The 57,671-nt window shown below is 47.8% G+C and carries 51 protein-coding genes and 1 riboswitch (1 of these 52 only partly in view); of the genes, 34 read left to right on the top strand and 17 right to left on the bottom strand.

Annotated elements, in window-relative coordinates; translation table 11 throughout:
• From AC4BAP_RS10335 to hisB, 5 genes are all read left to right on the top strand, one after another.
• Nucleotides 1–2,264 (top strand): YDG domain-containing protein (locus tag AC4BAP_RS10335; RefSeq protein ID WP_490582566.1); only part of this gene is annotated, 2,264 nt, incomplete at its 5' end.
• Nucleotides 2,265–2,621: 357 nt separating this feature from the next.
• Entirely contained in the window at nucleotides 2,622–3,473 is an 852-nt protein-coding gene (gene hisG / locus AC4BAP_RS10340) for an ATP phosphoribosyltransferase (protein WP_490582567.1), read from the top strand.
• Nucleotides 3,470–4,762, top strand: coding sequence for a histidinol dehydrogenase (gene hisD / locus AC4BAP_RS10345; RefSeq protein ID WP_490582568.1), 1,293 nt, complete (start codon nucleotides 3,470–3,472; stop codon nucleotides 4,760–4,762). Before hisG ends, hisD begins: the two co-directional genes overlap by 4 nt.
• Nucleotides 4,755–5,810, top strand: a complete 1,056-nt coding sequence (gene hisC, locus AC4BAP_RS10350) for a histidinol-phosphate transaminase (RefSeq protein ID WP_490582569.1) — start codon at nucleotides 4,755–4,757, stop codon at nucleotides 5,808–5,810. Before hisD ends, hisC begins: the two co-directional genes overlap by 8 nt.
• An 80-nt stretch (nucleotides 5,811–5,890) precedes the next feature.
• A complete protein-coding gene (hisB, locus tag AC4BAP_RS10355) occupies nucleotides 5,891–6,994 on the top strand; it encodes a bifunctional histidinol-phosphatase/imidazoleglycerol-phosphate dehydratase HisB (protein WP_490582570.1) in 1,104 nt (367 codons plus the stop codon).
• A 55-nt stretch (nucleotides 6,995–7,049) separates the two neighbouring features.
• Here hisB and AC4BAP_RS10360 read toward each other — a convergent pair whose 3' ends face one another.
• Nucleotides 7,050–7,451 carry a hypothetical protein gene (locus tag AC4BAP_RS10360; protein ID WP_490582571.1) on the bottom strand — a complete coding sequence of 134 codons (402 nt, stop codon included), beginning with the start codon at nucleotides 7,449–7,451 and terminating at the stop codon, nucleotides 7,050–7,052.
• Nucleotides 7,452–7,779: 328 nt separating this feature from the next.
• On the opposite strand from AC4BAP_RS10360, the gene AC4BAP_RS10365 reads away from it, so the two are divergent.
• From AC4BAP_RS10365 to AC4BAP_RS10405, 9 genes are all read left to right on the top strand, one after another.
• Nucleotides 7,780–9,234: a M20/M25/M40 family metallo-hydrolase gene (locus AC4BAP_RS10365; RefSeq protein ID WP_490582572.1), complete on the top strand. Its 1,455-nt coding sequence runs from the start codon at nucleotides 7,780–7,782 to the stop codon at nucleotides 9,232–9,234.
• A 255-nt stretch (nucleotides 9,235–9,489) separates the two neighbouring features.
• Nucleotides 9,490–10,902, top strand: coding sequence for an anthranilate synthase component I family protein (locus AC4BAP_RS10370; protein ID WP_490582573.1), 1,413 nt, complete (start codon nucleotides 9,490–9,492; stop codon nucleotides 10,900–10,902).
• A 1-nt stretch (nucleotide 10,903) separates the two neighbouring features.
• Complete coding sequence (locus AC4BAP_RS10375; RefSeq protein ID WP_490582574.1) at nucleotides 10,904–11,467, top strand: anthranilate synthase component II; 564 nt, start codon at nucleotides 10,904–10,906, stop codon at nucleotides 11,465–11,467.
• 90 nt (nucleotides 11,468–11,557) lie between these two features.
• Nucleotides 11,558–12,580: an anthranilate phosphoribosyltransferase gene (trpD, locus tag AC4BAP_RS10380; protein ID WP_490582575.1), complete on the top strand. Its 1,023-nt coding sequence runs from the start codon at nucleotides 11,558–11,560 to the stop codon at nucleotides 12,578–12,580.
• 147 nt (nucleotides 12,581–12,727) lie between these two features.
• Nucleotides 12,728–13,546 (top strand): indole-3-glycerol phosphate synthase TrpC, encoded by an 819-nt coding sequence (trpC, locus tag AC4BAP_RS10385; RefSeq protein ID WP_490582576.1) that lies wholly within the window; start codon nucleotides 12,728–12,730, stop codon nucleotides 13,544–13,546.
• 17 nt (nucleotides 13,547–13,563) lie between these two features.
• Entirely contained in the window at nucleotides 13,564–14,187 is a 624-nt protein-coding gene (locus AC4BAP_RS10390) for a phosphoribosylanthranilate isomerase (RefSeq protein WP_490582577.1), read from the top strand.
• A 341-nt stretch (nucleotides 14,188–14,528) separates the two neighbouring features.
• Nucleotides 14,529–15,716, top strand: a complete 1,188-nt coding sequence (gene trpB, locus AC4BAP_RS10395; protein WP_490582578.1) for a tryptophan synthase subunit beta — start codon at nucleotides 14,529–14,531, stop codon at nucleotides 15,714–15,716.
• Nucleotides 15,709–16,485, top strand: coding sequence for a tryptophan synthase subunit alpha (trpA, locus tag AC4BAP_RS10400; protein WP_490582579.1), 777 nt, complete (start codon nucleotides 15,709–15,711; stop codon nucleotides 16,483–16,485). The genes trpB and trpA overlap by 8 nt, the downstream gene beginning before the upstream one ends.
• A 1-nt stretch (nucleotide 16,486) precedes the next feature.
• Complete coding sequence (locus AC4BAP_RS10405; RefSeq protein ID WP_490582580.1) at nucleotides 16,487–17,497, top strand: bifunctional 3-deoxy-7-phosphoheptulonate synthase/chorismate mutase; 1,011 nt, start codon at nucleotides 16,487–16,489, stop codon at nucleotides 17,495–17,497.
• Nucleotides 17,498–17,856: 359 nt separating this feature from the next.
• Here the strand turns inward: AC4BAP_RS10405 and AC4BAP_RS10410 are convergent, their stop codons facing one another.
• On the bottom strand, nucleotides 17,857–19,905 hold the full coding sequence (locus AC4BAP_RS10410) for an alpha/beta hydrolase family protein (RefSeq protein ID WP_490582581.1): 2,049 nt from the start codon (nucleotides 19,903–19,905) through the stop codon (nucleotides 17,857–17,859).
• A 464-nt stretch (nucleotides 19,906–20,369) separates the two neighbouring features.
• Here AC4BAP_RS10410 and hisH point away from each other — a divergent pair, with 464 nt between their 5' ends.
• From hisH to hisIE, 4 genes are all read left to right on the top strand, one after another.
• Nucleotides 20,370–20,951: an imidazole glycerol phosphate synthase subunit HisH gene (hisH, locus tag AC4BAP_RS10415; RefSeq protein WP_490582582.1), complete on the top strand. Its 582-nt coding sequence runs from the start codon at nucleotides 20,370–20,372 to the stop codon at nucleotides 20,949–20,951.
• Nucleotides 20,948–21,670 carry a 1-(5-phosphoribosyl)-5-[(5-phosphoribosylamino)methylideneamino]imidazole-4-carboxamide isomerase gene (hisA, locus tag AC4BAP_RS10420; protein WP_490582583.1) on the top strand — a complete coding sequence of 241 codons (723 nt, stop codon included), beginning with the start codon at nucleotides 20,948–20,950 and terminating at the stop codon, nucleotides 21,668–21,670. The genes hisH and hisA overlap by 4 nt, the downstream gene beginning before the upstream one ends.
• On the top strand, nucleotides 21,664–22,440 hold the full coding sequence (gene hisF / locus AC4BAP_RS10425) for an imidazole glycerol phosphate synthase subunit HisF (RefSeq protein ID WP_490582584.1): 777 nt from the start codon (nucleotides 21,664–21,666) through the stop codon (nucleotides 22,438–22,440). The genes hisA and hisF overlap by 7 nt, the downstream gene beginning before the upstream one ends.
• A 182-nt stretch (nucleotides 22,441–22,622) precedes the next feature.
• Nucleotides 22,623–23,234, top strand: a complete 612-nt coding sequence (gene hisIE / locus AC4BAP_RS10430; RefSeq protein WP_490582585.1) for a bifunctional phosphoribosyl-AMP cyclohydrolase/phosphoribosyl-ATP diphosphatase HisIE — start codon at nucleotides 22,623–22,625, stop codon at nucleotides 23,232–23,234.
• 233 nt (nucleotides 23,235–23,467) lie between these two features.
• On the opposite strand, the gene AC4BAP_RS10435 is transcribed toward hisIE, so the two are convergent.
• Nucleotides 23,468–24,076, bottom strand: a complete 609-nt coding sequence (locus AC4BAP_RS10435; RefSeq protein ID WP_490582586.1) for a hypothetical protein — start codon at nucleotides 24,074–24,076, stop codon at nucleotides 23,468–23,470.
• A gap of 67 nt (nucleotides 24,077–24,143) precedes the next feature.
• Entirely contained in the window at nucleotides 24,144–25,001 is an 858-nt protein-coding gene (locus tag AC4BAP_RS10440; protein WP_490582587.1) for an alpha/beta fold hydrolase, read from the bottom strand.
• Between the two features lie 170 nt (nucleotides 25,002–25,171).
• Here AC4BAP_RS10440 and AC4BAP_RS10445 point away from each other — a divergent pair, with 170 nt between their 5' ends.
• The gene (locus AC4BAP_RS10445) at nucleotides 25,172–26,854 is read left to right on the top strand and encodes an AsmA family protein (protein WP_490582588.1); all 1,683 of its coding nucleotides are present in this window, start codon (nucleotides 25,172–25,174) and stop codon (nucleotides 26,852–26,854) included.
• A gap of 36 nt (nucleotides 26,855–26,890) precedes the next feature.
• Here the strand turns inward: AC4BAP_RS10445 and AC4BAP_RS10450 are convergent, their stop codons facing one another.
• A complete protein-coding gene (locus AC4BAP_RS10450) occupies nucleotides 26,891–28,669 on the bottom strand; it encodes a chloride channel protein (protein ID WP_490582589.1) in 1,779 nt (592 codons plus the stop codon).
• 211 nt (nucleotides 28,670–28,880) lie between these two features.
• Here AC4BAP_RS10450 and AC4BAP_RS10455 point away from each other — a divergent pair, with 211 nt between their 5' ends.
• Nucleotides 28,881–29,693 carry a metallophosphoesterase gene (locus AC4BAP_RS10455; RefSeq protein ID WP_490582590.1) on the top strand — a complete coding sequence of 271 codons (813 nt, stop codon included), beginning with the start codon at nucleotides 28,881–28,883 and terminating at the stop codon, nucleotides 29,691–29,693.
• Here the strand turns inward: AC4BAP_RS10455 and mnhG are convergent.
• Genes mnhG through mbhE form a run of 7 tightly spaced genes read right to left on the bottom strand, consistent with a single transcriptional unit; the run spans nucleotide 29,668 to nucleotide 35,615 of the window.
• Nucleotides 29,668–30,111: a monovalent cation/H(+) antiporter subunit G gene (gene mnhG / locus AC4BAP_RS10460; RefSeq protein WP_490582591.1), complete on the bottom strand. Its 444-nt coding sequence runs from the start codon at nucleotides 30,109–30,111 to the stop codon at nucleotides 29,668–29,670. The two genes, AC4BAP_RS10455 and mnhG, sit on opposite strands and share 26 nt — an antisense overlap.
• Nucleotide 30,112: 1 nt before the next feature.
• The gene (locus AC4BAP_RS10465; protein WP_490582592.1) at nucleotides 30,113–30,382 is read right to left on the bottom strand and encodes an MrpF/PhaF family protein; all 270 of its coding nucleotides are present in this window, start codon (nucleotides 30,380–30,382) and stop codon (nucleotides 30,113–30,115) included.
• Entirely contained in the window at nucleotides 30,379–30,876 is a 498-nt protein-coding gene (locus AC4BAP_RS10470) for a Na+/H+ antiporter subunit E (protein WP_490582593.1), read from the bottom strand. Before AC4BAP_RS10470 ends, AC4BAP_RS10465 begins: the two co-directional genes overlap by 4 nt.
• Before the next feature lie 22 nt (nucleotides 30,877–30,898).
• Entirely contained in the window at nucleotides 30,899–32,398 is a 1,500-nt protein-coding gene (locus AC4BAP_RS10475; RefSeq protein WP_490582594.1) for a proton-conducting transporter transmembrane domain-containing protein, read from the bottom strand.
• Between the two features lie 8 nt (nucleotides 32,399–32,406).
• Entirely contained in the window at nucleotides 32,407–32,757 is a 351-nt protein-coding gene (locus tag AC4BAP_RS10480; protein WP_490582595.1) for an NADH-quinone oxidoreductase subunit K, read from the bottom strand.
• 3 nt (nucleotides 32,758–32,760) lie between these two features.
• Nucleotides 32,761–33,303: an MnhB domain-containing protein gene (locus AC4BAP_RS10485; protein ID WP_490582596.1), complete on the bottom strand. Its 543-nt coding sequence runs from the start codon at nucleotides 33,301–33,303 to the stop codon at nucleotides 32,761–32,763.
• The gene (mbhE, locus tag AC4BAP_RS10490; RefSeq protein WP_490582597.1) at nucleotides 33,300–35,615 is read right to left on the bottom strand and encodes a hydrogen gas-evolving membrane-bound hydrogenase subunit E; all 2,316 of its coding nucleotides are present in this window, start codon (nucleotides 35,613–35,615) and stop codon (nucleotides 33,300–33,302) included. The genes AC4BAP_RS10485 and mbhE overlap by 4 nt, the downstream gene beginning before the upstream one ends.
• A 139-nt stretch (nucleotides 35,616–35,754) precedes the next feature.
• On the opposite strand from mbhE, the gene AC4BAP_RS10495 reads away from it, so the two are divergent.
• Nucleotides 35,755–36,672: a universal stress protein gene (locus AC4BAP_RS10495; protein ID WP_490582598.1), complete on the top strand. Its 918-nt coding sequence runs from the start codon at nucleotides 35,755–35,757 to the stop codon at nucleotides 36,670–36,672.
• A 622-nt stretch (nucleotides 36,673–37,294) separates the two neighbouring features.
• On the opposite strand, the gene nhaA is transcribed toward AC4BAP_RS10495, so the two are convergent.
• The gene (nhaA, locus tag AC4BAP_RS10500; protein WP_490582599.1) at nucleotides 37,295–38,626 is read right to left on the bottom strand and encodes a Na+/H+ antiporter NhaA; all 1,332 of its coding nucleotides are present in this window, start codon (nucleotides 38,624–38,626) and stop codon (nucleotides 37,295–37,297) included.
• A 556-nt stretch (nucleotides 38,627–39,182) separates the two neighbouring features.
• Between nhaA and AC4BAP_RS10505 the strand changes: the two genes are divergently transcribed.
• The 3 genes from AC4BAP_RS10505 (at nucleotide 39,183) to AC4BAP_RS10515 (ending at nucleotide 40,936) form a co-directional block, all read left to right on the top strand.
• Nucleotides 39,183–39,659 carry a hypothetical protein gene (locus AC4BAP_RS10505; RefSeq protein ID WP_490582600.1) on the top strand — a complete coding sequence of 159 codons (477 nt, stop codon included), beginning with the start codon at nucleotides 39,183–39,185 and terminating at the stop codon, nucleotides 39,657–39,659.
• An 83-nt stretch (nucleotides 39,660–39,742) separates the two neighbouring features.
• Entirely contained in the window at nucleotides 39,743–40,378 is a 636-nt protein-coding gene (locus AC4BAP_RS10510) for a hypothetical protein (RefSeq protein WP_490582601.1), read from the top strand.
• 96 nt (nucleotides 40,379–40,474) lie between these two features.
• Nucleotides 40,475–40,936, top strand: coding sequence for a hypothetical protein (locus tag AC4BAP_RS10515; RefSeq protein WP_490582602.1), 462 nt, complete (start codon nucleotides 40,475–40,477; stop codon nucleotides 40,934–40,936).
• Between the two features lie 122 nt (nucleotides 40,937–41,058).
• Here the strand turns inward: AC4BAP_RS10515 and AC4BAP_RS10520 are convergent, their stop codons facing one another.
• From AC4BAP_RS10520 to AC4BAP_RS10530, 3 genes are read right to left on the bottom strand one after another with little or no spacing between them, the layout of a single operon-like run.
• Nucleotides 41,059–42,132, bottom strand: a complete 1,074-nt coding sequence (locus tag AC4BAP_RS10520) for an alanine racemase (RefSeq protein ID WP_490582603.1) — start codon at nucleotides 42,130–42,132, stop codon at nucleotides 41,059–41,061.
• 3 nt (nucleotides 42,133–42,135) lie between these two features.
• Entirely contained in the window at nucleotides 42,136–42,588 is a 453-nt protein-coding gene (locus tag AC4BAP_RS10525; protein WP_490582604.1) for a GNAT family N-acetyltransferase, read from the bottom strand.
• A complete protein-coding gene (locus tag AC4BAP_RS10530) occupies nucleotides 42,528–44,264 on the bottom strand; it encodes a sodium:solute symporter family protein (RefSeq protein WP_490582605.1) in 1,737 nt (578 codons plus the stop codon). The genes AC4BAP_RS10525 and AC4BAP_RS10530 overlap by 61 nt, the downstream gene beginning before the upstream one ends.
• 1,055 nt (nucleotides 44,265–45,319) lie before the next feature.
• A riboswitch (Fluoride riboswitch) is annotated at nucleotides 45,320–45,388 on the top strand.
• 46 nt (nucleotides 45,389–45,434) lie between these two features.
• Between AC4BAP_RS10530 and AC4BAP_RS10535 the strand changes: the two genes are divergently transcribed.
• Both AC4BAP_RS10535 and AC4BAP_RS10540 read left to right on the top strand, forming a co-directional pair.
• Nucleotides 45,435–46,760: a voltage-gated chloride channel family protein gene (locus AC4BAP_RS10535; protein ID WP_490582653.1), complete on the top strand. Its 1,326-nt coding sequence runs from the start codon at nucleotides 45,435–45,437 to the stop codon at nucleotides 46,758–46,760.
• A gap of 157 nt (nucleotides 46,761–46,917) precedes the next feature.
• Complete coding sequence (locus tag AC4BAP_RS10540) at nucleotides 46,918–48,174, top strand: pepsin/retropepsin-like aspartic protease family protein (RefSeq protein ID WP_490582606.1); 1,257 nt, start codon at nucleotides 46,918–46,920, stop codon at nucleotides 48,172–48,174.
• A 2-nt stretch (nucleotides 48,175–48,176) separates the two neighbouring features.
• Here AC4BAP_RS10540 and AC4BAP_RS10545 read toward each other — a convergent pair whose 3' ends face one another.
• Complete coding sequence (locus AC4BAP_RS10545; protein ID WP_490582607.1) at nucleotides 48,177–48,470, bottom strand: hypothetical protein; 294 nt, start codon at nucleotides 48,468–48,470, stop codon at nucleotides 48,177–48,179.
• A gap of 530 nt (nucleotides 48,471–49,000) precedes the next feature.
• Between AC4BAP_RS10545 and AC4BAP_RS10550 the strand changes: the two genes are divergently transcribed.
• From AC4BAP_RS10550 to argH, 8 genes are all read left to right on the top strand, one after another.
• Nucleotides 49,001–49,702 carry a GNAT family N-acetyltransferase gene (locus AC4BAP_RS10550; RefSeq protein ID WP_490582608.1) on the top strand — a complete coding sequence of 234 codons (702 nt, stop codon included), beginning with the start codon at nucleotides 49,001–49,003 and terminating at the stop codon, nucleotides 49,700–49,702.
• Nucleotides 49,703–49,719: 17 nt separating this feature from the next.
• Nucleotides 49,720–50,928 (top strand): argininosuccinate synthase, encoded by a 1,209-nt coding sequence (gene argG / locus AC4BAP_RS10555; RefSeq protein WP_490582609.1) that lies wholly within the window; start codon nucleotides 49,720–49,722, stop codon nucleotides 50,926–50,928.
• Nucleotides 50,913–51,920: an N-acetyl-gamma-glutamyl-phosphate reductase gene (gene argC, locus AC4BAP_RS10560; protein ID WP_490582610.1), complete on the top strand. Its 1,008-nt coding sequence runs from the start codon at nucleotides 50,913–50,915 to the stop codon at nucleotides 51,918–51,920. The genes argG and argC overlap by 16 nt, the downstream gene beginning before the upstream one ends.
• 448 nt (nucleotides 51,921–52,368) lie before the next feature.
• Nucleotides 52,369–53,523 (top strand): aspartate aminotransferase family protein, encoded by a 1,155-nt coding sequence (locus AC4BAP_RS10565; RefSeq protein WP_490582611.1) that lies wholly within the window; start codon nucleotides 52,369–52,371, stop codon nucleotides 53,521–53,523.
• Nucleotides 53,523–54,476, top strand: a complete 954-nt coding sequence (locus tag AC4BAP_RS10570) for a Rossmann-fold NAD(P)-binding domain-containing protein (RefSeq protein WP_490582612.1) — start codon at nucleotides 53,523–53,525, stop codon at nucleotides 54,474–54,476. Before AC4BAP_RS10565 ends, AC4BAP_RS10570 begins: the two co-directional genes overlap by 1 nt.
• A 214-nt stretch (nucleotides 54,477–54,690) precedes the next feature.
• Nucleotides 54,691–55,485: an acetylglutamate kinase gene (argB, locus tag AC4BAP_RS10575; RefSeq protein WP_490582613.1), complete on the top strand. Its 795-nt coding sequence runs from the start codon at nucleotides 54,691–54,693 to the stop codon at nucleotides 55,483–55,485.
• The gene (locus AC4BAP_RS10580; RefSeq protein WP_490582614.1) at nucleotides 55,485–56,549 is read left to right on the top strand and encodes a M20 family metallo-hydrolase; all 1,065 of its coding nucleotides are present in this window, start codon (nucleotides 55,485–55,487) and stop codon (nucleotides 56,547–56,549) included. The genes argB and AC4BAP_RS10580 overlap by 1 nt, the downstream gene beginning before the upstream one ends.
• A gap of 553 nt (nucleotides 56,550–57,102) precedes the next feature.
• A protein-coding gene (gene argH / locus AC4BAP_RS10585; protein ID WP_490582615.1) for an argininosuccinate lyase crosses the window boundary here: on the top strand, nucleotides 57,103–57,671 show its 5' end (the start). The gene runs 763 nt beyond the window's last position; 569 of the gene's 1,332 nt are visible here — the first part of the coding sequence; its start codon is at nucleotides 57,103–57,105; the stop codon falls past the right edge of the window.

A 57,671-nucleotide genomic window follows, 5' to 3' on the forward strand; every position in this document is an offset into this window, starting at 1 on the left:
TAGGGACAGCCAAAGTGTTGACAGCAACAGGTCTTGTGATCAACGACGGCAACGACGGCAATAACTACAGCATCAGCTACGCAGCCAACAACACCGGTGCGATTACGGCAAGAGCCCTCACAGGAACCTTCACTGCTTCCAATAAAATATATGATGGCAACACTTCTGCCGCCGCTACTAACCTTCAGTTGGTAGGTGCGGTGAGCACAGATAATGTGAGCCTGTCTGGCGGCACAGCTTCTTTTGACACCAAAGACAAGGGTACAGGCAAGACAGTGACTCTGACAAGTGCAGTTCTTGCTGGCACTGATGCTGGCAACTACACCTTGACTTCAGTAGCCACTACGACAGCTGATATTACGGCCAAGGCGCTGACGGCTGCCTCCACCGTGGCACCTAAGGTGTATGATGGTTCTGAGGCTACCGGCACGGTAACACTGGGCACGGTAACAGGCCTTGTGGGAACTGAAACGCTGGTGATCACGCCATCTGCCAGCAACTATAGCAATGCCAACGTAGGCACGGACAAAGCCACGATGATCTCTTACGCCCTAGCTGACGGCACCAACGGCGGCAAGGCTTCGAACTACAGCATGGCCGACCTGTCATCTTCTGGTGCCATCACGGCCAAGGTGCTGACTATTACTGCCGGCAACCAGAGTGTGGCTTACGGTACACTGGCAAGTGCGGTGACCGGTGCTGGTAGCTATACACCATCAGGCTTCGTGAATAGCGAGGGCGCTTCTGTGATCAGCGGATCGGTGAGCTACACCACTAGCTACACTGCCACCACAGGGGCCGGTACATCCGGAGTAATCATTACTCCTGTAGTGACTGGCCTGAGCTCAGTTAACTACAGCTTTACAGCAGCAAACGGTACCATCACCATCGACAAGGCATCTCCAAACGTTACGGCTCGGGCTGCCAGCAACCTGGAGTTTGATGGCAGAGCCAAAGTAGGTAGCGGTTCTGCAACCGGTGTTGGCGGAGCTAGTGATGTACTAAGCCCTGCTGTAACTTTAACTTATGAGCATAAAGATGGATTGAATTGGGTGGCAATGAATTCTGTGCCTGTTGAAATCGGTATCTATCGTGTAACTGCTAATTTTGCTGGTAACAATAATTACAATAGTGGGACAAGCAGTCCAGTTACATTTGAGATTTTACCTATACCGTGTACAACAATTGACGCATCTGAATTAAGATTTCCAAAGTCGATTAATACACCATTTAGCGTCAGAATAAAAGTAATGTATGGATCGGATCCTGTTGCTAATGTTACAGTTAGAATTACCCATCCTTCTTTTAGTGGTGGTTCAAAAACAGCAGTAACTGATGATGGAGGATTTGCTCTGTTTAACTTAAGTTTTGCCAACACTTCCGTTTATCCTATTGTAGTTTCTGTTGACTATACTAGTTGCTCATCAATTACAGAATATTTGCCAATTTATGATCCTAACGGTTCATTTGTAACTGGAGGAGGATGGATTAAATCCCCAGCTGTTTCAACAGTTGAGTGTCCTAGCTGTACATACATGAGAGACGGCGGTACTGCTAACTTTGGTTTTGTATCTAAATACGTTAAAGGTAAGTCTGAACCTACTGGTGATACTCAATTTCAATTCAAGGCTGGGAATCTGGAATTCAATAGTACTTCTTATGAATGGTTAGTAGTTTCTGGAGCCACAGCTAAATATAAGGGGGTTGGTAAAATCAAAGGTGTAGTTGGAGACTTTGGATTTATGATTTATGCCACTGATGGTGAAGTTAAGGGTAAACCCAATGGAGATAAGTTCAGGATCAAGATATGGCAAGGTACAAATGAAGCTAATGTTGTATACGACAATGAATATGGCACATTAGGATCTGAAGATTTATCTACATATGAACCTGGTACTTTAATTGAAGGTGGTTCTATCGTTGTACATGATCCTAACAAGCCAATCAAAGGTGGCTCAACCACCAGCAAGCTAACTGCTGAATCTCAGCCACAACTTGAAAAACCATCAACCTTCTACAACTATCCGAACGCCTTCTCCGACAGAACTACCATTGCCTTCTCTTTTGACAAAGAGGAAAGCTATGCGTTGGAAGTGTATGACGTGAAGGGTGCTTTGGTGAAGAAGGTGAGTGCAGGGGTGGCCGAGGCCAACAAACTTTATGAATTCGAGGTGGATGGCAGAAGTATGGCAGAGGGTATTTATATTGCCAGACTTGTTACAAGCTCTCGATCACAAAGTATAAAAATGATCCTGAAGAAATAAACTTTGGGTTTCATTGCCAGCCTTACAAGCAAAGCGCCGGTTCCTGAAAGGGGCCGGCGCTTTGCTTGTAAGGCTGGCAAATTTTGCCGGTCAAAAAACTTTTTCGCGAATTTTTAGTTTGCAAGAAAAAGCTATTACCTTTACAGCCGAGAAATGAACATCACAAAGAGCCATATCATACTTTCTTCCTGCGCAACGCCTGTTGCTCACGGCTCTACTGTGCATTTCCATCACATCCATCATTCCTCGTAAGAGGAATATAATAACCATATGGCCCCCGTGGGTGTTGTGCCCGTTTATACTTTGCATCTCTGCAAGGCATACTTCCGTTTTATCTTTTCAACAAAACTTATACTTATGCTTCGTATTGCCATTCAAAAGTCAGGCAGACTTAGTGAGGAATCTTTAAAACTGATAAAGGAATGCGGTATTTCCTTTATAAACAGCAGCTTAAAACTTAAGACAGAGTGCACCAACTTCCCGCTTGAGATACTGTACCTCCGCGACGATGATATTCCGGGGTATGTGGCTGATGGCGTGGCCGATATTGGCATTGTGGGGGAGAATGTGCTGGTAGAAGAAGGCATGCAACAACTGGCTGTGGAGCAACTTGGCTTTTCCAAATGCCGCCTTTCCCTGGCTGTGCCTAAATCAGCGGATTACGACGACATCTCTGACCTGGCCGGAAAAAACATCGCCACGTCTTACCCAAACTTATTGCAGTCTTTTCTGGATGAAAAAGGCATACAGGCACATATTCATACTATCAGCGGTTCTGTGGAGATAGCGCCAAGTATAGGCCTGGCCGATGCGATCTGCGATATTGTGAGTTCTGGCAGCACACTTATCAGCAACGGCCTGAAAGAAGTGGAGCGTGTGTTTAAGTCGCAGGCAGTGCTGATTGCCAACCAGAACCTTTCGGATGAGAAAAAGGAGGTATTGGAGAAGCTGTTGTTCCGAATTCATGCGGTGCAGCGTGCCCAGCGTGCCAAGTATATCTTGCTAAATGCGCCAAACAATAAGATCGAGACCATCTCTAAATTATTGCCGGGTATAAAATCGCCAACTATACTTCCACTGGCCGAAGAAGGCTGGTGTTCGCTGCACTCGGTAGTGAACGAGGATGACTTCTGGGAGATCATCGAAAAATTACGGGATGCCGGAGCTGAAGGTATTTTGGTTGTACCGATAGAAAAAATGATCAAATGATACGCAAACTCATAAATCCTGATATCAGTACCTGGCAAGAGCTGGTAAAGCGTCCGGTGAAAGACCTGGAAGACCTTGAGCCTGGCATTAAGCAAACCTTTAAGTTAGTGCAGGAGCAGGGCGACGCAGCCTTATTGCAGCTAACCGAAAAGTATGACGGGGTACGGCTTACGCAATTGTTGGTGTCTGATGATGAAAGGGCGGTCGCCGATAAACTGGTGTCCCCGGAATTGAAAGAAGCTATACTTCAGGCTTACAGTAACATTCAGCTTTTCCATGCGCAACAGGCCGAGACTGTAAAACCAGTGGAAACCATGCCCGGTGTATTGTGCTGGCGTAAGAGCGTGGCTATCGAGAAAGTGGGCTTATACATTCCGGGTGGAACCGCGCCACTGTTCTCTACCTTACTGATGCTGGGTGTGCCTGCTAAGCTGGCAGGTTGCCAGGATATTATACTTTGCACACCTCCGGCCAAAGACGGAAGCATTCACCCTGCCATACTTTACACGGCAAATCTGCTGGGTATAAAGCGTATCGTAAAAGCGGGCGGTGCACAGGCTGTGGCCGCCATGGCATTCGGCACAGAAAGCGTGCCTGCAGTTGGTAAGATCTTCGGACCGGGAAACCAATACGTAACTGTGGCCAAGCAATTAGTAAGCAGGGCAGGAGTGGCCATAGATATGCCGGCTGGTCCCTCGGAGGTTTTGGTAATGGCCGATGAAGCTGCCAACCCTGCCTTTGTGGCCGCAGACCTTCTTTCGCAGGCAGAGCACGGCGCCGACTCGCAGGTGGTGTTGTTAACTACTTCTGAGGCGGTGCTGGATGCCGTTATACGCGAGCTGGAGAAACAACTTTCTGAACTTCCGCGTGAGGCATTTGCTACACAGGCACTGCAAAACAGCATGGGCATAGTGCTGCAGGATACCAGGCAGATGTTGGAATTCTCTAACTTATATGCCCCTGAGCATCTTATACTTGCCATTCAGGATTTTAAAAATATAGCCGAGGGGGTTGTGAATGCAGGGTCTGTTTTTATGGGTAATTATACCCCGGAATCTGCCGGCGATTATGCCTCTGGCACCAATCATACTTTGCCTACCAATGGTTATGCCCGTTCTTATAGTGGCGTTTCCCTGGATAGTTTTGTGAAGAAGATCACATTCCAGCACATCAGCCAGCAAGGCTTGCAGCAGATTGGCAGAACCGTAGAGGTAATGGCTGCCGCAGAAGGCCTGGAGGCACACAAAAATGCAGTTTCTATCAGGTTAAAGGAGATCAACAATGTTTAAGTTAGAAAGTATAATACGTCCGAATGTGCTCAAAATGAAGCCTTATGCTTCTGCCCGGGACGAGTTTAAGGGGATAGCCAATATTTACCTCGATGCAAATGAGAACAGCCTGGGAAGTATGGCCGGCGAGAACTATAACCGTTACCCGGACCCTCACCAGAAAATGCTCAAGAGACTGCTGGCTGAAGTAAAGGGCGTAAAGCCCGCGAATATCTTCCTGGGAAATGGCAGCGACGAGGCCATTGACCTGCTGCTGCGTGCATTTTGCACTCCCGGTACAGATGCGCTGCTTTGTTTTCCGCCTACCTATGGCATGTACGAGGTTTCTGCTAACCTGAATGATGTGCGTATCGATACGGTACAGCTTACTGCGGATTTCCAGTTACCGGTGCAAGAAGTGCTGCAAAGTATAAAATCAGAGACAAAGCTGCTGTTCATTTGTTCTCCCAACAATCCCACCGGCAACATCATCGCCCCGGAAAGCATTGAAGCCATACTTGAAAGCTTTAACGGATTGGTGATTATTGATGAAGCATACATTGACTTTTCAGATTCGCCAAGCTGGACCACGCGGTTGGAAGAATTCCCGAACCTGGTGATTTTGCAGACTTTCTCCAAAGCCTGGGGGATGGCCGGCCTGCGCTTGGGTGTTGCCTATGGGTCGCCTGAGCTAATTGCTGTTTTGGATAAAATCAAGCCGCCTTACAACGTGAATGAAGTAACGCAGGAACTGGCACTTCAAGCCCTCGACAAGACCGAAGTGTTGAAAGACATGGTGGAGGAGATCGTGCAGGAGCGTACGCTACTCATGCAGGCGCTACCAACGCTACAAGCAGTAGAGGCTGTGTATCCTTCTGACGCCAACTTTATACTTGTTAAAGTAAAGGATGCAAACGGGCTCTATAAATTCTTGTTGGACAAAGGAATAGTAGTTAGAAACAGGTCTGGCCTGAAAGGCTGTGAAGGCTGCCTTCGCATATCGGTTGGCACCCTGGAAGAGAATCAGGAATTGTTAAAAGCGATAGCAGAGTATAAGACACAAGAGTAAAGACACAAGACGTAAGACTTTCACAGGATTATTAATCAAGAGTCTTGTGTCCTGTGTCTTATGTCTTTTATCTTAAATATATGAAAAAAGCACTTTTTATAGACCGGGACGGCACCATACTGGTAGAGCCGCCGACCGATTTTCAGGTAGACTCTTTTGAGAAGTTTGCCTTTTTACCGAAGTCCATTACTAACCTGGCGCGTATTTACCGCGAAATGGATTATGAGTTTGTAATGGTTACCAACCAGGATGGCCTTGGCACAGATTCTTACCCCGAGCATACTTTCTGGCCGTATCAGAACAAGATGCTGGAGATTCTGGAAAGTGAGGGTATTAAGTTCGACGAGATCCTGATTGACCGTAGTTTTGAGCACGAAGGCTTGGAAACACGCAAGCCAGGCATCGGCATGATGAAGAACTACCTGGCTGGCGAGTACGACCTTGCCAACAGCTACGTGATCGGCGACAGGCAAACCGATGTGAAACTGGCGCAAAACCTTGGTGCCAAAGCCATCTTCATCGGTGGCAAAGCAGCAGAGGGCGCAGCCCTTAGCACTTCCGATTGGGATGAGATTTATACTTTTCTGAAACAGCAGCGCACTGGAAGAACGGCCAGTGTGCGCCGCAGCACCTCCGAAACAGACATTCAGGTTGATCTTAATTTAGATGGCTCTGGCAAAATGAGCATCCACACCGGTCTTGGCTTTTTTGACCATATGCTGGAGCAGGTGGCAAAGCACGCTAAAATTGATCTGAATATACAGGTAAAGGGCGACCTGCACATCGATGAACACCATACTGTAGAAGATACCGGTTTGGCACTAGGCGAAGCATTTTTGCAGGCCCTCGGTGATAAGCGTGGCATTAGCCGCTATGGCTTTTTTATACTTCCCATGGACGAAACGCTAGCCCAGGTAGCAATAGATTTCAGTGGACGCCCTTGGTCTGTGTGGAATGCTATATTTAAACGTGAGAAAGTAGGGGATATGCCAACCGAGATGTTTTTCCACTTCTTTAAGTCTTTCTCAGATACGGCCAAAGCTAACCTGAACGTAAAAGTTGAAGGAGATAACGAGCACCATAAGATAGAGGCGATCTTTAAGGCCTTTGCCCGTGCCATTAAAATGGCTGTTGAGCGGGACATTCATGATACGACAATCCCAAGTACAAAGGGTATACTATAAAATTAAAAAGGGAGCTTTAGTAGGCTCCCTTTTTAATTATTTACATTCTTACACTTTATACTTTGGAACGCAGCCAGTCCATTGCAAGGTCAATGTCATCGAATACCTGCAGAAACTCCGGGTTTGGCGTGTACTTCACCATTTTATCCGTAGATAGGCGACTGAACATGCTAGGTGAGTAAACCCAGGCAAACCACTGCAGTCCTGCCTGTCGCATTTCCGGAAACCACACATTACCTCCCCACTTAGACGCAGCAGACCACTGTCCCTCGACATGCGTGTTGTCGTTCAGGATCTTGTAACAGGCATGTGATTTCATCAGCTCCAGCATTTTGTTACAGCCTGCCACCACAGAATCATAGTTTTGGTATCCGCGCCAGTTCACATAGATCCAGTCGCATATCGAGTTATACTCAATGGCAATGTGATCGTCGCGGTATAATAGCTCGTTTCTCATCAATATTAACTACACTTTTTTTGATGGAATGGGGAACAAATCTAAAATCTAACCGCTTAGCAAGCAACCGTTTTCTGAGTTTCTTTATTGAAAAAATGTTTTAACATTGGTATGGTTAAGATACTGAGCTATATAGCCATTTTGCTTTTTAACCATAACAGACTATAAACGTAATCATAAAGGATAACTGTATGTAATTCTCATCTGCAAGAGGGCATTTAAAACCAAAGTATAACTACCTCGTTTAAGCCTGCCTTTATTGCTGTTAGCTGTTATACTTATGCTGCATAAACTACTCGTTTTTTTGATCTTGTGCTTGTTGGTAACCATGAAGAGTGTTTTTGCGCAGTTTTTATTTACAAGTGAGTTTCCTGTGCGAAAGGCAGTGGTTGCGGAAAAACTGGCCGGCGCAATCTCTTACCAAACAATTTCGGTTACAAATGGGCACGACCAAAACGGGAAAGAGTTTCTGGCATTGCACCAGTATCTGGGGCAGGTTTTTCCGTTGGTAAGCCAGCACCTGCAACAGGAAACCGTTAATGAATACAGCCTGCTTTATACCTGGGCCGGTAAAAATACATTGCTTAAACCTATCCTGATAAGTGCACACCTGGATGTAGTGCCTGTAGAGGCGGCCACCCGACATGAATGGAAACAGCAACCTTTCGAGGGCCAGGTGCAGGATGGTTATGTTTGGGGGCGTGGGTCTATGGACGACAAATACAGGGTGATTGCCATACTGGAAGCTGTGGAGCAATTATTAGAGCGCGGTTACAGGCCAGACCGGACAATATTATTGGCTTTTGGGCATGATGAAGAGATCGGGGGATATAACGGAGCCGGTAAGATTAGCGAATTGCTGAAGGCAAGAGGCGTAAAGTTAGAGGCCGTGTTTGACGAAGGCTTGTCCGTAACTGAAGATGTGTTGCCAGGCGTGAATGAGCAACTCGCATTGGTAGGCACAGCGGCAAAAGGCAATTTAAATCTTCGCTTATCGGTGCGGGGTGAGGGAGGTCATTCTTCGGTGCCGCCCAATCAAACCCCCATTGATATTTTAAGTCAGGCACTGGTAAACCTGCATCAACACCCTTTCGAGCCCCGCTTGATTCCAACCACCAGGCAAACGCTGGACGTACTCGCTGATAAAATGGGGGGCAAGTATAAATTTGCCGTGCGCCATTATGGCTTGTTTAAAGGCCGGATACTGAAAATGCTGGCTAAGGACCAGGCAACGGATGCGCTTATCAGAACCAAAATGACGCCTACCGTGATGGAAGCCGGCGAGAAGTATAATGTGCTTCCCAGGGTGGCCTCCGCTATCATAAATATCAGGATTCTTAATGGGGAGGACATCAACACGGCTATAAAGCATGTGCAGGAAAGCATTGCGGATGAGCGGGTGGAGATAGAGGTGTTTGGAAAGTATACGCCGCCTTCGCCGGTTACCCCAACCAACACGTGGTTGTTTGCCGCACTGCAAAACTCTATCGAGGATGTTTTTCCGGGTGCTTATGTTGTGCCCGCACTCTTTCCGGGAACTACAGATTCGAGGCACTATACCAACTTAACAACGCATATTTTCCGATTTGCCCCACAGGTGGTTAACAGGGAGTCAGCTAAACTCATACACAACGTAAATGAGAAGCTGTCGATGGAGGTTTTAGACAAGTGTGTCTGGTTTTATGAAGCGCTCATTAAAAATACATGTGGTGAAGATGCTAAGGAGCAACTGGTACTTAAAAGTAAATCGAAACTAGTGCCGGCAGAATTAGCCTCGGAATAAATAAAGTTAGAAAAAAATTTGCAGTTGTTGTTTAAGCACTTACTTTTGCAACAGGACAAACAAGAAATGTCTCAACTTATATAAAACAATGATTCAAAATCTTCATATGGCATGGTGGTGGCACGTTACAAAATGTATCGTGAACAGCCATTTTATGCCCAGTATGAAGTAATACTATAGCATTAAGTCAAAGGTATCAAAGGCCTGCTGTTCACTTCGAACAGCAGGCCTTTTTGTTTTATCCCATTTGCAAACATGAACAAGTATAAACTAACCACCACTTTTAAACGCCTTTTGGCCGATACACTTACACCGGTAAGCGTGTACCTGAAGCTGCGCGACAAATTCCCGAACAGCATCCTGCTCGAAAGCTCAGATTACCACGGTGCCGAAAACAGCTTCTCCTATATCTGCTGCAACCCGATGGCAAGTATAAAAGCAGAGGATGAACTGCTGACGGAGTCGTTTCCGGATGGACAGGTAAGAACGACAGCTATTACAAAGGATACCGATGTGCCCACCTTGCTAAGCCGTTTTTCAGGCAGCTTCGAGGTACAGGAAAATAAGGCTTTCAACTTTATCCATAACGGGTTGTTTGGCTACATGAGTTACGATGCCGTGCGCTATTACGAGGACGTGGAGTTGACTATGCGCAGTGGACGCACCGAGATTCCGGACCTGTACTATGCCGTGTATCGCCACATTATTGCCATTAACCACTTCACCAACGAAGCCTACATTTTTGCGCATAACTACAACCAGGGCGATGATGATGGGATTGCCCAGTTGGAGGCGCTGCTGAACAGCCGCAACATCCCGAGCTATACTTTTAGAACCGACGGAGAAGAAGAGCACAACATCTCTGCGGAGGATTTTCTGGAGAATATTGCAAAGGCCAGGCAGCACTGCTTCCGGGGCGATGTGTTTCAGTTGGTGCTGTCGCGCCGTTTTGCACAGGGCTTTCAGGGAGATGAGTTTAATGTGTACCGTGCCCTGCGTTCCATAAACCCCTCGCCATACTTGTTTTACTTCGATTATGGCAGCTTTAAGATATTCGGTTCTTCGCCGGAGGCGCAATTGGTCATAAAAGATCAGAAGGCCAGCATTTTTCCGATTGCGGGTACATTTAAACGGACTGGTGATGATGCCGCAGACGCAGCGCTGGCAGAGAAGCTCTTAGCTGACTCCAAAGAGAACGCCGAACACGTGATGCTCGTAGACCTGGCCCGCAATGACCTGAGCCGCAACGGCCACAACGTTAAGGTAGAGACTTTCCGGGAAATACAGTTTTATTCGCATGTGATCCACCTGGTATCCAAGGTGTCGGGTACGCTACACACGCAGAAGGATGCGCTCAAAATGGTAGCCAGCACTTTTCCAGCAGGCACGCTTTCCGGTGCGCCCAAGCACAAAGCCATGCAACTGATAGACAAGTATGAAACTACCAACCGTGCCTTTTACGGTGGCTGCATTGGCTTCCTCGACTTTAACGGCAATTTCAACAGCGCCATCATGATCCGCTCTTTCCTCAGCAAAGACTACAAACTATACTTTCAGGCGGGTGCAGGCATTGTGGCGGCATCAGAACCGGAAAGCGAACTGCAAGAAGTAGACAATAAATTAATGGCGCTGCGCCGCGCTTTACAATTAGCACAGGAGATAAACTAACATGGACGTTCTGGTAATCGATAACTACGACTCATTTACCTATAACCTGGTACACCTGCTGCAGGAACTTGGGACCACGGTAACCGTTCGGCGAAACGACAAAACGACGCTGGATGAGGTAGGCAAGTATGATAAGATCATGCTTTCTCCCGGGCCGGGTATTCCGGATGAGGCTGGCCTTCTGAAGGAGATCATTCATACTTATGGGCCTACCAAAGACCTGTTTGGTGTATGCCTCGGCCATCAGGCAATAGGTGAAGTATACGGTGGCAAACTGCTTAACAGCAACGAAGTATGGCATGGTGTGGCTACGCCAGTTCAGGTAGTTTGCGAAGAAGAGTCCTTGTTTAAAAACCTGCCAAAGCAATTCTCCACCGGACGTTACCACTCCTGGCTTGTGGAGGGTAATCTCCCCGATTGCCTGGTGCCAACCGCCATAGACGATCACGGCAACATCATGGCCATGCGTCACAAAAAACACAAAGTACGCGGCGTGCAGTTCCACCCCGAATCAGTGCTGACAGAGCATGGTAAGGAAATGATAAGGAACTGGCTGGAAATGTAGACACAAGATGTCAGACGCAAGACATAAGACTATTCAAATCACAAAAACCAGTCTTATGTCTTGTGTCCTGAGTCTTAAATCTTTTTAAGAATGAAAGACATACTAAACCATTTATTCGAACATAAAACGCTGAGCAAAGCGCAGGCGCGGGAGGTGCTGGTAAACATTGCGGCTGGCAAGTATAATCCGAGCCAGATCTCCAGCTTTTTAACGGTGTTTATGATGCGCAGCATTACTGTTGAGGAACTGGAAGGCTTTAGAAATGCATTGCTGGCCCTTTGCCACCGCGTAGACCTGGATGCCTACAACCCAATTGACTTGTGTGGCACTGGCGGCGATGGCAAGGACACTTTTAATATCTCGACGCTGGCCTCTTTTGTGGTGGCTGCAAACGGGGTGGCTGTGGCCAAGCACGGCAACTATGGCGTTTCGTCATCCTGTGGATCGTCTAACGTGCTGGAGGCCTTGGGTATAAATTTTACCACCGATACAGATGCCTTGGAGCGCAGCATCGAGAAGTATAACATTTGCTTCTTGCATGCACCACTGTTCCATCCGGCCATGAAAAGCGTTGGCCCTATCCGCAAAGAGTTGGGTGTGAAAACCTTCTTTAACATGCTTGGGCCAATGGTCAACCCAGCCTTCCCGAAAAGGCAGTTGGTCGGCGTGTTCAGCCTGGAGTTGGCCCGCATGTACGGCTATTTGTACCAACAAACTGACACGCGCTATACTATACTGCATACCTTGGATGGCTACGACGAAATATCCCTTACCAGTCCGTTTAAAGTAATTTCGGATAACCGCGAAGCCTTGTTGGATGCACCGGCACTTGGCTTGCCTACACTACAACACGAGCAAATCAGAGGAGGGCAGGACGTGGCATCATCAGCAAAGATTTTTGTGCAGGTGCTGAAAGGAGAGGGCACAACCGCACAAACAGCCGTAATAGCAGCCAATGCTGGCATGGCCCTGCATTGCGCAAACCCAGCATTAGACCTAAAAGAGGCAGTAAGTATAGCCAAAGAAACACTCGAATCAGGCAAGGCTTATTCCTTGTTCCAGAGCTTAATTAATGACAAAAAACTGGTGGACCTCCCCCTGGCTCCCTCCTAAAAACAGGAGGGGGAATGCAAGAAGGTTGCTATCATTTACTTTATAAAAGTCCTACAGAAGTTATAATTTAATTATCCATACAAAAGTCTCCTTAAAATACCCTCTCCTGTTTTTAGGAGGGGGTTAGGGGGAAGTAAATTCAACAATATGAATATCTTAGACGAAATCATCGCCAATAAATACAAAGAAGTAGCAGAACGCAAAGAAATGTACCCGGCTAAACTGCTTGAGAAGAGTTTATACTTTGAAACACCAACCATCTCGCTGGAGCGATACCTGCTGCGGCCCGACAAAAGCGGTATTATTGCCGAGATCAAGCGTAAGTCCCCTTCGCGCGGCGACATCAACCCTTATGTTTCTGTGGAGCGCACCTCAATCGGTTACATGCAGGCGGGCGCTTCGGCATTGTCTGTTCTTACCGATGGGCCATACTTTGGTGGCAAAAACGAAGACCTGACCACAGCCCGAAAGTATAACTATTGCCCCATTCTTCGCAAAGACTTCACCGTGGACGAGTACCAGATCATTGAAGCCAAATCGATCGGGGCAGATGCCATACTTTTGATAGCCGCAGCCCTGGATCCGGCTCGCCTGAAAGAACTGGCAACATTTGCGCGCTCTTTTGGTTTGGAAGTACTGCTCGAGGTGCGGGATAAGGAAGAGCTGGATGCCTCCCTAAGCGAAGATGTAACCGTGGTAGGCGTGAACAACCGCAACCTGAAAGACTTCGTGACTGACATCAACACATCATTTGAAATGGCGAAGTATATCCCTAGCGGAATCACGAAAATATCAGAGAGTGGCATCAGTAACCCTAAAACATTGCTGGAACTGCGTGAGGCGGGCTTTAACGGCTTCCTGATCGGGGAGAGTTTTATGTACAACAGCCGACCGGAACGCGCTGCTGCCAATTTTATAAAAGAGTTTAAGCAACTGATTGAGAAACAGGAGCAACAACTGGTTTAGGTATAAGCTCAAAAACGATGAAAATTAAAGTTTGCGGCATGCGCGACCCGGAGAATATTCGGAAGGTGGCAGCGCTTTCACCGGATTACATGGGCTTTATTTTTTATGAGGGCTCTAAACGCTACGCTGAGGGGCATATTACGCCTGAGTTGCTGGCTGCATTGCCATCTGGCATCAAAAAGACAGGCGTGTTTGTGAATGCCCCCATTGAAAGTATAAAAGCCACTGTTGCAAAGTATAAACTGGATGCGGTGCAGCTCCACGGCAGTGAGTCGCCGAAGGTTTGCAATGACGTTAAGCAGTTGGGAGTTGAGGTGATCAAAGTGTTTTCGGTGGATGACAGGTTTGTGTTTGAGAACACTTTGCTCTATGAAAATGTAGCCGACTATTTTCTGTTCGACACTAAAGGCCAGGAATATGGAGGCAACGGCTTCCCCTTCGACTGGGAACTGCTAAAAGGCTACCTCTCTCCAAAACCATACTTCCTGAGCGGTGGCATCAACACCGAAAATAGTAAACAGCTTGAAAAGGTTAAGCCCAAACCCTACGCCATAGACGTAAACAGCGGCTTTGAGCTAGAGCCGGGGTTGAAGGATGTGGAGGAGCTTAAGAAGCTATTTGAGCTTGTAAGGAATAAGTAAGAAGGCTAATGCCGCAAGTTTAGCAGAGCGTAACTTGTGGCTAAGTATGGCAGCAGTTTTCAACTGCTTTGCTTTGAAAAAGCAAGGGATGTAGTAGCAGAGACTATACTTCATGCTTTAGCAATATGCTATAAAGTATCATTCTGCTAAAGTACCCTTTTCTGCTCTCGCAGAAAGCCAGTTACAAACTTGCATCAAGCACAGCCACAAGTTACGCTCCGCTAAACTTGCGGCAGAGATTAATTTTTGAAATTTTAAATAATAAAGGTTAAGAACCGAGTTGGATGTACAACTTGAAAAACACTTTTAACTCATAACTCTTAACTTTTAACTAAATACACATGAATTATCACGTTAACGAAAAAGGATTTTACGGCAAGTTTGGTGGGGCGTACATCCCGGAGATGCTGTATCAGAATGTAGAGGAACTGCGCCAGAACTACCTGCGCATAATGCAGGAGCCGGGCTTTCAGGAGGAATTGCAGTTGCTGCTGAAAGACTATGTGGGCAGGCCAACACCGCTATACTTTGCGCCGCGTCTATCCGAAAAATATAACACCAAAGTATACCTGAAGCGCGAAGACCTGAATCATACCGGCGCGCACAAGATCAACAACACCATTGGGCAGGTTTTGCTGGCAAAGCGTCTTGGTAAAAAGCGCATCATAGCCGAAACCGGTGCCGGGCAGCATGGCGTGGCTACGGCTACGGTTTGCGCTTTGATGGGGCTGGAGTGTATTGTATACATGGGGGAGGTGGACATTGAGCGCCAGGCCCCGAACGTTGCCCGCATGAAAATGCTGGGCGCGCATGTTGTGCCCGCCACTAGTGGAAGTAAAACGTTAAAAGATGCCACCAACGAGGCTATCCGTGACTGGATTAACAACCCGGAGGACACATACTACATCATCGGTTCCGTGGTAGGCCCGCACCCTTATCCGGATATGGTGGCACGTTTCCAGGCGGTAATTTCAGAAGAAATGAGGGCCCAGTTGTTTGAGAAGGAAGGCACCGAGTTACCCAACTATGTGGTGGCCTGCGTGGGTGGTGGCAGCAATGCAGCTGGGGCTTTTTACCATTTCCTGGATGAGCCTGATGTGCAACTGGTAGCAGTTGAAGCAGCTGGCAAAGGTGTTGATTCCGGTGAGTCGGCGGCTACGTCTATTCTTGGTCGTGACGGTATTATTCATGGTAGCCGCACGCTTCTAATGCAGACTGAGGACGGACAGGTAACCGAACCATACTCCATCTCTGCAGGTCTGGATTACCCTGGTGTTGGGCCGTTGCACGCACATTTATTCGAAAGTAAGCGAGCCCGTTTCGAAAGTGCAACGGACGACGAGGCGCTGCAGGCGGTACTGGAACTTACCCGACTAGAGGGCATTATTCCGGCACTGGAAACAGCACATGCACTGGCGGTTCTGGAGCGTCTACAGGCCAAACCCGACGAGATTGTGATCATTAACCTGTCCGGCCGTGGCGACAAAGACCTTTCTACTTACCTCAAGCACTTCCATTTCGATGAATAACAGAATCAAAAACCTATTTGCCCGAAAGCCAGAGGATATACTTTCGGTATACTTCACGGCCGGTTTCCCGAGTCTCGACGATACCGAGGAAATTATACTTGAACTGGAGAAAAACGGCGTTGACCTGATCGAAGTGGGCATGCCCTTTTCAGACCCATTGGCCGACGGACCTACCATACAAGCCAGCAGTACCGTGGCCCTACAGAATGGAATGACTATCTCCAAACTGTTCGAGCAACTGAAAGATATTCGTCAGAAAACGCAGATACCGCTGGTGTTGATGGGCTACCTGAACCCTGTAATGCAGTATGGCGTGGAGCGATTTTGCCATAAAGCCGCCGAGGTGGGCATTGACGGCATCATACTTCCGGACCTGCCCTTGCGGGAGTATGTAGAGGAATATAAGGAGCTATTCGAGAAGTATAACCTTAGCAAGATTTTCCTGATCACACCGCAAACACCTGAGGCTCGCATCCGTGAGATTGACAGCCATACCAATGGTTTTATCTACATGGTGTCATCGGCATCTACCACAGGCAAAACAGTAGGCTTAGCAGAGCAGAGCCAGGTATACTTTGAACGGGTAACCAACATGCAGTTGCAAAATCCGGGTATCATTGGCTTCGGCATCCACAACCGCGACACATTTGAACAAGCCTGCAACCACGCCAGCGGAGCCATTATCGGCAGTGCTTTTGTAAAAGCGCTGAAGCAGGAGGGAAGCCTGCAGCAAAATATTTCATCATTCATCCAAAGCATCAAAAACTAACATGATCATACAACTGCAGCAAGGCATTCCGGCAGACCTGAAGGAGAATATCCTGAAACAGGTGCAGGAAATAGGTTACAAGGCCAACGAGGTCATCACACAGGAAGCGCATTACCTGGTAGCCATCGGCAAAAAGGAGTTCGACATTCGCCACATTGGTCAATTGCCCGGAGTGGCAGATATTCACCGGGTATCAGAAGAGTATAAACTGATCTCGCGCAAGTGGCGCGTAGCGCCTACCCACATCGACCTTGGCGATGGCGTATTGGTAGGCGAGGGCAGCTTTAGTATTATGGCAGGCCCGTGCTCTATCGAAAGCGAGGCTCAGATCGAAAGCGTGGTGGCACACCTGAAGGAAAACAATGTGCGTATTATGCGGGGTGGTGTTTTTAAACCGCGCAGTTCTCCTTATGCTTTCAGAGGGATGGGAATGGATGGCCTAAAGATGTTTCACCGCATCTGTCGCGAAAACGACATCAAAATCATAACCGAGGTGATGCAGGTGTCGCAGATTGAGGAGATGATGGAGTACGTGGATGTGTTCCAGGTGGGGGCACGCAACAGCCAGAACTTTAACTTGCTGGATGCTCTTGGAGAAGCCCAAAAACCTGTGCTCTTGAAACGCGGGATTTCTGGCACATTGGAAGAATTGCTACAAGCCGCAGAGTATATTTTCTCGCATGGCAACGAAAAGATCATGCTTTGTGAGCGCGGCATCCGCTCTTACGAAGGCGCCTACCGCAACGTGCTGGACCTGAATGCCGTGCCTGTGCTGAAAGAGAAAACTCACCTGCCGGTAATCGTGGACCCATCGCATGGCATTGGACTACGCGATTATGTGGAGCAAATGTCGTTGGCCGCTGTAATGGCCGGGGCAGATGGCGTTATCTACGAAACGCACCAAACGCCAGAAAAAGCATTTTCGGATGCACAGCAAACCGTTAACTTCTGGGAATCAGAACGGATGATCAAGAGAATGCGGCAGGCTTATGAGTTAAGGGAAAGCTTTTAGGTTTCGCTGTTGGTTGGTCGTTATTCGTTATTCGTTATTCGTTGTTCGAAATATTATGTAAACCCACCCCTAACCCCTCCCAAGAGGGGAATCTATTTACACCTACAAAAATCCCCTCTTGGGAGGGGCTAGGGGTGGGTTAATCTTAGCCTGAATTAGACCTCGCAGCGTCCGAAGGTCCTGCGAGCGTCTTTTGAGTTAGAGAGATAGAGAGCTTATAATATAAGATTCGCTCATTCACTCATCCGCTCATTCAAAATTCACCTATTGGAAACTCTTAGACGCTCGCAGGAGCTGCGCACGCTGCGAGGTCCCAAAAAACAAAAGCCCGATACAAAACTGTACCGGGCTTTTATACTTTAGTTTACTTTTGGCTTCAGGGTTTCATCTAACCAGTTGAAGAACTCACGCTGCCAAACAATGGCATTCTGTGGTTTTAATACCCAGTGGTTTTCTTCCGGCAAGTATAATAACCTGCTCTTGATGCCTTTTAACTGCGCCAATTGGAAAGCCTGTAAGCCTTGCTCAATGCTTACACGGTAATCTCGGCCACCCTGTACGATTAGGATGGGGGTGTTCCATTTGTTGGCATGCTCAATTGGGTTAAACTCCTTGTAAGTCTGCGGCGATTTGGTTTCCCAGTAAGGGCCTTTTAGTTCGTTGTTAGCAAAGAACATTTCCTCGGTGGTGCCATACCAGCTGCGCATGTCAAACAAACCGTTGTGCGAGATAAAGCTCTTGAAACGGCCTTCGTGCACACCCGCCAGCATAAACACTGAGTAACCGCCGTAACTGGCACCCACGGCACCCAGGCGGTCTTTGTCTACATAAGCTTCTTTGGCAACATCATCGATAGCTGCTAAATAGTCACGGATAGGCTGGCCACCCCAGTCGCCGCTGATCTGGCGGTTCCACTCTTCGCCATGACCTGGCATACCGCGTCTGTTAGGTGCCACTACGATGTAACCGTTTGCAGCCATCAACTGCATGTTCCAGCGGTAAGAGTATGACTGCGTAAGCGCAGACTGCGGACCACCCTGGCAGTAAAGCAGTGTCGGATATTTTTTGTTCGGGTCGAAGTCCGGAGGGTATACTATCCACGAGAACAGGTCTTTGCCATCGCTGGCTTTTGTAACGCGTGGCTCCACTTTGCTTAGGGCCAGCTTGTCGTATACTTCGTTGTTAACAGTAGTAAGCTGTGTCAACTGGCCGGTTTTAGTATCGAGGCGGTACAATTCAGCAGCATGGTTCATGTCGGTGCGCGACACAATCAGGTTATTGCCAGACTGGCCCACGATACCGTTCACATCGAACTGGCCTTTGGTAACCTGCTTTATACTTTTAGCCGAGAACTTGCCCAGGTCTTTTGGTAACGCGATTTCATAAAGCTGGATAGTACCTTTGGTAGGCGCTACAAACCATATCTTGCTGCCGTCGTTGCTCCAGGTAAACGAGTTTATCGTTTCGTCCCAGTCTTTGGTCAGGTTATACTTTTTGCCAGTCTTGCTATCTAGTACGATTAGTTCATTCTGGTCAGCTTCGTTGCCGTCCTCGTCCATACTTAACCAGGCAAGTCTGGCGGTGTTTGGTGCAAAGGCAGGGGAAGTGTCGTAACCTAAGTTACCCTCGGTAAGGTTGGTTGTTTTGCCAGAGGCGATATCGTAGCGGTATATGTCGGTGTTGGTGCTAACAGCGTAATTCTTTCCGAACTTCTTCTTGCTCACATAAAGTATACTTTTGCTGTCTGGGCTCCAGACCACGTCTTCGCTTCCGCCAAAAGGCATCTGCGGCGAATCGTAAGGCTCACCCGGCATAATATCAGTAGCATTGCCTACTTTACCATTATCGTAAGTTGCAAAGAATACATGTTGAAACTTGCCGTCTTCCCAAGTATCCCAGTGGCGGTAGTTCAGGTCGTCGTACACGTATGCGTTGGCTTTCTTCAGTTCCGGGTGGCGCTCATTGCTGTGCATAGGCTTTATCTGCACCTCACGGGTAAACAGCAGGTGTTTTCCATCCGGAGAGAAGCGTACATTGCTCAGGCCGCCCTCAACATTAGTCAACTGCTTAGGTTCACCTTTGCCATTGGCTAGCTGCCACAACTGGCCTTTGTGTAGGTATACTATAGTGCCAGTAGCTTTATCTATGTGCACGACACTTTCACTTCCTTTGGTTGTGGTAAGCTGAGTAGCTTGGCCACCGCTAACCGGGATAGCGTACAGGTTACGCTCGCTACCGTTCTCCTCCATGTTAACGTAGCTCACGCCATATATCACCGACTTTCCGTCTGGTGTAACTGTTTCGGCAGATACCCGGCCTAGTTTCCAGAGCAGTTCGGGTGTCATGCGCTGTTGTGCGTGTGCCATGGTTGCAGCAAACACACCAGCTAGTATAAATATCTTTTTCATACTCCAAAAATAAGCGAAAACCTGATATCTAAAATACCCTATCATTGCTTTAAAGAGATTTGTACCCACTATTTCTTGATATTCGGGTATGGGTTTGTATATTTGCAACAATGAAAGGCACAATGGCTCATATGCACCATCATCATGCACGAAGCATCAGTTTCGGAGCCGCCTGCCTATGGATTTGCCAGTAGTATACTTACTATACATTTTCAAAAGCCTGACTCCGAAACGAGTCAGGCTTTTTTTTTACCGGTGATTAAGGAGATTAGGATAGATTTGATTGATTAACATAGACTCTACAATCTGTCATAATGATTTTAACAAGGTTGTTTACAATTGATGAAGAGAGATTTAAGCTGATGAACCTGATAATCGAATCCTTTAAATCTATCCTAATCCCTTTAATCACCGGTCTTAACTCTAAACTCTAAACTTTTAACTCTTAACTCTTAACTATACAAATGAACTTAGTTATAGTTGATTACAAAGCCGGCAACGTGCAGTCGGTGCAGTTTGCGCTGGAGCGGCTGGGTGTACAGGCCACGCTGAGTTCCGATGCCGAAACCATAAAGGCTGCCGACAAGGTTATTTTTCCGGGAGTAGGTCAGGCGTCGGCTGCCATGGCGCAATTAAAGGTCCGTAACCTCGACAAACTGTTGCCAACACTAGAGCAGCCATTTTTTGGGGTGTGCCTGGGCATGCAGTTGCTTTGCCAACACTCCGAAGAAGGCGACACCGACCTGCTAAACATCATACCGCTGCCCGTTAAGCATTTCGAAACCGACCTGAAGGTGCCGCACATGGGCTGGAACCAGTTGGAGAACCTGCAATCGCCGCTATTTGATGGCCTGCAGGAGAAGGACTATGTATACTATGTACACAGTTACTATGTACCGCTTAGCGCGTATACCATTGCCCAGACATCGTACCCGGAGCCATTTTCGGCAGCCCTACAGTATAAAAACTTTTACGCCGCGCAGTTTCACCCCGAAAAAAGTGGGGCAGCCGGTTCACAGATACTCAAAAACTTCTTAGCCCTATGATGGAGATCATCCCTGCCATTGACATTATCGGAGGCCAGTGCGTGCGCCTGACCGAAGGCGACTTTGCCCAGCAAACTACTTACAATAGCAACCCACTTGAGGTAGCCAAACAGTTCGAAAGCCACGGCATCAAGCGCCTGCACCTCGTGGACCTGGACGGTGCCAGAGCGAAGCAGCCGGTAAACCTTTCCGTGCTCGAAAGTATAGCCGCCAACACCAACCTGACCATAGACTTTGGGGGAGGTATACAATCGGAGGAGGCCATACAGCAGGCTTTTAACGCAGGTGCCGCACAGATCACTGCCGGAAGTATAGCTGTTCGTGAGCCTGACACGTTAAAAGGCTGGTTACTGAAGTATGGCGCTGAAAAGATCATCATCGGGGCAGATTTTAAAGGAACCAACATTGCCATTTCAGCCTGGACCGAAGAAAGCAAGTACCCACTTCAAGACTTTATCTCGGGTTATGTTAAAACAGGTGCCAAACTATTTATCTGCACCGATGTGAGCAAGGACGGTAAACTACAGGGGCCATCCACGAACACATACCGCCATTTAAAGTTAACCTTACCCGAAGCCGAGATCATTGCCAGCGGTGGCGTTACAACCATCGATGACTTGGAGCAACTGCAGGAGATTGGCGTGAAGGGTGCTATTATAGGCAAAGCGATCTATGAAGGTACGATCAGTTTAAAAGACTTAGAACGATTTGTATGCTAACCAAACGCATTATTCCTTGTCTGGATATTAAAGACGGCCGCACGGTAAAAGGTGTGCAGTTCGAGAACATACGCGATGCCGGCGACCCGGTGGAACTGGCTAAATGGTATGCTGAGCAAGGCGCCGATGAGCTGGTTTTCCTGGATATTACCGCGACCAACGAAGGCCGTAAAACCTTTGCCCAGTTGGTTCGTGATATTGCCCGCCACATCGATATTCCGTTTACCGTGGGTGGTGGCATTGGCTCCGTAGCAGATGTGGAGGTGCTGTTGCAGAATGGTGCTGATAAAGTGTCCATCAACTCATCGGCTATTAAAAATCCGCAACTAGTAGCAGAACTGGCGAGCCACTTTGGTAGCCAATGCGTTACCGTAGCTATCGATACAAAGTATAAACCCGATACCGGCTGGAAAGTATACACCCGTGCCGGCACCATTGAAACGGAGTACCAAACCGTAGATTGGGCAAAGCAGGTGGTTGAACTGGGCGCTGGTGAGATTCTGCTCACAAGTATGAACAACGACGGTACCAAAGCAGGCTTCGCCCTGGATATAACCAAAGAGGTGGCAGAAGCGGTGTCAGTACCCGTGATTGCCTCTGGTGGGGCCGGAAGTATGGAGCATTTCGCAGATGCCTTCCTGAAAGCGAATGCCGATGCTGCTCTGGCCGCCAGCCTGTTCCACTTCCGGGAGATGGGAGTAGACGAACTGAAGCAGTTCCTGAAACAGCAGGGGATTGCGGTACGTCTGAATCAGGATTTTCAGGAATAATTGATGGACAGGATTTATACTACAAAACTACTGGCGCGGAAGTATTTTCTGTGTCAAAGTATAAAAAGCGAATCTCAGATTCGCATCTATTGAAAGGACCGAAAATGACTTTCGCACCAGAAAAGAGTTTGAGCAAAGTATAACCTCTCAACTCAAAACTTTTAACTCTTAACTTTCACAAAGTGAACTTAGATTTTGAAAAAGCCGGTGGGCTGGTACCTGCCGTTATACAGGATAATATTTCTGGACAAGTGCTGATGCTTGGCTACATGAACCAGGAGGCACTGGAGAAAACCAAGCAGGAAGGGTTGGTTACTTTCTTCTCACGTTCCAAAAACCGCCTCTGGACCAAAGGTGAAACTTCCGGCAACACACTGCAGGTAGTAAGTATAGCCCAGGATTGTGACTCTGATTCGCTGCTGATAAAAGTGAACCCGAACGGGCCTACCTGCCACACTGGAAGCACCAGTTGTTTCGGAGAAGAATCAATCTCCAACCGTATAAAGGCCATTCAGTTCATTGCGCAGTTGGAAGAAGTGATCCAGCAAAGAAAAACCAATCCTGCCGAAGGTTCCTACACCAATTTCCTGTTTGATAAAGGCGTAAACAAAATAGCCCAGAAAGTAGGAGAGGAAGCCGTGGAAACGGTGATCGATGCCGTGGCCGGAAAGCTGGATACCATGAAACGCGAAGCAGCCGACCTGCTTTACCACCTGTTGGTATTACTGGCTGCTACCGATCTGGAGTTAAAAGATGTGGTGGCTGTGCTGGAGGCTCGGCATAGTAAGTCTTAACCGCAGATTAATGGGGATTTTTGGGATTAGAAGGATTTTTGATTTACTAAAGTGAGACTGCTTTGCGCTTATCAAAGCATGTAATGCCAGCCCTTGCTGTTTGTTCGCACCAGTAAGCACAATTTTCATTGCACTTTGCTAGTTGGTGAAAGAAACTAACAATGATGTACGACTATTTTATGAATTGAAGTAATCCCTCTAATCCCTAAAACCCCCATTAATCTGTGGTCCGGTTACCTGCTCATCTTAACATTCTTGAATGAGCCTCTAAGTATAATATCACATCTTTGCGGTTGCGGCAGGGTTGATTGATCTAGTCTTGGGTCTGTTGCGTCCAGCATTCTCAGTTCAAAGTCACCGCTTATTGTTTGCGTACGTGGGCTATACTCGGTGATTGTGAAGTAATTAAACTGATTGACATCAACTCTGTCGCTGTCGATGATGGCGATGACAGTAGAAGAGGGGCTTTGTTCACGTATATATGCATACCTGAAGGTGGCTTCTTTCATGTACACAGGATTGAATGGCTGAACGTTGTAGACACCAATGTAGTCTGGGAGTAACTGGTTTCGGGCAATTAAAAAGCTGATGGCGTCGCGGCCTACCGGGTAGGGAACCTGCAACGTAACCCTAAGCCCATCAAAAGTTATAGTTGCAGAAGGCGTTACCTCTTCCTTCAGATAGGTAGCCATACCTACGGGTTCTGCAGGGCCATTGCGCTCAGAGATAAACGAACGGTGCAGGGTAGCCTCTGCGATCAGCACAGCTTCCGGTTCTCTGTCGGTGTCACAAGCTGTCAGGGTAAGCAGTAGCAGGGCAAAAAGCGGTAATAGGTTTTTCATGGTTTTATTTTGTTTGGTCTAAAATGCTGAACCTTATTGCCATTACCGTGCCAATATTAAGTATTTCTTATATAAAGTTTTTGATCGCCTCGGTTACTTCGCTGCCTTTTTCTTCCTGTAAAAAATGCCCGGCCTTAATTTTATGTATCTCTGCCTCCGGAAAAGCTGATTCCCACTTACCCAGGAAGTGGATCGGGAGCAGCGCATCTTTCTCACCCCAAAGTATAAGTTTCGGTATTTGCCTTATATTTTCGTGTTGGTTCCAGAGCGCTGCAAAGTATGAGTTGGATGCAGAAAGCGCCTTTGCAAAGTGCCAGGTACCCAGGCGGCTGCCTGCGCCGGAGAGTGGTTTCAGGTAATGCTGGTAGATATCTTTGGTAAGGTATTTTCGCTGACTGTAGCCTTTTGGGAGTAAAAACCTGGCCGAGAACCCCAGCTTTAAGTACAGGAACCTGCCAATGCCACCACTCAGAAACTTACTTATCTTCATCATCTGCACCTCAGGTTCCAGGCTCCACATCCAGGTATTCAATATCACAAGTTTTTTTACGTTTTCCGGGTGCCTGATGGCGTAGCGTAAACCAATTGGGCCACCGAAATCATGCACTACCAGCGTGATGTTTTTGAGCTTTAGCCTGTCAATCAACTGCTCTAAGTTATCGGCATGTGCCTCTGGGGTATAAGCGAAATCCTGGGGTTTGTCAGATAATCCGAAGCCAAGGTGGTCCGGGGCAATGCAGCGGTGTGTGCGTCTAAGAGATTTGATCTGCTGACGCCATACAAAAGACCAGGTTGGGGTGCCGTGCACAAACACGATCGGCTCGCCATCGCCTTCGTCTACATAATGCAGGGTGCCGTGCTCCAGTTCTGTTGTGTGGTGGTGAAAGGGGTAAAGTATACGGTCTAGCCATTTAGGTGATCTCATAGTTGCGGGTTTTGGTGCGCTTGTTACAAGGTACTAAATTTCGGCCGGATAGTTATTTATACTTAGGTAAGTATTTATACTTATCCCAAAAAAATAGCACACTTTATTATTTCACATTCGTTTAGCAGCATTTCAACGTATGAGTGCTTAATGTATTTATACTTGATTCTGTGAAGCGGAAAGAAAACAACAAAGCGAAGAAGTGGCTGATTGCAGGGGCAATTGTAGTTGGCATAAGTATACTGTTATTTGTAGGGCTGCATGTATTCACATTGTGGTTTCAGAGAAAGCTGGAAACCACCGTGCATGAACAATCGAAGGGGATCTATACCCTGGACCTGTATGGTTTTGAAACATCACCGTTTGTCGGGGCCGTATCCGTGGACAGCCTTTCACTGCAGCCGGACTACGCCAGGTGGGAGGAACTGAGCAGCCAGGGAGAGGAAGTGCCCCGTTCGTTGCTTAGTTTCAAAAGCAAGGCCATACAGCTAAACCGGCTCAGCTTCTATAAAATGATCTTCAAGAGAAACGTGGACCTGGGAAGCCTTTGGGTTGAGGAGCTTGACCTGCAGGTTACCGCTACCCAGAAAGACACCACCTCGCAGCACAAACCCATGCACGAAACTGCAAGCGGCCTGCTTAAAGACCTGCATATTGGCAAGCTCAGGGCTAACAAAGCTAATTTCAGTTACCAGGAGGCTATCAAGGATAAGCAGGATGTACTGACACTGCAGAACTTTGACCTTACCGTAGAAGACTTCACCCTGGACAGTGCTTCCTTTTATAACAAGGAGAAAGCCTATTATGCCAGCAATATTGAACTCTCCGCTGGAAGCGCCTACTACAACATACCAAACGACCATTATCGGTTAACCACCGACTCCCTTAGCCTGAGTACACGCGAAAAAACGCTCTCAGCCTATAAAATTAATTTTAAGCCAACCATCGGTCCATCGGCGATGGCAAGGGCAAAAGGCAGGGCCACTACCTATATAAAATTAGACGTTCCCTTTGCACAGATCACAGGCGTAGATTATCCGGAGCATTCCAGATCCAACAATATCTTTGCCCAACACATACTTATCAGCAAACCCAGGCTCAGCGCGTTTAAAGACAAGCAGCATTTTTCTGAAGGTGGGTCACAGCCTATGCCACACGACCTGGCCCGAAATGCAAAAGGACTTTTCGGGATTAAAACGATAGAGATCAGAAACGGCTACGGAAGGTATGAAGAACTGGCTCCGCAGGCCAACAAAACCGGCTTGATCTATTTTTCTGGTTTCAACAGCACGATGCAAAACGTTACCAATGTGCCCGGCAGGATGTCGCGCAAGAACCCTGCTGTGGTTAAAGCCAGGGCCATGCTGATGGGCAAAACACCCATGCAGGTTACCATACGCTTACCGCTGCTGGATAAAAGCGGGTATCACACGCTGCAGGGCAATATCGGGTCGGGTGGCCCACAGATGCTGAACCCTATACTTGTGCCCACCAATTTTATAAAAGTGGATAAAGGTTATGTGCAAAGTATACGGTTCGATGTGACGCTGAACCGACGGAGGGCCACCGGTACCATGCGCGCCATTTACCAGAACCTTGAGATTGAATTGCTCTCTACGGGTGCGAAATCGGGTAAAGACCAGGGATTTGGAAAAAAGTTACTCTCCAAAGTGGCAGACTGGTTTTTGATAGAGAACAGTAACCCGGATAAGAAAGGGGAGAAGCCACGCATTGCCAGAATCTCAGTTACCCGTAAAAAGGAAAGATCCGTGATCACGTACTGGAAAGACTGCATTGCCATGGGACTGATGTCCAGCATGGGACTTGAGAAAATGGCCGAGTCCAAGTTTTAGGCGCTATAGGATAGAATCGTTTGCTGGCACTATGGCTTATACGTTGGTGGTTTTGATCAGCAGTTTTCTATACTTTGTAAAGATGCTCGACTTGGACACAAAGCCCAGGTATAAATCACCCTCCAGAACAGGCAGGTTCCAGGCTCCCGATTCATCAAAACGTTTCATCACGTCGGCCATGCTATCGTCGTGCTGCACCACGGCAGGCGGCTTTTGCATCAGTTCCTTTACCTTCACGGTGTCATACTTCTCAGTTTTAAACATGATCTCGCGCACGTTCTCCAAAAGTATAACCCCAACCAGTTGCTGCCGCTCGTTAATTACCGGGAACAGGTTACGGCGCGAGTGGGCAATTACCTGTACCAGTTCACCCAGCGTAGCATCTGGCGAAATCTCCTGAAAATCTGTTTCGATGAGATGGCGGATCTGCATGATGCGCAGGATGGTTCTGTCTTTGTTGTGTGTGAGCAGCTGCCCCTTTTGTGCCAGTTTTTTGGTGTCGAGAGAGTAAGGCTCAAAATACTTGACCAGGGCAAATGACGAGGCAGCCACCAGCATCAGCGGGATCATTAACGTATAGCCCCCGGTAATTTCGGCAATCAGGAAAACTGCTGTTAAGGGCGCGTGCATTACCCCGCTCAGGATACCGGCCATGCCTACCATAGAAAAACTGTTTATGGGCAGGTTACCGATATGCAGCAGATTGACCAGTCTGGCAAAAAAGTAACCAGTGCTGGCGCCTACAAACATGGAGGGGGCAAAGTTGCCGCCGTTACCCCCGGAGGCGATCGTGATGGTGGTGGCAAATACCTTTACAAGTGCCAGCGCGCCAACAAAGCCAAGTATAAGCCACTCGTTGGTGCCAAAAAAGGACAGCCAGCTGTCTTGCAGCAGGAGTTCAGCTTTGTTGGCTTCCAGCAGTCTTATACTTCCGTAGCCTTCGCCAAACAAGGGCGGAAAGAGCATGATAAGCAGGCCCAGCAAAATACCACCTACAATGGCACGCTGGTATACTTTGTACTGGTATGCTTCAAAAACCTCCTCGACACGAATGGCCATGCGGGTATAGTATACCGATAGCATACCGGCCAGCAGACCCAGCAGCACATAAAAGGGCAGGTGCCCAGCCTCAAAGAACTCACGTTGACCCAGGTTAAAAAGGATGTCCTCGTTAAGTATAAGCTTGGAGCAAAGGGCGCCAACCACAGCAGCAAGTATGATCGGTATAAATGCCGTTATGCTGACATCTACCAGCAGCACCTCTATGGCAAACAGTACACCGGCAATGGGAGCGTTAAACACGGCAGCGATACCTGCAGCTGCCCCTGCGGCCAGTAACAGGGTGCGGTCGCGGTAGTTAAGGTGGTAATCGCGGCCAAAATTGGAACCGATGGCAGAGCCTGTAACCACGATCGGAGACTCCAGTCCGGCAGAGCCGCCAAAGCCAGCCGTAATGCCGCTGGTAAGCACATGCGAGAACATCTTGTGCCGCTCCACCATACTTGACTTCTGAGAGATATTGAAAAGTATGTTGGCTGTACCGCGTCCGATCTTACCGTTAAACAGTACCCGCACCAGGAACACCGTCAGCAGAATACCTATAAGCGGAAAAACAACCAGCCAGTAAGGTTGGTTAAGAAGGCGGTTGCCATATGCGAGCATCAGGTGTATGTAGTGCACCATGCTCTTGAGCACCACAGCGGCGAGTCCGGCAGTTAAACCGACCAGTACACTGGATACCAGCATAAATTCCCGGTCGGAGGTATGGCGGCGAAGCCAGAGAAGCGGTATTTTGGCTTTTTTAAAGTATGGCATTTCAGATAGTTAGCCTGAAAAGGGTAGTATCAGTGTTTAGACTGCAAATTTAACAGAAGCATTCCGAAGGCCAATCAAATTTTAAAAATTGCATTAGATTTACAGTAAAATAATCTGAAAAGCCCAACCCAAAGCAGCTATAGCCTGTTATATATAATATAAGGTCTAAGCTATACTTGCACGGACGTAAATAAGTTACCCAATTTAAGCCATGACAAAACATACCGCCATCGTGCATCATGTACTGGAGCTGCCTGCGCTGCATGGCCCCTTTCATATTATCGGGGATGTGCATGGCTGCTTTGGCGAGTTGGTGGAATTGCTGGAGCTGTTAAAGTATAAGGTAGTGTTTGGTGAGAGTCAAAAACGCTACAAGGTTACCCGGCCGGATAAAAGTATACTTGTGTTTGTCGGCGACCTGGTAGACCGTGGCCCAAACTCCCCGGAAGTGATGCGGCTGGTGATGGACATGGCAGAAGATGGCCTGGCCTATTGCGTAAGTGGCAACCATGATGACAAGCTTCTGCGTTTATTGCTGGGGCGCAACGTGCGCGTGCGGCATGGCCTGGAGCATACCGTAGAGCAGCTGAAGGGCTATAACGCAGCCTTTAAAGACCGCATGAAGGAGTTTCTGTTACAGCTGCCACACCACATTATTTTTGACGAAGGGCGTTTGGTTGTGGCCCATGCCGGCCTACAGGAAAAGCTACACGGACTGAACACCAAAGGCGTGCGGGAACTATGCCTGTATGGACCCACCACCGGTGAAACGGATGACCTGGGTCTGCCCATACGCCTGGACTGGGCTGCTGAGTACTGCGGCAAAGCGATCGTGGTTTACGGGCATACACCAGTGCATGAACCGCTCTGGCGAAACAACACCATTAACATCGACACCGGCTGCGTTTTCGGAGGTCGTTTAACCGCACTTACCTACCCGGACCACATCCTTTCCTCCGTAGACTCATACGATACCTATGCCAAGGCCGTAAGGCCGTTTATAAAGTACCATCACCACCATTAGGCATTTGCTTTTTAGCCGCTTCCTCTCTGTACTTGTCATGGCTTTTAAGCTTCTCCAGTTCTTCCTTTTTCAGGTAATCCTCAAACTCCGTTAAATTTGTTTTAGACCAGAACGGCGATTTGTTACGCACGGCTGTCCTGCCGATAACGTGCGCGGCAACAGGTGCTGTTATAAACGTGAACGTAATTATCGCCAGCACCTTCAACATAATGTCGGGTTGGTTAAAGTAGATGCCAAGGCCAAGCAGTATAAGCCCAACACCCAACGTGGCACCCTTGGTAATGGCCGACATGCGGATGTAAAAATCCGGGAAGCGCAGCAGGCCTATCGTGGCAATGAACATAAAGATCACACCCATCAGGATCAGCACACAACTGATGATCTCCTTTACAAGCTGTAAGTCCAGGTTATCAAACATGTCAGCGGTTGATCTTGAGGATGTAAAAAGCAAATGTTACCGAGCCCAGGAAGCCGAACACCGAAAGTATGATAGCCACATCGATAAAGTCCTCGTTGTTGGTAAACTCTGTGTAGATGGCTATGATTCCAATGGCGTTAGCCACGATCAGGTCGAAGGCCGTAATGCGGTCGGGCAGGGTGGGGCCAATAGCAAAGCGCACCGCCGTCAGCATCAGGCAGATACTTAGCGTGGCCATGGCAATTGTAAGTGTTATCTGGAACAGGTTCATGCGTTCAGTTCAAGTATGCGTCTTTCAAATCCCTGTTTAATGTATTGCTTTAAGTTCTCGATGTCGTTGTGCCTGATGTAAAGTGAGTGCACATACAGCACTTTGCGGTCGCTGCTTACGTCGATGCTCAGTGTGCCTGGCGTAAGCGTTATGATGCAGGCAAGCAGCGTGATCTCGAAGTCTGTTTTTACACTAAGCGGCAGCGCTATAATGGTAGGCTGCATGTGGTAGCGCGGCGTTACTATGTCATAGGCTATCTTCAGGTTGGCAATCAGCAGCTCTTTCAGGAAGTATGCGGCGAAGCTGATGGCCTTCGGCATCTTACGGAAGTATGGCTTGTTGTAAAACCAGGTGGTTGACCACAGGCTCCAGAATATGGCCAGAAACACAAAGGCTGCCGTAAACGCGTTATAGGGCAACAGCGGCGGGTCCTGGTGCGTGATCAGGTAAGATGCTATAAAAGCGATGGCCGTATGCAGGTAAAATGTGCGCATATGCTACAGGCGGTTTTTTCCGTCACTTTCTTAGTACGGCATTAATGTATATTTCGCTGTTAAACAGCTGCTCCGCAGAAGCCATGCTGAGTTCGATGACCCACTCCGGAAACAGGCCCAGCAGCAGTATAAAGAAGAGCAGGAAAAAGGCAGGCAGGTACAACGTATAGGCAGCAGGTGTTTCGCGTGCAGGCTCTTTCAGGCGGGTGGGCCTGGGCTTCCAGAAAACCTCATTCCAGATCTTTGTCATGGATAGCAGCGTGATCAGGCTAACACACAGCGAGGTGCCCACCAGAATGTAGTTGCCTGCTTCAAAACCGCCTTTGGCCAGCATGAACTTTCCCCAGAACCCGGACAAGGGCGGCAAACCGGCCAGCGACATGGCCGAAATGAAAAAAAGTATGGACAGCACCGGATGCTTCAGGTAAATACCTCCCAGTCTTGCCAGCGCAAAAGAATGGTGCCGGTAAGCCACCACGCCACTTACCAAAAACAGGTTGGTCTTTACCAGCATGTTGTGGATGATGAAGAACACGCTTCCGGCAATAGCCAGTGGCGTATAAATAGCCAGGCCCATCAACATATAGCCGATCTGACTGATGATATGAAACGACAGGATCTTTCTGAAATCCACTTGTGCGGCAGCGCCTGCAACCCCTATGGCCATAGTAAGCCCTGCCAGTACCAGCAGCAAAGGTTGAGAATAGTCCAGATCAACTGAAAAAATAAGGCTGTAAAGCCTGATCATGGTATAAATGCCAATTTTGGTGACTATGCCGGCAATAAACGCCGATACCCCGATGGGTGGGGCATGGTAGGAGGCCGGCAGCCAGAAAAACAGCGGGAAAATAGCCGCTTTTATCCCAAAGCCTGTCAGGAAGAAGGCTGCAGGCAGCGCAAGCAGACTGTTGTTGATGTGAGGCTCGCGTACCAGCCGTGCCAGCTCAGCCAGGTTCAGGGCCCCGAACAAGGCATACATGATACCGGTGCCGCAAAGCAATAGCCCTGAGGCCACAAAATTGATGGTTACATACTTTAAAGCGCCCTCCAGCTGCGATTTTTTGTTCCCCAGCGCGATCATGGCAAAGCAGCAGATCAGTATCACCTCAAACCAGACATACAGGTTAAAGATATCGCCTGTAAGGCACACGCCACTAATGCCCATTTGCAACAGCAGGAAAAGCGGAAAAAAGCCAAATCGTTTTCTTGCATTGTCGAGAGAGCTCAGGGAGAACATGAAAACGGCCAGTCCTACTAGTCCGGTGGTCAGGAGCAACAGGCTGCTCAGCACATCGGCCACCAGGGTTATGCCAAAAGGGGCGGGCCAGGAGCCAACCTGGGTTACCTGTATCCCGCTTTGCAGCACTGTTTGCAGCATCAGCCCGGTTATTCCTATAAAGGTCAGTTGGGCAAGCGATACGACTACTGTCTGCCATTTAATGTGCCGCCATAAAAACACACAGGCTATTGCACCCAACAGGGGCAACAGCAGGGGCGTTATGAGCAGGTGAGCGGCATCCATAAGCAGTTTCAGATAACTTCGTTACCGTTAAGGTTATCCAGGTTGTTTGATCTGAAGGCTTGGTATACGCGCCTTATCAGCACAATGGCAAATGCTTGTATGCCAAATCCAATAACGATGGCTGTAAGCAGAAGCGCCTGCGGCACCGGGTCGGCGTATGGTTCTGTTGGGAGTTCCTTGCCCTGGCTGATAATGGCGATGCTGCCGCGCTTTATACCACCTACCACAAACAGAAACAGGTTGGTGGCCAGCCCAAACAAGATAAGGCCAAGTATAAGCTTGAACAGGTGCCGGTGAAGTATAAAGTATATGCTCACCGAGAAAAGAAGTCCAGTCAGAAAAGGCAGTAGTATTTCCATAGCTTAATCTTTTGACATCGTAAAAACCATTTTCAGCACCATGCCCAAAACCAACAGGTATACGCCGGTGTCAAACAAGAGTGGTGTGCCCAGAGATCCGATCAGGGGAAGTTTCGCATCCAGCCAGTAACCTGTCAGGAATGGTTTGCCAGCCACCAGACCAACCACACCACTGCCAACGGCGATCAGCAGTCCGAAAGCCATCAGGTAGGTGGGCCTGAGCCGCAACAGGTAGTAATTCCATATATAGGTCGGTTTCTCTTTTTTGTTGCGGGTAATGTTTTTGCGCAGCAGGCGCAGGGCGTGCCGTATGTTGTTGTGGTGTGGCTTTCTGTCATACTTGTAAAACGTCAGGCTGAAGTATGATTTGGCGGTTTCTTTGGTACCATATGCCAGCGTATGAAAAACGAAGGCGATAGATCCCATCAGTCCGCCGATGAAGCCGCCGCCAGGGTGGTTGTGCCCCCTGAACAGGATGTATACCGAGAAGACCAGGAATACCGGTGTCAGGATTCGGATGGCGGTGGCGAATATGAGCGTTTTCATGGCTTATCTCCTTTCTCATTACGCATACGCAGCAAAGCGAAGATACCGAGTGCCGCTACGGCCAGCACGGTTATCTCACCCAGCGTATCCAGTGCCCTGAAGTCTACGAGTATCACGTTCACGATATTGCGTCCGTGGGCAAGCGTTACGCTGTGGTCGCCGTAATATTGCTTCAGCTCAGATACAACCTTACGGTCCTGCACTACCAGCATGGTATAGGTCATTACGGACCCGAACAGCAGCGATACGGCCAGGTACTTATACTTTTTAAACTGATGAGACAGGTAAATAAAAGCGGGCAGCTTATGCAACAGCAACACAAATATCACCACCGTCAGTGTCTCGATCAGGAATTGCGTGGCTGCCACATCCGGTGCTCCAAACAGCACATAGATCAGCGCCGCAGAATAACCCACCAGGCCCATTACCACAATAGAGGTAAGCCGCGATCTTGTTCCCAGTAAATAGAGCAAAGCGGCACTTACCAGCACAAAGATCACCACATCATGAAAAGGCATCTGCAACAGCCACTCCGTTCTTTTCTCGAACTGTATGTGAGGCGCTTTCTGCCATAATACTATCATAACCAGTACCGAGTAGAAAAGTATGATGTAAATGGTGTACCGCCTCAGGTTTCCGTTCTGGATCACGCTGATGAATTTTTTGGCGTAATGCAGGAAGCCTTGAAAAAGGAGATGGTAAAGGCGGTTGGGGCCAATGTTATACACAGGTATAAGTATGCGGACATGGGTGCGCAGCATGCGCAGGTATTGGTATAAAACCGTGCCCAGAATAATGGTAAGCACGCTTAATCCAAGTTCTTTAGTTACACCATGCCACAGTTTTAGCCTAAGTTCTATGGCTGTTCCGTTTACACTTTGGATAGCATGTGTTAATACGGGCTCAATGATTTGTGTAGGTGCCAGGCCCAAGGCTACACCTAGTAAACCAAGCGTAAAGGTGGGTATGTATAGGTAAAAAGAAGGTGAATGGATAATTTTTTTTGATCTTCTGGCTTTGCGCCAGAAAATACCGAAACTCAGTGCTATAGCCACGGCTACGTAGGCGATACCAGTTAAAAATGTAAGGCCGAAAACCAGCCACACATAAGCTCTGATATTAAGAGACGCCTCGTATAGTAACTCCTTCCCGATAAAACCAAAAAAGGGCATTAGTCCAGCCATAGACAAAGCGGCAAGCGTAGTGCCCATGGCCGTTACCGGCATATAGCGGGCCAATCCATGCAGCTTGCCAATGTCGCGGGTGCCTGTGCTGTGATCTACGGCGCCGGCTGCCAGAAACATGGTACCTTTATAAAGTGCGTGCGCCAGCAAAAACACCAGCATTGCCTTTAGCGCTACCGTAGTGCCAAGCCCGATCATGGTCACCATTAGCCCTAGTGCGCTGATAGTGGTGTAGGCAAGTATGGCTTTCATGTCGGTGTGTTGCAAGGCCAGGAAAGCCCCAAGCAATGCTGTAAAGCCACCGGCCGCCACCAGAGTATACTGCCATACATCTGTCCCGGCCAGCACAGGCGATAAGCGGGCCAGCAAATAAATACCGGCCTTTACCATGGTGGCAGAATGCAGGTAGGCACTAACAGGCGTGGGTGCGGCCATAGCGTTGGGCAACCAGAAATGGAATGGAAACTGCGCCGACTTTGTAAAGCAGCCTAAAAGTATAAGTATAAGCGCGGGTAAGAAGTATGGGTGCCTGATAAAGCCGTCCTCTAAAGTAAGCAGCTCGCTGAATGTAATGCTGCCCGTGATGATCGTGATCAGGATGAGGCCGCCGAGCAATGCCAGTCCTCCCAGGCCGGTAACCAGCAGCGCCTGCCATGCAGCTACCCGCGATTTCTCCTGTTTGTTATCAAAGCCGATCAACAGGTATGAGCTTATACTTGTAAGCTCCCAGAAAACGAACAGGCAGAAGAAGTTATCTGAAGTAACTAGGCCCAGCATGGCCGTCATGAACAGGGTAAGGTACAGGTAAAAGCGGCCAAGTAACGGATGCCCTTTCAGGTAACCAGCCGCGTAAAACATGATCAGGGCCCCAAAAAAAGAAACCAGCAGGCCGAAGAACAGAGAAAGCCCATCCAGCCTGAACTGCAGGTTTACCTCCAATGCAGGTACCCAGGCATACAGAAAACTAACATACTTCCCGGACAGTACAGGCGGCAGCAGGGTGCAGAAGTAGGCAAACACGCCTACCGGCAGCGCCACCATGGGCACAACTACATACCTGCCCAGCAACCTGTATAGCCAGGGCGCAGATAAGGCAATAAGCAGGCATATGGACAGGACCAACAGCATAATAAATATATTTTTCTACATATTTCTGTTATGTTCCGTATGTAGTTAGACAGTAGTACACCGTTACGGCCAATTGGTTGCATAATGCCGCCTGCGCCGCACTTATTGAACATTTTACTGCAAACCACACCGACACACCATGGATACGCTAAAACGAATAATGGTAGGCCTGGACCTGACCCCGATGGATGAGAGGCTTGTTGCTTATGCCGCTTTTCTGAGCAAGGAACTGCAACTGGAGAAAGTATACTTCATCCATATAGAGAAATCCCTTGATCTTCCGGCTGAGATGTTACAAGGCATCGGCCATGAACGCATGCCTGCAGATGAAAGCCTGAGGCAGAAAATCGGCTTACTGGTAGGCCCATCCTTTGCTGATAACCAGACAGAAGTGGAAATTCTGGTAGAGGAGGGGGTGCCTTTAAAAGGATTGCTACATTGGTCTAAAATAAAACAGGTAGACCTGATGCTGGTTGGCAGGAAACTGCGTTTGCGGGGCAGTGGCGTGCTGGCACAGAAGCTGCTGCGCACAGGCAAGTTGGGTGTATTGTTTGTACCCGAAACAGCCGATCCGCGCCTGAACAACATTATGGTAAGCGTTGATTTTTCAGAGTACAGTGAAATGGCCCTGGACAGAGTTTTACATTCGGCCCTGAACAGACCGGGTACCCATGTGTATTGTTTGCATGTATACCAGGTACCAACAGGTTATCGTACATTGGGCATGACCTACGAGGCGTTTGAAGAACGTATGCGTGGTTTTGCTCAGGAGAAGTATAACAAACTGCTCAGCCGTTTCCCGGAACTAAAAGACAGGGCAGAGCTTGTACTTGTGAAACAGGGGCATAACGATGACATTGGGGAATTAGTGGTAATCGAGGCCAAGCGTGTGCGAGCCGACATGCTGGTGATCGGCGCCAAGGGTTTAACTGCTGCTGCGCACTTTGTGCTTGGCAGCGTTACAGAAAAGGTATTGCGCAAGGACATGGATATTCCGTTGCTTGTATTCAAAAGAGAAAAGGATGAGGTTGGCTTTTTGGATGCCATTCTTTCTTAATTCAGAATCAGGATTTGCAGGATTTTTAGATGAACAGGATATTGGGTATTGCGGTGTAGTATGCCCTATGCACTTCATGTTATAAATTAAGGCCTGCTAAGTCCAATAAATCAATTTTAATGGCTATTGGCAGACGTTTCCCCGCCTTTCTATCTAGTCGCTGTTCATCCACAGCATCATTAACGGCATAGTTTCACTCCTGGCTTTGGTGCGCTCAAGGCCGCGTGGCCTCGCCTTTGGGCATCGCGCTGTGTTCCCTCCTGCGCTTGCGCGCTGCCGCATCCGCGGCACCGGATCTCACAAGGCGCTCAACCCAAAGGCTGGGATTGACACTTCTTAGCTAAAGGCTGCTGCAACCGAAGCAAGTATAAATTGGCATTAGCAGAAAATTCCCCGCCTTGGACAAGGAGGGGCTAGGGATGGTTTGACCCGGTATTCCGAAATTCCCCTCTTGAGAGGGGCAAGGGGTGTGTTAATCGCTTAATAAAATCCCCTCCTTGGACAATCGAGAACGAGAGTTTGAAGATTGCGAGCGTAGCTCTGAGAGGCAGGGTTGGTTCGACCCGGTAATGCATAAATCCTGTCCATCTAAAAATCCTGCAAATCCTGATTCTGAACTACACTACCCAACCTTCTTATCCCCAGAAAACCGCAGCAACAAATACCCCAGAACCCCCGCAACCAACGAAGCGCAAAGTATTGCCAGCTTGGCCTGCGGCAGGAAAGGTGACTCAGCGAAGGCAAGGTTGGCGATAAAGATGGCCATGGTAAAGCCAATACCCCCCAGAAACGTTACCCCGATCAACTGAACCCAACTATAAGCAGCTGGTTTACGGGCAATGCGGGTTACAGAGGCTAACACGGTAAACAAAACTATACCTACAGGTTTACCTACTACCAGGCCAAGTATAATACCCCATGTAAGCGGATTACTGAAGCCATCTGTTAACTCGGCATTGATAAGAATACCGGCATTAGCCAGCGCAAAAACCGGCATAATGGCGTAGGCTACCCAGGGGTGCAGCGCATGCTCCAGGCGATGCAACGGTGACATGACCTCCTCGCAATTAGCCTCTATGGTATGCACAGCAGCCTGAAAATTTTCTTCATTATCTGGTACATCTCCTAAGTGCTTAGCATGGTGCGCTGCATGCAATTCGCCAAGTATCGTGTCGGTGCTGTCGATAAACTCCCTTTCCGAAAGCTTTGACCGGGCCGGTATGGTAACCGCCAGCAGAATGCCAGCCACCGTAGCATGTACACCGGATTTAAGGAACGCTACCCACATAATGATGCCCAGCAAAGTATAAATGAGAATGCTGCGGTTACGGACGGCACTAAGTATTAGCAGCACCCCAAACACCAGCAGCGCTACCCAAAGGCTAAGGAGGTTAAGCTTCGAAGTATAAAACAGCGCAATCACGAGCACAGCGCCAATATCATCTACAATAGCGTAGGCTACCAGAAACAGTTTAAGAGATAGTGGGATGCGCTTGCCTAATAGGGCAAGTATGCCAATGGCAAAGGCAATGTCGGTGGCCATGGGTATGCCCCAGCCATCGAGGGTGTCGAGTTGCTGGTTTAGCAGCATGAAAATTCCGGCAGGCACCACCATGCCCCCAATGGCCCCCATCACCGGAAAAGCCGCACTCCTAAAACTCGACAACTCGCCGGTAAGCATCTCGCGTTTTATCTCCAGCCCCACCACAAAAAAGAAAATTGCCATTAGGCCATCGTTGATCCAAAGTATGGCAGCTTTGGAAATGCCGTAGTCGCCGAGTTGCAGCGTAAGGGTGGTGTTCCAGGTGTTCAGGTAAGTTTCGGCCCAGGGCGAGTTAGCCCAAGCCAGCGCCAGCAGCGTGATCAGCATCAGGAGCACACCGCTAAAGGCCTCGGCGCGGATAAACTCCTGCAGCGGGTAAACAATTTTATGTAGTAGTCTTTTTGCAGACATATCAGAAGATACCTATATGAAAGATTTTTCCTGATATGGACGTGAAAGGGGAGAAGAGGGTTGTTTTACATGCCTTTGTAAACTCGTTCAGAGCTGAAGCTGATTACAATTGCGACTTTACATTATACCGTGTGAAATATGTGGGCCTGCTTAATATGACTATCATGTGCAGCGCTTGCCCTTGCTGCGTGTTCTCACCAACATGAATACCTGCCTGCGATTTTTTGCTTAATTAACTCAAGTTGCGATTAACCCACCCCTAACCCCTCCGAGGAGGGGAATTTTGCTCCTGCTTGAAATCCCCTCTTGAGAGGGGCGCAGGGGTGTGTTTACACTTGCTTGGTTTATCGTTTATTACAACTTGAGTTAATTACTTATTGAAAAGTCTGGCTAAACAGTATTTTGTTTCTATATTGTATTATAATAATATTAGAGTTGGCTTTAGTCTGTTTGTCTATTCGCCACCAAAATTGAAAATAGGGTAGTTTATACCTTCGCACATAGTGCCAATAACCTTATGTTTACGCTTTCCCGATAGTTGTAGGTTATTAAAATAATGAAGAACCTAATAATAAGTATTTCTCTGTTCTTAGTAGCAACTTTAATTCTGTCCTACAGATTTTGGGGCTACCCTGATAGATTAATTGAAACAACTGGTGTTATCAGAGACTACTCTTTCACAACTGAATCTGATGGTCGTGGCGGTAAAAACTACCAGTACTTGTTTAGTTTGTACGGGGATGGTAGCCAATACAGAATACCAGCTAAGTTTGTAGATAATTTTAACAAGGGAAGTTTTGAGCAACAAGTTGAAATTGGCGACACAGTAGCTTTATTAATAGACCAATTACCAAATAGTCTCAATGGACACATCACTGTGTATGAATTGCGCTCTGGTACTGAATCATTTTTAAGTGCTGAAGAAGCAATTAAGACAGATAAACTGGAAAAAAATATAGCTATACCTTTCTTCTTTGTATTCATCAGCTTCATTAGTTTACTGAACTACAGGAAGTATAAAAACAAAAAATAACATCCTAAAACAAGGTTCATACATAACCCTTGCTGACGCTAAGGACTCTGTATGCACGAGTACGATACCTAACATTATAAGTCATGAAGTTGCTCGTACTTATTCTTAGCCTTTTCATAAGTAGCTCAGCATTCGGACAGCTAACTGAAACCCAATTCTATTGGAAATCCATTCGTGATAAAGATGTAAAAGAGTTGGGAATGGCCAAACTAGATTCCACTGATTACCAGAAGGCGTATCGAATATGGAGAGACTATCAGGTGATAGAGTTACTGCAATACAACGATTCTACTTTTGACGGGCAAATTGTAAATTTTGTGACCAAACATTCTGGGAGTAAAAGAAAACCAAAGAGTGAGTTACTTGTACACAAAATCAAGATTTCAGCCCAATCGGCATCATTGCTCATGGACACTCTGCAGACTTTCAACATTGAAACCTTGCCTGACTCCGAAGAAATAGAGAACTACCCGCAAGGATTTGACGGAACGACCTACGTTTTCGAAGTTCGAGATAATAAAGCTTATCGCCTATACTCATATTGGGAACCCGAAAGCGAGAGATACCAAGATGGAAGCTTACTTGAGATTATAAGTGTTAGAAATATTTTAAAGTTGCTTAATAGTGAATTTACCCTCAACAAGCTTTTCGCTGGCTTTTTAGATAGACTCCCAAAAGGAGAGTATAGTTATGGCGGCATTTACATGATTAAGAACTAAAAATAAAATTAGGTAACCATGTGTATACTTAAAGCATAGGTTAATGCCTTGCACATCATCTACACCAGTCCGGTTACCTGTCATATAAATTTATAGATGAGGAATAAACTTTTCTACACAAGCTTATTTGTTGCTCTTATAGCCGCAGCGTGTAGTTCGGAAATTGAAGAAGATATTGTCACCAAAGAAAGAATCGGAAAAATAGCAGAAAAGGTACTCATTGATTCTACAGCTATTACATTTAGTCTTGACAGTTTGACAAGCTATACTTGGGATGAAGTATATATTATAACTCCTTACACTCAACTTGACAAAATGGAGCAAATCACTCGTGCTAATTTAAGCCCAATTGAGAAAACAGGAATTGAGTCTGCTGATTGGAAAAACGTTATTGCTTTCATAAGTAAAGGAAAACTGATAAGCTATGTGGATCTGCCAAGGAATAATGGTGACTTTGCTTACTTGAATTACTCTGTTTTGCTTTGCCCTTATGGAGCCACGACGTTCAGAATGATAAACAAGAATGGTCGAGTAGTTGTAGAGAAAATTAAAAACTAGATTTGGAAAGAAGGTACAGGCTTTAGTTTCTGCTATGCCTTACCACAGCCTCCATAGGACATTAAACAAATACCCCTCCTCCCATTAAATACAATTAAGAGGAGGGGTGTTTTTATAATTTTCTACTTCACCACTTCCTTCGCAATATACCTGGAGTTAAGTATACTTAGCGCGCCCATATACCTTAACCCGAAACGCAGCACATCGCCCACTTTATAGTTCGCCTCGTTTTCGCCGAGTTCAACCACCAGCATATCAGAGCTTGCGCCAATCACGCTTATAGTTTCGTCTTTCGGAATCAGGAACTTTGGATTAATGTCGAGCAGGCCTACGTCCAGAATGGCGCGGTGCGAGGTTTTGCCGTACAGGCTTTCATCTACCTCGAAGCTCTCGCCGCTGGGGTTTTCGGCCAGCATGCCACTCGGGATCATAGGTTTCTCGGTCAGTTCGATAATCTCGGTAAAAAGCTCAAACACATCGTCGTGCATGCCCTCGAAGGTTTCGCCGGTAAACAGGTTAAGGCCAAAGAAAAGCGCTTCTCCAATTCTAAAATGGTTAATGCCCTGCGGCATCTGGTGCGTGAAGAGCAAAGGAATTGTTACCGAAGTACCACCCGATACCCACGGAATATTACGGTTAAATTTTGCCTCGATGATCTGCTTGTACAGGCTTAGCTGAATGAGCTTATCGCGGGTGGGCATTACACCGTGCAGACAGTTAAAGTTGGCACCCAAACCAATAACAGATATATTGGGCAGGCCAAACACTTTGGCGTAAAAATCTACCAGTTCATCACCCATGACGCCCTCACGCAGATCACCCATCTCGATCATGATGATGATCTTGTGCTCTTTGTTCTGCCGCACCGCCTCATCCGAAAGTAGCTTGATGATCTCGTACTCCGTCTGGAAACTGACGTCGGCATACTGTATAATGTCGGGTATACTTTGCTTGGGCGCAGGCTTTATGTACACCGTCTGCACATGGGGCGCTACTTTTTTAATGGCCTTTAAGTTCGTTACCCTGGAGTCGTGTATCTCCTGCACGCCAAGCGCCAGCACTTCCTTCAGGAACAGTTCGTTACCGCAGAGCAGCTTGGTTACAATGCCCCAGTCAATGCCGTGCTCCTTAAACACCTTGTCCAGGTGGTTGTAGTTGTGTTGAAGTTTGTCGTGGTACAGCTTTAAAACTGCCATGGTTTATCTTTGTAGTCTGTATTCGAGGTATTTGTTTGTAAAGCCCAGTTTCTCATAAAGAAACTTAGCCGAGTTTTGTGGCTCAACGTGCAGGGCAATACTGCCTTGTGTATTGTCGATAGCGGTTTGCACAATCTTTTTGCCCACACCTTTGCCGCGTTGGCTGTTATGCACGGCCACGTAAACCAGTATGTTCTCAGGTATATACCCACTCATGCCCGTATTGTTCATGATCAGGGCGCCAACTACTTTGTCATCCTCACGCGCAACCACCACCGATCCACCTTTGCCTTCGGCAGTCGAGAGGGCATAGTCCATACACTTAGCTATATCGGCCCGCTGGTCACCATACTCATCCAGGTGCTTGAAAAGGAAATCGAGTACTTCATCTTGGTTTAGTTCTGCATGATCTCCTGGGGTGTAGATGCTGTAGCTGACGTTGTTGTTTTCTGCCATGTTTTATTTTTTGATTTATCAGGGTATAGAATAGTTAACGTAAAGTATAAAATAGCGGAAGTAGTTAATCCGAATAAATTAGGATCGAGGTTGTAGGGAAGCCTGAATGTAAACCCTGCAGCCGGGATGTGTACGATACTGTTGGTGGCAATGGTTTGATTAAGCAGGTTTAAAAGCTCCGCTGCACTTAAACCGGACACATTCTCCGCATTAGCAAAGTATGGCTGCAGCTGTTTTGCCAGCAGCAGAAGGTAAGCATCAGCGCTTACAGGGGCAAGTATAAATACCTGCAATACAACTGTTACTATACCACCCATGAGCATAGCCCAGAAAGCGGCCACACTGCTGCGCTTTTTCCAGAACAAGGCACCAAGTACCGGTACAAACAAACCCGACACCATAAAGGCATAAGAGTAAAGCATCAGGTCGAGCACGTTGGTCATTGTGGTGGCCAGCCAAAGCGCAAAGGCACCCACCAGCAGCGTTACCACTTGTGAGAGGCGCAGCGTAGACGGGGCATCCGGGTCAATTCTCCGGAAGTGGCTCAGCACATCTGTCACAATATTTCCCGACGAGGCCATCAGGCAACTATCTGCCGTTGAAAGTATAGCCGAAAAGTATGCTGAGAGCATCAGGCCCATGAGGCCAACCGGCAGCACAGAGCGCAACAGCATCGGCAATCCTGTTTCAGGGTCAACCACACCGCCGGCCACCAGGTCAGTAAACATGCCCTGTTCAGAGGCAACCCTTGCCAGTATACCCAGGCTCACACCCATAAAAGCCATCACAGGCCACTCAAATAGTCCGGCAATATACCAAGCACGTTTGGCTGTTTTTACATCGCGGCACGCATAGATGCGCTGGTAGAGCGTCATGCCCACAAACCAGATAGGTATGATAGTAATGGCCCAGTTCACTATTTGTTGCCAGGTAATGTTGTTCAGGCTCAGAAACTCATCGGGTAGGGTAGTGCGGATAGCGGTTATACTTTTGCCTGCCTGCGTGGCCAGAAAACCTGGGTCTATCAGTTCGCTAAAACTCATGCCCTCCAGGCCGCCGCCTACTGCCAGAAACGAGACAGGTATACCAATAAACACAAGTCCACCCATTAGTATGGCCCACTGTATGGTATCAGTATAGATTACGGCTTTAAGTCCGCCCATAACGGTGTATACCACGGCCATAATACCCATCACCAGCAAGGCTGTGTTTAAGTCGAGATTGGTGAAGGTGCCGCTGGCAAGCTTAGCGCCGGCCAGTATCTGAGAGCTTGTGAAACCCGTGTAGCCAATGGCCGAGATAATGCCCGCCAACAGAGCAACACGTGCATTAAAGTAGTGCCCGAAGATCTGTGGAAAGGTAAGGAAATTGGCAAAGGCAGGGTTGTCTTTTACTTTGGGTATCAGGAAAACCGCTGCCAGCCAGGCACCCAGCAAACCGGTAAACAGCATCCAGGAGCCCGACAAGCCCATCGCAAAACCTAGTCCGCCAAGTCCAATGGAAAAGCCGCCACCCACATCAGTTGCCACCACCGATAACCCGATGTGTCCGCTGCTCATGGATCGGCCGCCTACATAGTAATCTTCAGCGCCCTGGTTCTTTTTTAAAAAGTAAAATCCAACTCCGAGCATAGCCAACATGTATGCCGCAAAGATGGACAGATCTATATAATGCATGTATTAGAAAAGTATAATTACCTTCAAAGTATCTAAAAGAGGTTATACTTGAAGATAACAAAAAATAAGGCCAAATGCACGGGTTTTTGTGGTTTTAAGGGTCTATGCTGATGAATATGGTATTTGATTGCAATGGTTTTGTGCAAAGTTTGGGGTTTTTATAGTTTGATGATTGGGTAAGGGTTAGGAGGGTTTTGTGGTTGAAATATTAGCTCAGTTCAATTTATGGCAGTTTGCTTTTTTGCAGCGGTTGTGAAGTAAGTAGGCTTTATTCTGCCTTTTATGTCGAACTGCTGATTTCCTTCAGTCTTGCTTGCCCATTGTTTCACCTCAGGCTTTGGTGCGCTCAAGGCCGCGTGGCCTCGTCCTTGGCCATCGCGCTGCTTTCGCTTCCTTTGCTCCTAACGTCGCAATGCCTCGCTCGCGCTCGTCACCGGAACCTCTCGAGGCGCTCAGTCCAAGGACTGGGATTGACACTTCTTAGCTGACGGCTGTTGCAACTGGCTAGCAAGTATAAATTAGTAGTAGCAGAAAATTCCCCTCCTTGGACTTTAAAGGGGGGCCTTCACCCCCAGGAGGGGATAAAGGGGTGGTTTGACCCGGTAATGCAACAATTCCCCTCTTGAGAGGGGCAGGGGTGTGGTATGTTTTTAAACTATAACTACATAGCAACAGCCCATGTAATGTGCACCCCTGACGATTTTTTGTTTGAGCGTTCAGCGAGTTCAAAATCGTCTTGATTCTTTTGCTTACTTTTCTCATCAAGGAGAAAAGTAAGGCCCAGCCGGCGAGGCGAAAAGCTGGCTTATAGCAAAAGGCCACAACGAAGATGTATTTGTCTAACTTAACCCTTACACAATCCTACCAATAATGATCCGTATGTTTTTCCTCACGGCTCTTTCTCACATACACCTTCCTGATCAGGTAAACCAGACCTGCAGAGATCAAAATCAACACTACTATCAATGCTTCCATACTTTATTTACGTCGGGAGTAACTATTAAGGTCAGGTAATCGGCACACAGTTTTGCTGAGTCGGGAATTAAGATTACCTTTAACCCGAAGGTGATGGGGTACCACCTTGAACCGCCTGCCCGGGCAGCGCTGATGACTCCTACAGAAAGGCTTGGCTATACTTTGCCTGTTTGTATCTTTGTCGTCAGCAGAATCATGAAAAACCACAGCACCCAGAAATCCATCCTTACAAAGCTATTAAGCAAAGCGCTTTTTTCCGGCGAGCAGGCCACGGCTATACTTTATACTTTAAAGTGGCTTGTTATCTGCATTTTGGTCGGAATAATGGCCGGTTCTGCATCTGCATTTTTTCTGGTGTCGCTTGATTGGGTGACAAATTACCGTGAAAGTCATACCTGGATCATCTGGCTATTGCCTTTGGGTGGCTTGTTAGTTGGTTTGCTTTATCATTACATCGGAGGACGCTCGGCTAAAGGAAATAACCTCTTGCTGGAGGAGATACACAAACCCCGTCAGATCATTCCGTTTTTGATGGCGCCGCTGGTGCTTTTCGGTACGCTGGTAACGCACCTTTTCGGTGGGTCGGCTGGGCGAGAGGGTACTGCCGTACAGATGGGAGGGGCCTTGGCCGATCAGCTCACTAAACTATTTCGCCTGCGTCCCCGCGACCGGAAAGTGCTGATCATTACGGGTATTAGTGCCGGATTTGCTTCTTTGTTTGGCACGCCGCTGGCCGGTGCAGTTTTTGGCCTGGAGGTATTTATACTTGGCCGTTTGCGCTACGAGGCCCTTTTGCCCAGTTTCCTGGCTGCCGTTATCGCAGATTATACTTGCACGTCCTGGGGGGTGGGGCATATGCACTTTTCAATTCCATTTGTACCGGATATCTCTGCCATGGCCATAGTTTACTGCCTGGTAGCAGGAGCCATTTTTGGATTGGCCGGAATGGTATTTTCCCGTTCCATTCATTTCTTTTCGCAGCAGTTCAAGCAGCACATTGCGTATCCGCCTTTACGACCTCTGGTAGGGGGGGTGGTAATTGCCGTGGTGGTCTGGCTAATGGGTACAACCAAGTATATTGGCCTGGGGGTGCCTACCATACTTGCTGCGTTTAAGCAGGGTTTACCCTGGTACGATGCCTTTGTAAAAATCGCACTCACAGCATTTACTTTAGGGGCTGGTTTTAAAGGAGGGGAGGTTACGCCGCTTTTCTTTACAGGAGCCACACTGGGCAATGCTCTTTCCGGTCCAATTCCGTTGCCAATGGCTTTATTGGCCGGCATGGGACTAGTGGCTGTGTTTTCCGGGGCAACCAACACGCCACTCACCAGCACTATTATGGCCATTGAGTTATTCGGTGCCGACAGCAGCGTGTACATGGCGCTGGCCTGTGTGGTGTCTTATCTTTTCTCTGGTCATTCGGGCATCTATGGCTCGCAGCTAATCGGCACGCCCAAGCACCTTATCTATGGCAGGCTTAAAGGCAAATCGCTTGGCGACATCTCCTCCACTAAAAAGTAAACCAGGGCTATGAGCTTTGTATAGCCAAAATTATATACTGTGTTATAGGTATAATCTATAATTTATTGAAGATGAGCTGATAACTTGTCTACCGTTTGGAATATTTTGCGTAATATTATTGTTAACCCAATAGTATGAACTGAAAACGTCCCATCTTATGACAAGAGCCAGTTTCCTTATACTGCTTTGTCTTTGGTTGCTATTGGTACCCGAATTCGCTCAGGCGCAGGTGCACACCCGTTACGAGCAGGATACGGTGTACTTCAAGTCAAAACGCAAGCAGATAAAAATCCCGTTCAAGCTTGTACACAACCTGATCATAATTCCTGTTCAGATCAATAATTCTACGCCTTTAAATTTTATACTTGATTCCGGTGTGCGCAACACCCTCATCACCAGACTCTACTATTCTGATTCGCTTAACCTGAACTCAGCTGATAAAGTTAGTATCCGTGGCTTGGGATCAGGCAATGAGATAGAGGCATTCTACTCAACTGGTAATAGCATGAGCATGCCGGGCATACAGGGCGATAACCACAAAGTATATGTTTTACTGGAAGATGTCTTTCACCTGTCGCACCGCATGGGGATGCCGGTTCATGGCATTATTGGGTATGATATTTTTAAGAACTTTATTGTTAAGATAAACTACGCAAACAAAACACTGACGCTTTACCGCCCGGATACAAAGCTTAAGAAAAAGCGCAAAGCAGAGGAATTCCCCCTGTTTATAGAAGAGAGCAAGGCTTATATCTATGGCAACGTGAGGCAGCAAAACGGCGACTCGATAAAGGTGAAGCTTGTCCTGGATACAGGAGCCAGTCACTCGTTGTCGCTTTACCTGCCTACCGACAGCAGGTTAACTTTACCACCCAAAACGCTAGAAGCATACCTGGGCCGCGGACTTGGCGGCGATATCCATGGCAAGATCGGCAGGCTGGACGCCTTTGTGCTTGGCAGGTATGAGCTTACGAATTTGCCAGCCTCTTATCCCGACGAAGAAGCTGTAAAACCGGCCCTCAATATTGCCCAGCGCAACGGAAACCTGGGCTCGGATGTACTCAAGCGATTTACCGTTATCCTGGATTATCCGCACAACAAGATCACCCTGATACCAAACAGCAAGTTTAAGGAGCCCTTTAACTATAACCTGGCCGGCTTTGAGATCACAACGCCACTTCCGGGCACCAATTTCTATGTTGTTTCCAATGTAATTGAGAATACGCCGGCAAAGCGTGTGGGCATGGAGGCCGGCGATCAGATAGTGAGCATCAATGGTGTAGAGTGCAAGAACCTACAGCTTGGCGAGATACTGGACCTGATAGACAGCAGGCCGGGACGTAAACTAAGGATCAAATTAAAACGCGACCACAAGCTGATAGACGTGGATTTTGTACTGCAAAGCCGAATCTGACCTTACTTAGAAACTGATGCAGTCTGGTTAAAGTCTAGAAATACCTGGAATAGCAGGAGCAATACAGCAAATACGATGAGTAAAATAGCCGTGATGGTACGTGCCCTCGGGATCGGTTTTTGATACACATTCCCTTTTTCATCCACACCTGTAAAGCGAAGGTCGGAGAGTATGAGCCCGTTGCCAAAGCTGAGCCATACTGCAGCCGTAAGTGCCTGTTTTGTAATAAACAGTGATGCCAGGCCCACGGCTGAAAACAGAATGCCGATGATTACCCTGATGGAGATGCTTTTCATGATTAAGGAAGCACAGTTGTTTTATGTGGGTGCAATTTAACGCTTTTGCGCCAGTACCCGTACACTAATTTTGAACTGGATAAAAGTATAAAGCAACGTATTTGAAACTAAAGCAACAATTACTATAAATAAATAAGGTTTTTTAAGATATCCCTTGGATATTTGAAAACTATTCTGAAAACTTTGCGAAAAATACGGTATTTCTATACCTGGCATACAATTACTGAAATGAAAAAAATGTCGTCTTTATCAGTTTTGATAAATCACGCTCCAGCCTTGGAGGGTGCGACTTTTTCTATCCTTTCGTCAAGGGTAGTTTTTAGGACCATCTCACCTGCGGTCCGCTACAGGCGGTAGCCTACAGTTTTTCAGACTACCTATGCGGTAGTCATTATTCCCCAAATACGTTTTTCTGCTTACAGTGCCTCAGGTAAATAATATTACCTCCAACGACTGTATTCATACTTTAATCTAGCTAAACATATTGTGCTGTGCATGGCGCAGCCAGGGTACTTTATTTTACCAGTTAAATGAATCAACCAGAATTCATTGTGACGGTTGCCAATGGGCAGCATGTTATTTACGCCTTACAGATATGTAATGAGATGGAGGCGTCGGCTAAGGCACGCGGTACCGGTATTGCCAAGCGATCACCGGATTACGTGGCTCAAAAAATGATGGAAGGCAAAGCCGTAATTGCTCTGCACCAGGATGGTACGTGGGCTGGCTTTTGTTACATCGAGACCTGGGGGCATGGCAAGTATGTGGCAAACTCAGGCCTGATCGTATCTCCGGAGCTGCGCAAAAGCGGACTGGCTCGCCAGATTAAGCAGAAGATCTTTGAACTATCGCGCACAAAATACCCGGATGCCAAGATCTTTGGTTTAACCACGGCACTGGCAGTAATGCGTATTAATTCCGGCCTTGGCTACAAGCCCGTAACATACTCTGAACTGACAGATGATGAAGAGTTCTGGAAAGGCTGCCGTAGCTGTGTGAACTTTGAGATCCTGCAAAGCAAGAACCGCACGAACTGCCTTTGCACTGCTATGCTCTACGACCCTGCTAAAGAAGACGGCTACATGCCTCTGCCTGTGGTAAACAAACAGGAAGAGCCTCAGCCTGTGAAGCAGCAAACAGCAAAAGTTATTAGCATTAACGATCGCTGGATTCGCCACCGTGCACGGCCTAATCAAACCAATTTAAACAGCAAAGAGCGTAACGCCTCTTAAGTATACCAGATACCAACATGAAGAAAGTAGTTTTAGCATTTAGTGGCGGTTTAGATACCTCTTATTGTGCCATTTACCTTGCTCAGGAGCTGGGCCTTGAAGTATACTCAGCCATTGTGGATACAGGCGGTTTTTCGGAAGAAGAGCTTAAAGAGATCGAGCGCCGTGCTTATGCAATGGGTGTTAAACAACATACCCACCTGGACGAGACACAGCATTTTTATAACAGCTGCATCAAATACCTGGTGTACGGTAACATACTTAAGAACAACGTTTATCCGCTAAGCGTGAGTGCAGAGCGCGTTACGCAGGCCATTGCCATTGCCAAGCATGCTAAAAGTATAGGAGCGGATTTTGTGGCGCACGGAAGTACCGGCGCTGGTAACGACCAGGTGCGTTTCGACATGGTTTTCCAGGCGTTGATTCCTGAGGTGGAGATCATTACCCCGATCCGCGACAAGCGTTTATCCCGTGAAGAGGAGATCGAGTACCTGAAGCAGCATGGCGTGGAGATGGATTTTGCCAAAGCGCAGTACTCTATTAACAAAGGGATCTGGGGCACATCGGTAGGAGGAAAAGAGACACTTACTTCTAACCTGCCGCTGCCTGAGGAAGCGTATCCTACGCAACTTAGCAAACATGAGCCGGAGCGCGTTACATTACATTTCGAGAAAGGTGAACTGGTAGGTATTAACGAGAACAAGTATGATACTCCGGTTCAGGCGATTCAGGAATTACAGGCCATTGCCGCTCCGTTTGCCATTGGCCGCGACATACATATTGGCGATACGATCATCGGTATTAAAGGGCGAGTAGGTTTTGAGGCAGCTGCGCCTATGGTGATCATCAAAGCACACCATACTTTAGAAAAACACGTGCTTACCAAGTGGCAGCTATACTGGAAAGATCAGCTTTCGGCCTGGTACGGCAACTGGCTGCACGAAGGGCAATTGCTGGACCCAACTATGCGCGACATTGAGGCATTTTTGGAGAGCACACAGCAGAATGTAACGGGTAAAGTATACGTGCTGCTGGCACCTTACCGCTTCCAGGTAGAGGGCATCGAAAGCACACATGATTTGATGAGTGACAAATTTGGAAGCTACGGAGAAATGAACCGTGCCTGGACATCCGATGACGTAAAGGGCTTTGCCAAGATATTCGGAAACCAGACCAAGCTATACCATAGCGTAAACAACCCCGAGGCAGCATGGATAACGGAATAAGTATAAAAGCAGGCATTGTAGGCGGCGCGGGTTATACTGGCGGCGAACTGCTGCGCCTGCTTGTGCATCACCCAAACGTTGAGATTGCATTTGTGCATAGCAAGAGCCAGACCGGCAAGCCGGTGTACGCCGTGCACAAAGATCTCCTTGGCGATACACACCTAAATTTTACAGATAAGCTGCAAACCGAAGTGGATGTACTGTTTCTGTGTGTAGGCCATGGCGAGGCAAAAAAGTTTGTGGAGGCAGAACAACTGCCTCAAAGTATAAAGATCATAGACCTGAGCCAGGATTTCCGCTGGAACGAAAGTATAAAAGAAGCCACTGTTGAGGCGTCTGACAGAACCTTTGTCTATGGTTTGCCGGAACTGCAGCGCAACGAGATCAAACAGGCTCAGAATATTGCCAACCCGGGGTGCTTTGCCACTGCCATACAACTGGCTTTACTGCCTCTGGCAGAGCAAAACCTGATAGGGCAGGAGGTGCATGTAAGTGGTATTACCGGCAGCACCGGCGCAGGACAAAGTTTAGCGGCTACCTCGCACTACAGCTGGCGCGATGGCAACATCTCCAACTATAAAGTCCTGAGTCATCAGCACCTGAACGAGATACGCCGTACACTGGCTGGTATGCAGGAAAAAGAGTTGCCAGGTATACACTTTGTGCCTTACCGTGGGCCGTTTACCCGTGGCATACTTTGTACCAGTTACTTAAACAGCAACTTAAGTATAGACGAGGCTGGCCAGTTGTTCAAAAGCTTTTACAGAAGCCATCCGTTTGTAACCGTTTCGGATACTACACCGGATCTGAAGCAGGTAACGAATACAAACAAATGCCTGCTACACCTGGAAAAACAAGGCGATAAGCTTGTTATAACGAGCATGATAGACAACCTTTTAAAAGGTGCTTCGGGACAGGCAGTACAAAACATGAACCTGATGTTCGACTTGAATGAAACCGCCGGCCTGAAGCTGAAAGCAAGTGCATTTTAGGTTTCGTTGTTCGTTACTCGTTGTTGGTTGTTTAACTCAAGTTTCGATATATGATGACCTAGGCAGGTGTAAACACACCCCTGCGCCCCTCTCAAGAGGGGAGTCACATGCACGAGCAAAATTCCCCTCCTCGGAGGGGTTAGGGGTGGGTTAATCGCAACTTGAGTTAGTTATTCGAACAACTGTTTAAATATATAACAGCAAAAATAATAGCACCGATTGTCCCCCTTCGAAGGGGGTAGGGGGATGATAATCGTTTAAAGACCTAACACTGAAAATCTTTAATCAACCTCAAGCCCTCCCGAATCAAGTCCGGGATCTTCGACTTCAAAGGGGGACAAGTATAAAGTATGAAAACAACAATTTAACAATACAACAATCAACAATTAAAAATATGTACGTCAAGTACTTCATCTATTGTCTTACTTCTTACATCTAATTATCAAATATGAATCTGTTTGATGTATATCCGCTTTTCGACATAACGCCAGTAAAAGCACAGGGCGCTTATGTTTGGGACGAGAATGGCAAACGCTACCTGGATCTTTACGGAGGTCATGCTGTCATCTCTATTGGTCACAGCCACCCGCACTATGTTAAAAGAATAGCCCGTCAGCTCTACGACATTGGCTTCTATTCCAACTCCGTAAAAATGCCGCTGCAGCAGGAACTGGCAGATAAGCTGGGCGAACTTAGTGGTTACAACGACTACAGCCTTTTTCTTTGCAACTCAGGTGCCGAGGCCAATGAAAATGCCCTCAAGCTAGCCTCTTTCCATACCGGACGTAAAAAAGTGATCGCATTTAAAGGTGCTTTCCATGGCCGCACTTCTGCTGCCGTAGCTGCTACCGACGATCCTAAGATCCAAGCCCCGATCAACGAAACGGATAACATCATTTTTCTGCCTTTAAACGATATCAACGCTTTTGGAAATGCACTTTTGGAGCATGGCCCCGAACTGGCTGCCGTGATCGTGGAAGGTATACAGGGCGTTGGCGGGGTACAATTGCCTGAGCCTTCTTTCCTGAAAGCTATTGCTGCCGGCTGCGAAAAAGCAGGAGCACTCCTGATCCTGGATGAGGTACAGTCTGGTTATGGACGCTCAGGCAAGTTTTTCGCGCACCAGCACGCCGACGTTAAACCGCACCTGATCACGATGGCCAAAGGTATGGGCAATGGCTTCCCGGTGGCCGGCGTACTTATCAGTCCTGAAATAAAGGCAAAGCACGGTATGCTGGGCACCACTTTCGGCGGTAACTACCTGGCTTGCGTAGCCTCTCTGGCTGTGCTGGAAGTGATGGAAAAGGAAAACCTGATGCAGAATGCACAGAACATCGGCAACTGGCTGATGGATGTACTTCGTCAGATGCCGGGTGTAAAAGAGGTGCGTGGTAAAGGCCTGATGATCGGGGTGGAACTGCAGCAGGCTTGTGCACCGATACGTAAGCTGCTTCTGGAGGAATATGGCATTTTTACCGGCTCATCTTCCGATAAGAATACGCTACGTTTGCTACCGCCGCTTAACATTGGTGCCCGTGAAGTACAGAAATTCCTGCACGCGTTTGAGGAAATCCTATTAAAAGCAGAATTACAGACAGTTTAATGAAAAAATATACATCCGTGAAAGACGTTGCCAATGTTGAGGAACTGGTAAACGAGGCCCTTCACCTGAAGCAAAACCCCTACAAGTATAAACACCTCGGCGAGAATAAAACGCTGGGACTTATCTTCTTGAACCCAAGCCTGCGCACACGTTTAAGCACCCAAAAGGCTGCCATGAACCTGGGCATGAACGTAATGGTGATGAACCTGGACAAAGAGGGCTGGGCACTGGAAACACAAGAAGGCGCTATCATGAACGGTACCACCGTAGAGCACATTAAAGAAGCGGCTGCTGTGATGGGGGAGTACTGCGACATCCTCGGTATCCGCTCTTTTCCTAAACTGCAGAACCGCCACGAAGACTATAACGAAGAGTTACTGCAGCAGTTTATTGATTACGCAGGTATTCCGATCGTGAGCCTGGAATCGGCAACGCGCCACCCGCTGCAGAGCCTTGCCGACCTGGTAACCATTACTGAGCAAAAGCCTGCTGGTAAAAAACCAAAAGTTGTGCTTACATGGGCACCTCACGTTAAATCTATACCGCAGTGCGTGGCCAACTCTTTTGCTGAGTGGATGGGGCAGGCAGATGACGTAGATCTGTTTATCACGCACCCGGAAGGCTACGAGCTAGCCGACGAATTCACACAGAATGCCACGGTTACTACCAACCAAGCCGAAGCCTTGCAAGATGCGGACTTTGTGTATGTTAAAAACTGGTCGAGCTACACCGATTACGGCAAAGTGCTGACAGACGGAAATGGCTGGATGATGACCAACGCAAAGCTGGCGCTTACAAACAATGCAAAGGTAATGCACTGCCTGCCAGTGCGCCGTAACGTAGAGCTAAGCGACGAGATCCTGGACGGGCCAAACTCGCTGGTACTGCAGCAAGCCAACAACCGCACCTACGCGGCGCAGGCTGTGCTGAAAAGGATGCTGGAAGCGATTTAGTTTGAAATGGACGCAAGACACAGGACACAAGATTTAAGACTTTTTCATCTAAACGATTCTTACAGAATCTGAGGATTAGATAGAATCTAAAAAGAATGGCAGTTATAGTTTTCCAAACTTCATCTAAAAGCATGTCTTACGTCTTGTGTCATAAATCTTATGTCTAAAAAATATAGTCCTGTGTCTTGTGTCTTACATCTTGTGTCTATAAATAATGTTGATAGTAAAAATAGGCGGAAATATACTGGATAACCCGTCGCGGCTACATCGCTTTTTGGTTGATTTTGCGAAGCTGCGTGGGCCCAGGTTGTTGGTGCATGGCGGGGGCAAGATTGCCTCTGCTATTGGCCAGCGACTAGGTATAGAACCCGTTATGGTAGAAGGCCGTCGTGTTACTGATACCCAAACCCTTGAACTGGTGACGATGGTATATGGTGGCTTGGTTAACAAACAGGTGGTAGCACAACTGCAATCATTGGGTTGCAATGCCATTGGCATGACCGGTGCAGATGCCAACACCATACTTGCCACCAAGCGCCCTGTGCGCGATGTGGATTACGGCTTTGCCGGCGACGTGTCAGGCAACGAAAGTATAAATATCGCTGCGCTTGATACTCTACTTAAGGCTGGTTTAACACCTGTATTTGCACCGCTTACCCACGATGGCAAAGGCTCTATGCTGAATACCAACGCCGATACCATTGCCTCTGTGCTGGCTACTGCACTGGCAACAAAGTATAACGTAACGCTTCTGTACTGTTTCGAGAAGAAAGGTGTGCTGGCAGATGCTGCTGATGACGATACCGTTATCCATTACATCAATCTGCCGAAGTATAATGAACTACGAGAAACTGGTGCAATAACTGCTGGTATGGTACCAAAACTAGACAATGCCTTTGCAGCCTTGCAACAAGGAGTTAGCAAAGTTTTGATAGGAGAGGCTGAGGCGTTATTAAGTATAGAATCTGAGAGCGAAGCGTTCGCAGGAACCACCATCAGCCTGAATTAATGGAGCAGCACAAACTATACTTAGAGGCAGTAGAACTGTTAAAGCAGCTTATCCAGATACCTTCGCTGAGCAAGGAAGAAGATAAGACTGCCGCCATACTTGCCAGCTATTTACAGAAGCATGGCGTGGAGGTACACCAGCAACTGAACAATGTATGGGCATTCAACAAGCACTACAACCCTGAGCTGCCAACCATACTACTAAACTCACACCACGATACCGTAAAGCCAAACCCTGGCTATACCCGCGACCCTTTTGCTGCTACCGTAGAAGATGGCAAGCTCTACGGTCTGGGAAGCAACGATGCGGGTGGTTGTTTGGTAAGCCTGGTTGCTGCGTTCCTATACTTTTATGAGCAACCAAACTTAAAGTATAACCTGGTGCTTGCCGCTACCGCCGAAGAAGAGATCTCAGGCAGAAACGGCATCGAACTTATACTTCCGGAGCTTGGAAACCTGGATGCAGCCATTGTAGGCGAACCAACCGAAATGCACCTTGCTGTAGCCGAAAAAGGTTTACTGGTGCTGGATTGCACAGCCAAAGGCAAAGCCGGACACGCTGCCCGTGAAGAGGGCATCAACGCTATTTACGAAGCGCTGGAGGATATAAAGTGGTTCAAGGAGTATCGGTTTGAGAAGGAATCGGAGCACCTGGGGCCAGTGAAAATGAGTGTGACGGTGATAAATGCCGGTACGCAGCACAACGTAGTGCCGGATAACTGCCAGTTTACCGTGGATGTTCGCTTGACGGATGCTTATTCGATGGAGGAGGTGTTGCAGAATATACAACAACATGTAAAGTCGGAAGTAAAGCCACGTTCTACCAGATTAAAGCCATCAGCCATCCCGATGGAGCATCCCTTGGTGCAGGCAGGCTTGGCGATGGGGCGCAACACGTACGGTTCTCCAACAACTTCCGATCAGGCGCTTTTGCCCATCCCATCCCTTAAAATGGGACCGGGCTTCTCAGGCCGCTCGCACATGGCAGATGAGTATATTTATTTGCATGAGGTAGAGGAGGGGGTTAGGTTGTATGTGGAGTTGTTGGAGAGGGTAGTAGTATGATTTGGGTAAATTGACACCATTAATTGCAACTTTATTGTGGCCTTTGCACTAAGCCAGCTTTTCGCCTCGCCGGCTGGGCCCTACTTTTTTTCTTGACAAAAAAAGTAGGCAAAAAAGTCAAGACGATTTTGAACTCGCTGAACGCTCAAACAAAAAATCGTCGGTGGTGCACATTGCTAAGGCATTTTGCTTTGGAGGAGAGATGTAAACACACCCCTTCGCCCCTCTCAAGAGGGGAATTCTACCTTACTGTTTATACTTTCTTCCCAGTTGCGACAGTCGCAAGCAAAGAAGTGTCCATCCCAGCCTTTAGGTTGAGCGCCTTGTAGCTGTTGCGGTGCCGAACGGAGCGAAGGCAGCTTCAGGTACACCGCGCGATGCCAAAAGGCGAGGCCACGCGGCCTTGAGCGCACCAAAGCTTGATGTGAAACAATTGGCAAGTAAAACTGAGGAAGAAAAGTAGCCAGAAAGAATAACAGAAAACAACAACAGTATAAAACAGTAAACTGAACTATAAATTCATTCACTCAATCACTCATTCAAAATTAACCCCATGAAGCTTTGGCAGAAAGGCACTAGCGTTGCCGCAGAGATAGAGAAATTTACCGTTGGCAAAGATGCAGAACTGGACATGGAACTGGCGCGGTTTGATGTGCTCGGCTCTTTGGCCCATACCCGCATGCTGCAAAGTATAAACCTGCTCTCAGCCAAAGAACTAGACATACTGCAGGCCGAGCTGAAAGCCATTTACAAAAGCATTGAAGCCGGTGATTTTAAGATTGAGGAAGGAGTAGAGGACATACACTCGCAGGTGGAGCTGGAACTGACCAGAAGTGTAGGGGAGGCTGGTAAGAAAATACACAGCGGCCGCTCACGCAACGACCAGGTGTTGCTGGACCTGAAACTATACTTCCGCCACCAGCTACAGGAACTGGTGCACGACACAGAAGCACTTTTCGATGTCCTGCAGGCGCAAAGCGAAAAGTATAAAAATGTGCTGCTACCTGGTTACACACACCTGCAAATTGCTATGCCTTCGTCGTTTGGTTTGTGGTTTGGGGCCTACGCTGAAAGCCTGGTAGACGATATGCAACTGCTGCTGGCAGCTTACAAAATTGCCGA

This window comes from Pontibacter sp. GD7 (genome assembly GCF_058216375.1).

Coding starts and splice junctions, on each gene's coding strand:
- hisG (WP_490582567.1), top strand. CDS start 2,622: ATGCTTCGTATTGCCATTCAAAAGTCAGGCAGACTTAGTGAGGAATCT.
- hisD (WP_490582568.1), top strand. CDS start 3,470: ATGATACGCAAACTCATAAATCCTGATATCAGTACCTGGCAAGAGCTG.
- hisC (WP_490582569.1), top strand. CDS start 4,755: ATGTTTAAGTTAGAAAGTATAATACGTCCGAATGTGCTCAAAATGAAG.
- hisB (WP_490582570.1), top strand. CDS start 5,891: ATGAAAAAAGCACTTTTTATAGACCGGGACGGCACCATACTGGTAGAG.
- AC4BAP_RS10360 (WP_490582571.1), bottom strand. CDS start 7,451: ATGAGAAACGAGCTATTATACCGCGACGATCACATTGCCATTGAGTAT.
- AC4BAP_RS10365 (WP_490582572.1), top strand. CDS start 7,780: ATGAAGAGTGTTTTTGCGCAGTTTTTATTTACAAGTGAGTTTCCTGTG.
- AC4BAP_RS10370 (WP_490582573.1), top strand. CDS start 9,490: ATGAACAAGTATAAACTAACCACCACTTTTAAACGCCTTTTGGCCGAT.
- AC4BAP_RS10375 (WP_490582574.1), top strand. CDS start 10,904: ATGGACGTTCTGGTAATCGATAACTACGACTCATTTACCTATAACCTG.
- trpD (WP_490582575.1), top strand. CDS start 11,558: ATGAAAGACATACTAAACCATTTATTCGAACATAAAACGCTGAGCAAA.
- trpC (WP_490582576.1), top strand. CDS start 12,728: ATGAATATCTTAGACGAAATCATCGCCAATAAATACAAAGAAGTAGCA.
- AC4BAP_RS10390 (WP_490582577.1), top strand. CDS start 13,564: ATGAAAATTAAAGTTTGCGGCATGCGCGACCCGGAGAATATTCGGAAG.
- trpB (WP_490582578.1), top strand. CDS start 14,529: ATGAATTATCACGTTAACGAAAAAGGATTTTACGGCAAGTTTGGTGGG.
- trpA (WP_490582579.1), top strand. CDS start 15,709: ATGAATAACAGAATCAAAAACCTATTTGCCCGAAAGCCAGAGGATATA.
- AC4BAP_RS10405 (WP_490582580.1), top strand. CDS start 16,487: ATGATCATACAACTGCAGCAAGGCATTCCGGCAGACCTGAAGGAGAAT.
- AC4BAP_RS10410 (WP_490582581.1), bottom strand. CDS start 19,905: ATGAAAAAGATATTTATACTAGCTGGTGTGTTTGCTGCAACCATGGCA.
- hisH (WP_490582582.1), top strand. CDS start 20,370: ATGAACTTAGTTATAGTTGATTACAAAGCCGGCAACGTGCAGTCGGTG.
- hisA (WP_490582583.1), top strand. CDS start 20,948: ATGATGGAGATCATCCCTGCCATTGACATTATCGGAGGCCAGTGCGTG.
- hisF (WP_490582584.1), top strand. CDS start 21,664: ATGCTAACCAAACGCATTATTCCTTGTCTGGATATTAAAGACGGCCGC.
- AC4BAP_RS10435 (WP_490582586.1), bottom strand. CDS start 24,076: ATGAAAAACCTATTACCGCTTTTTGCCCTGCTACTGCTTACCCTGACA.
- AC4BAP_RS10440 (WP_490582587.1), bottom strand. CDS start 25,001: ATGAGATCACCTAAATGGCTAGACCGTATACTTTACCCCTTTCACCAC.
- AC4BAP_RS10450 (WP_490582589.1), bottom strand. CDS start 28,669: ATGCCATACTTTAAAAAAGCCAAAATACCGCTTCTCTGGCTTCGCCGC.
- AC4BAP_RS10455 (WP_490582590.1), top strand. CDS start 28,881: ATGACAAAACATACCGCCATCGTGCATCATGTACTGGAGCTGCCTGCG.
- mnhG (WP_490582591.1), bottom strand. CDS start 30,111: ATGTTTGATAACCTGGACTTACAGCTTGTAAAGGAGATCATCAGTTGT.
- AC4BAP_RS10465 (WP_490582592.1), bottom strand. CDS start 30,382: ATGAACCTGTTCCAGATAACACTTACAATTGCCATGGCCACGCTAAGT.
- AC4BAP_RS10470 (WP_490582593.1), bottom strand. CDS start 30,876: ATGCGCACATTTTACCTGCATACGGCCATCGCTTTTATAGCATCTTAC.
- AC4BAP_RS10475 (WP_490582594.1), bottom strand. CDS start 32,398: ATGGATGCCGCTCACCTGCTCATAACGCCCCTGCTGTTGCCCCTGTTG.
- AC4BAP_RS10480 (WP_490582595.1), bottom strand. CDS start 32,757: ATGGAAATACTACTGCCTTTTCTGACTGGACTTCTTTTCTCGGTGAGC.
- AC4BAP_RS10485 (WP_490582596.1), bottom strand. CDS start 33,303: ATGAAAACGCTCATATTCGCCACCGCCATCCGAATCCTGACACCGGTA.
- mbhE (WP_490582597.1), bottom strand. CDS start 35,615: ATGCTGTTGGTCCTGTCCATATGCCTGCTTATTGCCTTATCTGCGCCC.
- AC4BAP_RS10495 (WP_490582598.1), top strand. CDS start 35,755: ATGGATACGCTAAAACGAATAATGGTAGGCCTGGACCTGACCCCGATG.
- nhaA (WP_490582599.1), bottom strand. CDS start 38,626: ATGTCTGCAAAAAGACTACTACATAAAATTGTTTACCCGCTGCAGGAG.
- AC4BAP_RS10505 (WP_490582600.1), top strand. CDS start 39,183: ATGAAGAACCTAATAATAAGTATTTCTCTGTTCTTAGTAGCAACTTTA.
- AC4BAP_RS10510 (WP_490582601.1), top strand. CDS start 39,743: ATGAAGTTGCTCGTACTTATTCTTAGCCTTTTCATAAGTAGCTCAGCA.
- AC4BAP_RS10515 (WP_490582602.1), top strand. CDS start 40,475: ATGAGGAATAAACTTTTCTACACAAGCTTATTTGTTGCTCTTATAGCC.
- AC4BAP_RS10520 (WP_490582603.1), bottom strand. CDS start 42,132: ATGGCAGTTTTAAAGCTGTACCACGACAAACTTCAACACAACTACAAC.
- AC4BAP_RS10525 (WP_490582604.1), bottom strand. CDS start 42,588: ATGGCAGAAAACAACAACGTCAGCTACAGCATCTACACCCCAGGAGAT.
- AC4BAP_RS10530 (WP_490582605.1), bottom strand. CDS start 44,264: ATGCATTATATAGATCTGTCCATCTTTGCGGCATACATGTTGGCTATG.
- AC4BAP_RS10535 (WP_490582653.1), top strand. CDS start 45,435: ATGAAAAACCACAGCACCCAGAAATCCATCCTTACAAAGCTATTAAGC.
- AC4BAP_RS10540 (WP_490582606.1), top strand. CDS start 46,918: ATGACAAGAGCCAGTTTCCTTATACTGCTTTGTCTTTGGTTGCTATTG.
- AC4BAP_RS10545 (WP_490582607.1), bottom strand. CDS start 48,470: ATGAAAAGCATCTCCATCAGGGTAATCATCGGCATTCTGTTTTCAGCC.
- AC4BAP_RS10550 (WP_490582608.1), top strand. CDS start 49,001: ATGAATCAACCAGAATTCATTGTGACGGTTGCCAATGGGCAGCATGTT.
- argG (WP_490582609.1), top strand. CDS start 49,720: ATGAAGAAAGTAGTTTTAGCATTTAGTGGCGGTTTAGATACCTCTTAT.
- argC (WP_490582610.1), top strand. CDS start 50,913: ATGGATAACGGAATAAGTATAAAAGCAGGCATTGTAGGCGGCGCGGGT.
- AC4BAP_RS10565 (WP_490582611.1), top strand. CDS start 52,369: ATGAATCTGTTTGATGTATATCCGCTTTTCGACATAACGCCAGTAAAA.
- AC4BAP_RS10570 (WP_490582612.1), top strand. CDS start 53,523: ATGAAAAAATATACATCCGTGAAAGACGTTGCCAATGTTGAGGAACTG.
- argB (WP_490582613.1), top strand. CDS start 54,691: ATGTTGATAGTAAAAATAGGCGGAAATATACTGGATAACCCGTCGCGG.
- AC4BAP_RS10580 (WP_490582614.1), top strand. CDS start 55,485: ATGGAGCAGCACAAACTATACTTAGAGGCAGTAGAACTGTTAAAGCAG.